This is a genomic window from Nocardioides pacificus (assembly GCF_054775955.1).
On record NZ_BAAHCI010000014.1, the window covers coordinates 403,838 to 452,986 of the forward strand.

General features: G+C 72.1%; 47 protein-coding genes (1 of these 47 running past the window's edge). 19 read left to right on the plus strand and 28 right to left on the minus strand.

The window, feature by feature from the left end:
* The 4 genes in view from ACYU7L_RS18350 to ACYU7L_RS18365 are tightly spaced (at most 48 nt apart) and all read left to right on the plus strand, a layout consistent with a single transcriptional unit that may run on beyond the window.
* Positions 1–1,046: the 3' portion of a PP2C family protein-serine/threonine phosphatase gene (locus ACYU7L_RS18350; protein ID WP_460799713.1), read on the plus strand. 181 nt of this gene lie to the left of the window's left edge; only the last 1,046 of its 1,227 coding nucleotides appear in the window; the start codon falls outside the window, past its left edge; its stop codon occupies positions 1,044–1,046.
* Entirely contained in the window at positions 1,043–3,001 is a 1,959-nt protein-coding gene (locus ACYU7L_RS18355) for a glycosyltransferase (RefSeq protein WP_460799716.1), read from the plus strand. Before ACYU7L_RS18350 ends, ACYU7L_RS18355 begins: the two co-directional genes overlap by 4 nt.
* 48 nt (positions 3,002–3,049) lie before the next feature.
* A complete protein-coding gene (locus tag ACYU7L_RS18360) occupies positions 3,050–3,385 on the plus strand; it encodes an STAS domain-containing protein (protein ID WP_460799718.1) in 336 nt (111 codons plus the stop codon).
* On the plus strand, positions 3,378–3,845 hold the full coding sequence (locus tag ACYU7L_RS18365) for an ATP-binding protein (RefSeq protein WP_460799720.1): 468 nt from the start codon (positions 3,378–3,380) through the stop codon (positions 3,843–3,845). The genes ACYU7L_RS18360 and ACYU7L_RS18365 overlap by 8 nt, the downstream gene beginning before the upstream one ends.
* Positions 3,846–3,989: 144 nt before the next feature.
* On the opposite strand, the gene ACYU7L_RS18370 is transcribed toward ACYU7L_RS18365, so the two are convergent.
* From ACYU7L_RS18370 to ACYU7L_RS18380, 3 genes are all read right to left on the minus strand, one after another.
* Positions 3,990–5,258: an MFS transporter gene (locus tag ACYU7L_RS18370; RefSeq protein WP_460799723.1), complete on the minus strand. Its 1,269-nt coding sequence runs from the start codon at positions 5,256–5,258 to the stop codon at positions 3,990–3,992.
* A 267-nt stretch (positions 5,259–5,525) separates the two neighbouring features.
* Positions 5,526–7,643, minus strand: a complete 2,118-nt coding sequence (uvrB, locus tag ACYU7L_RS18375) for an excinuclease ABC subunit UvrB (protein WP_460799725.1) — start codon at positions 7,641–7,643, stop codon at positions 5,526–5,528.
* 83 nt (positions 7,644–7,726) lie between these two features.
* Positions 7,727–8,023 (minus strand): hypothetical protein, encoded by a 297-nt coding sequence (locus ACYU7L_RS18380; protein WP_460799730.1) that lies wholly within the window; start codon positions 8,021–8,023, stop codon positions 7,727–7,729.
* Between the two features lie 113 nt (positions 8,024–8,136).
* Between ACYU7L_RS18380 and ACYU7L_RS18385 the strand changes: the two genes are divergently transcribed.
* Positions 8,137–9,399: a phospholipase D-like domain-containing protein gene (locus ACYU7L_RS18385; RefSeq protein ID WP_460799733.1), complete on the plus strand. Its 1,263-nt coding sequence runs from the start codon at positions 8,137–8,139 to the stop codon at positions 9,397–9,399.
* A gap of 45 nt (positions 9,400–9,444) precedes the next feature.
* On the opposite strand, the gene ACYU7L_RS18390 is transcribed toward ACYU7L_RS18385, so the two are convergent.
* Positions 9,445–10,572 carry a ScyD/ScyE family protein gene (locus ACYU7L_RS18390; protein ID WP_460799735.1) on the minus strand — a complete coding sequence of 376 codons (1,128 nt, stop codon included), beginning with the start codon at positions 10,570–10,572 and terminating at the stop codon, positions 9,445–9,447.
* Positions 10,573–10,668: 96 nt separating this feature from the next.
* A complete protein-coding gene (locus ACYU7L_RS18395; RefSeq protein WP_460799738.1) occupies positions 10,669–11,610 on the minus strand; it encodes a DNA-3-methyladenine glycosylase family protein in 942 nt (313 codons plus the stop codon).
* Positions 11,611–11,676: 66 nt separating this feature from the next.
* Here ACYU7L_RS18395 and ACYU7L_RS18400 point away from each other — a divergent pair, with 66 nt between their 5' ends.
* The gene (locus ACYU7L_RS18400) at positions 11,677–12,462 is read left to right on the plus strand and encodes an enoyl-CoA hydratase/isomerase family protein (protein ID WP_460799740.1); all 786 of its coding nucleotides are present in this window, start codon (positions 11,677–11,679) and stop codon (positions 12,460–12,462) included.
* A 24-nt stretch (positions 12,463–12,486) separates the two neighbouring features.
* Here ACYU7L_RS18400 and ACYU7L_RS18405 read toward each other — a convergent pair whose 3' ends face one another.
* The 11 genes from ACYU7L_RS18405 to ACYU7L_RS18455 are packed head-to-tail and all read right to left on the minus strand — an operon-like array spanning position 12,487 to position 21,847.
* Complete coding sequence (locus tag ACYU7L_RS18405; protein WP_460799742.1) at positions 12,487–13,467, minus strand: alcohol dehydrogenase catalytic domain-containing protein; 981 nt, start codon at positions 13,465–13,467, stop codon at positions 12,487–12,489.
* Between the two features lies 1 nt (position 13,468).
* A complete protein-coding gene (locus tag ACYU7L_RS18410; protein WP_460799745.1) occupies positions 13,469–13,840 on the minus strand; it encodes a carboxymuconolactone decarboxylase family protein in 372 nt (123 codons plus the stop codon).
* Positions 13,837–14,745: an NAD(P)-dependent oxidoreductase gene (locus ACYU7L_RS18415; RefSeq protein WP_460799747.1), complete on the minus strand. Its 909-nt coding sequence runs from the start codon at positions 14,743–14,745 to the stop codon at positions 13,837–13,839. The genes ACYU7L_RS18410 and ACYU7L_RS18415 overlap by 4 nt, the downstream gene beginning before the upstream one ends.
* On the minus strand, positions 14,742–15,488 hold the full coding sequence (locus ACYU7L_RS18420) for an SDR family oxidoreductase (RefSeq protein ID WP_460799750.1): 747 nt from the start codon (positions 15,486–15,488) through the stop codon (positions 14,742–14,744). Before ACYU7L_RS18420 ends, ACYU7L_RS18415 begins: the two co-directional genes overlap by 4 nt.
* A gap of 57 nt (positions 15,489–15,545) precedes the next feature.
* Entirely contained in the window at positions 15,546–17,030 is a 1,485-nt protein-coding gene (locus ACYU7L_RS18425) for an aldehyde dehydrogenase (protein ID WP_460799752.1), read from the minus strand.
* A complete protein-coding gene (locus ACYU7L_RS18430; protein ID WP_460799754.1) occupies positions 17,030–17,641 on the minus strand; it encodes a hypothetical protein in 612 nt (203 codons plus the stop codon). The genes ACYU7L_RS18425 and ACYU7L_RS18430 overlap by 1 nt, the downstream gene beginning before the upstream one ends.
* An 8-nt stretch (positions 17,642–17,649) precedes the next feature.
* Positions 17,650–17,847, minus strand: coding sequence for a ferredoxin (locus ACYU7L_RS18435; protein WP_460799756.1), 198 nt, complete (start codon positions 17,845–17,847; stop codon positions 17,650–17,652).
* A gap of 10 nt (positions 17,848–17,857) precedes the next feature.
* Positions 17,858–19,258, minus strand: a complete 1,401-nt coding sequence (locus tag ACYU7L_RS18440; protein ID WP_460799758.1) for a cytochrome P450 — start codon at positions 19,256–19,258, stop codon at positions 17,858–17,860.
* Positions 19,255–20,043, minus strand: a complete 789-nt coding sequence (locus ACYU7L_RS18445) for an SDR family oxidoreductase (protein WP_460799760.1) — start codon at positions 20,041–20,043, stop codon at positions 19,255–19,257. The genes ACYU7L_RS18440 and ACYU7L_RS18445 overlap by 4 nt, the downstream gene beginning before the upstream one ends.
* Positions 20,040–21,272, minus strand: coding sequence for a cytochrome P450 (locus tag ACYU7L_RS18450; protein WP_460799763.1), 1,233 nt, complete (start codon positions 21,270–21,272; stop codon positions 20,040–20,042). Before ACYU7L_RS18450 ends, ACYU7L_RS18445 begins: the two co-directional genes overlap by 4 nt.
* The gene (locus tag ACYU7L_RS18455; protein WP_460799766.1) at positions 21,269–21,847 is read right to left on the minus strand and encodes a TetR/AcrR family transcriptional regulator; all 579 of its coding nucleotides are present in this window, start codon (positions 21,845–21,847) and stop codon (positions 21,269–21,271) included. Before ACYU7L_RS18455 ends, ACYU7L_RS18450 begins: the two co-directional genes overlap by 4 nt.
* Positions 21,848–21,923: 76 nt before the next feature.
* Between ACYU7L_RS18455 and ACYU7L_RS18460 the strand changes: the two genes are divergently transcribed.
* The 6 genes from ACYU7L_RS18460 (at position 21,924) to ACYU7L_RS18485 (ending at position 29,271) form a co-directional block, all read left to right on the plus strand.
* Positions 21,924–25,001, plus strand: a complete 3,078-nt coding sequence (locus ACYU7L_RS18460) for an FtsX-like permease family protein (protein ID WP_460799769.1) — start codon at positions 21,924–21,926, stop codon at positions 24,999–25,001.
* Complete coding sequence (locus tag ACYU7L_RS18465) at positions 24,998–25,882, plus strand: ABC transporter ATP-binding protein (protein ID WP_460799771.1); 885 nt, start codon at positions 24,998–25,000, stop codon at positions 25,880–25,882. The genes ACYU7L_RS18460 and ACYU7L_RS18465 overlap by 4 nt, the downstream gene beginning before the upstream one ends.
* The gene (locus ACYU7L_RS18470; protein WP_460799773.1) at positions 25,879–26,565 is read left to right on the plus strand and encodes an ABC transporter ATP-binding protein; all 687 of its coding nucleotides are present in this window, start codon (positions 25,879–25,881) and stop codon (positions 26,563–26,565) included. Before ACYU7L_RS18465 ends, ACYU7L_RS18470 begins: the two co-directional genes overlap by 4 nt.
* 35 nt (positions 26,566–26,600) lie before the next feature.
* Positions 26,601–28,118 carry an ATP-dependent DNA ligase gene (locus ACYU7L_RS18475; RefSeq protein WP_460799775.1) on the plus strand — a complete coding sequence of 506 codons (1,518 nt, stop codon included), beginning with the start codon at positions 26,601–26,603 and terminating at the stop codon, positions 28,116–28,118.
* Positions 28,119–28,127: 9 nt separating this feature from the next.
* Positions 28,128–28,478: a VOC family protein gene (locus ACYU7L_RS18480; protein ID WP_460799777.1), complete on the plus strand. Its 351-nt coding sequence runs from the start codon at positions 28,128–28,130 to the stop codon at positions 28,476–28,478.
* A 91-nt stretch (positions 28,479–28,569) separates the two neighbouring features.
* Positions 28,570–29,271, plus strand: a complete 702-nt coding sequence (locus tag ACYU7L_RS18485; protein ID WP_460799779.1) for a TetR/AcrR family transcriptional regulator — start codon at positions 28,570–28,572, stop codon at positions 29,269–29,271.
* 36 nt (positions 29,272–29,307) lie between these two features.
* Here ACYU7L_RS18485 and ACYU7L_RS18490 read toward each other — a convergent pair whose 3' ends face one another.
* Positions 29,308–30,966 (minus strand): protein kinase domain-containing protein, encoded by a 1,659-nt coding sequence (locus tag ACYU7L_RS18490; protein WP_460799782.1) that lies wholly within the window; start codon positions 30,964–30,966, stop codon positions 29,308–29,310.
* Positions 30,967–31,051: 85 nt separating this feature from the next.
* Positions 31,052–32,332 carry an acetyl-CoA C-acetyltransferase gene (locus tag ACYU7L_RS18495; protein ID WP_460799784.1) on the minus strand — a complete coding sequence of 427 codons (1,281 nt, stop codon included), beginning with the start codon at positions 32,330–32,332 and terminating at the stop codon, positions 31,052–31,054.
* Between the two features lie 167 nt (positions 32,333–32,499).
* On the opposite strand from ACYU7L_RS18495, the gene ACYU7L_RS18500 reads away from it, so the two are divergent.
* Together ACYU7L_RS18500 and ACYU7L_RS18505 are read left to right on the plus strand one after the other, a co-directional pair.
* Positions 32,500–33,852: a 3-oxoacyl-ACP reductase gene (locus tag ACYU7L_RS18500; RefSeq protein ID WP_460799786.1), complete on the plus strand. Its 1,353-nt coding sequence runs from the start codon at positions 32,500–32,502 to the stop codon at positions 33,850–33,852.
* Positions 33,852–34,748, plus strand: a complete 897-nt coding sequence (locus ACYU7L_RS18505; RefSeq protein WP_460799788.1) for a MaoC/PaaZ C-terminal domain-containing protein — start codon at positions 33,852–33,854, stop codon at positions 34,746–34,748. The genes ACYU7L_RS18500 and ACYU7L_RS18505 overlap by 1 nt, the downstream gene beginning before the upstream one ends.
* A 676-nt stretch (positions 34,749–35,424) precedes the next feature.
* On the opposite strand, the gene ACYU7L_RS18510 is transcribed toward ACYU7L_RS18505, so the two are convergent.
* Together ACYU7L_RS18510 and ACYU7L_RS18515 are read right to left on the minus strand one after the other, a co-directional pair.
* Positions 35,425–36,279 (minus strand): acyl-CoA thioesterase, encoded by an 855-nt coding sequence (locus tag ACYU7L_RS18510; RefSeq protein WP_460799790.1) that lies wholly within the window; start codon positions 36,277–36,279, stop codon positions 35,425–35,427.
* Between the two features lie 43 nt (positions 36,280–36,322).
* The gene (locus ACYU7L_RS18515) at positions 36,323–37,282 is read right to left on the minus strand and encodes a PAC2 family protein (RefSeq protein ID WP_460799793.1); all 960 of its coding nucleotides are present in this window, start codon (positions 37,280–37,282) and stop codon (positions 36,323–36,325) included.
* 260 nt (positions 37,283–37,542) lie between these two features.
* On the opposite strand from ACYU7L_RS18515, the gene ACYU7L_RS18520 reads away from it, so the two are divergent.
* From ACYU7L_RS18520 to ACYU7L_RS18540, 5 genes are all read left to right on the plus strand, one after another.
* Positions 37,543–38,781, plus strand: coding sequence for a thiolase family protein (locus tag ACYU7L_RS18520; RefSeq protein ID WP_460799796.1), 1,239 nt, complete (start codon positions 37,543–37,545; stop codon positions 38,779–38,781).
* The gene (locus ACYU7L_RS18525; protein WP_460799798.1) at positions 38,781–40,877 is read left to right on the plus strand and encodes a 3-hydroxyacyl-CoA dehydrogenase NAD-binding domain-containing protein; all 2,097 of its coding nucleotides are present in this window, start codon (positions 38,781–38,783) and stop codon (positions 40,875–40,877) included. The genes ACYU7L_RS18520 and ACYU7L_RS18525 overlap by 1 nt, the downstream gene beginning before the upstream one ends.
* Positions 40,878–41,022: 145 nt before the next feature.
* Complete coding sequence (locus ACYU7L_RS18530; RefSeq protein ID WP_460799800.1) at positions 41,023–41,199, plus strand: hypothetical protein; 177 nt, start codon at positions 41,023–41,025, stop codon at positions 41,197–41,199.
* A gap of 79 nt (positions 41,200–41,278) precedes the next feature.
* Positions 41,279–41,818, plus strand: coding sequence for a SigE family RNA polymerase sigma factor (locus ACYU7L_RS18535; RefSeq protein WP_460799802.1), 540 nt, complete (start codon positions 41,279–41,281; stop codon positions 41,816–41,818).
* The gene (locus ACYU7L_RS18540; protein ID WP_460799805.1) at positions 41,815–42,924 is read left to right on the plus strand and encodes a hypothetical protein; all 1,110 of its coding nucleotides are present in this window, start codon (positions 41,815–41,817) and stop codon (positions 42,922–42,924) included. Before ACYU7L_RS18535 ends, ACYU7L_RS18540 begins: the two co-directional genes overlap by 4 nt.
* Before the next feature lie 12 nt (positions 42,925–42,936).
* Here the strand turns inward: ACYU7L_RS18540 and ACYU7L_RS18545 are convergent, their stop codons facing one another.
* The 8 genes from ACYU7L_RS18545 to ACYU7L_RS18580 all read right to left on the minus strand — a co-directional run bounded on the left by ACYU7L_RS18545 (position 42,937) and on the right by ACYU7L_RS18580 (position 49,113).
* Positions 42,937–44,193 (minus strand): gluzincin family metallopeptidase, encoded by a 1,257-nt coding sequence (locus ACYU7L_RS18545; RefSeq protein WP_460799807.1) that lies wholly within the window; start codon positions 44,191–44,193, stop codon positions 42,937–42,939.
* Between the two features lie 73 nt (positions 44,194–44,266).
* Positions 44,267–46,171 (minus strand): 1-deoxy-D-xylulose-5-phosphate synthase, encoded by a 1,905-nt coding sequence (dxs, locus tag ACYU7L_RS18550; RefSeq protein WP_460799810.1) that lies wholly within the window; start codon positions 46,169–46,171, stop codon positions 44,267–44,269.
* 84 nt (positions 46,172–46,255) lie between these two features.
* Positions 46,256–46,765, minus strand: coding sequence for an NUDIX domain-containing protein (locus tag ACYU7L_RS18555; protein ID WP_460799814.1), 510 nt, complete (start codon positions 46,763–46,765; stop codon positions 46,256–46,258).
* Between the two features lie 23 nt (positions 46,766–46,788).
* The gene (locus ACYU7L_RS18560) at positions 46,789–47,160 is read right to left on the minus strand and encodes a hypothetical protein (RefSeq protein ID WP_460799817.1); all 372 of its coding nucleotides are present in this window, start codon (positions 47,158–47,160) and stop codon (positions 46,789–46,791) included.
* A 44-nt stretch (positions 47,161–47,204) separates the two neighbouring features.
* Positions 47,205–47,777, minus strand: a complete 573-nt coding sequence (locus ACYU7L_RS18565; RefSeq protein WP_460799820.1) for a GNAT family N-acetyltransferase — start codon at positions 47,775–47,777, stop codon at positions 47,205–47,207.
* Between the two features lie 3 nt (positions 47,778–47,780).
* Positions 47,781–48,185 (minus strand): secondary thiamine-phosphate synthase enzyme YjbQ, encoded by a 405-nt coding sequence (locus ACYU7L_RS18570; RefSeq protein WP_460799824.1) that lies wholly within the window; start codon positions 48,183–48,185, stop codon positions 47,781–47,783.
* A complete protein-coding gene (locus ACYU7L_RS18575; protein WP_460799828.1) occupies positions 48,182–48,814 on the minus strand; it encodes a DUF3105 domain-containing protein in 633 nt (210 codons plus the stop codon). The genes ACYU7L_RS18570 and ACYU7L_RS18575 overlap by 4 nt, the downstream gene beginning before the upstream one ends.
* On the minus strand, positions 48,811–49,113 hold the full coding sequence (locus tag ACYU7L_RS18580) for a thiamine-binding protein (RefSeq protein WP_460799830.1): 303 nt from the start codon (positions 49,111–49,113) through the stop codon (positions 48,811–48,813). Before ACYU7L_RS18580 ends, ACYU7L_RS18575 begins: the two co-directional genes overlap by 4 nt.
* Between the last annotated feature and the right edge of the window lie 36 nt (positions 49,114–49,149).

Consider the following 49,149-nt stretch of genomic DNA (forward strand, 5'->3'; position numbering starts at 1 on the left):
GTGATCGAGCGTGGAATCTGAGCCTCCAGGGACTGGAGATCCGCGACAGCCCCCGCACTGGGAGCTTCTGCCAGGTCCCCACCGCCCTCGACGAGACCGTCATCTGTCCGGACGCGACTCGCGACCCTCGCTTCGCCCACCTCGAGGCAGTGAGCGAGCACGGGCTGCGCTTCTATGCCGGCCACCCGCTGCGGGACAGCAACGACAACGTCGTGGCGGTCTTCTGCATCCTCGACACCACACCCCGCACCCTGGACGCCGAGCAGCTCAGCGCGTTCGAGGACATGGCCGCATGGGCGCAGCAGGAGGTCGTGTCCTCCTCGGAGATGGCGCGGGCCGGCGAGGTGCAGGCCTCGATGCTGCCCGAGCAGGCGATCGTCACCGGCGGCTGGGAGATCCGGGGTGCCTGCCTGCCGGCGCTCGCCGTGGGCGGCGACTTCTTCGACCACGGGGTCATCCAGGACGTGGCCCACCTCGCAATCGGCGACGTGATGGGCAAGGGCACCGGCGCCGCGCTGGTGGGCGCCGGGGCGCGCGCCGCTCTCCGGTCGACGCACGCCGTGGCGGCGGCCGGGGTCGATCTGGGCATCACCGTGACCCAGGTCGCGCGCAGTCTCCTGCAGGACCTGGAGCGCACGGAGTCGTTCATCACGCTCTTCCAGGGCGTGATCGACCTGTCCGACGGAGAGCTGCGCTTCGTCGACGCGGGGATGAACCTCACCCTGCTGGTGCGGGCCGACGGCGAGACGGTGCACCTGCACGGCCAGGGGCTCCCCATCGGCGTCCTGCCCGACTCCCACTGGGACGAGCAGCAGGTCGACCTCGAGCCCGGGGACCGGCTGCTGGTCTTCAGCGACGGTCTCCTCGACCTGCTCGACGCCCCGGAGGACTGGGTGCCCGAGGTTCGCGAGCTCGTCCTCGCCCACGACACCGCGAGCTCGCTCCTGGCCGGCATCACGCGGATGGCTCGCCGCCGCACCGCCCTGGACGACGTGACGGCGGTCGCCGTCTACCGGGAGTCCGGCGACGCGGGTACGACGCGGTGAGTCGCCGACTGCTCCTGATCCGCGCTGTCGTCACCGTGACGGCGGTGCTGGGCCTCAACTACGTGGTGTGGCGCTGGCTGTTCTCCGTGCACTGGGACAACTGGTGGATCGCCGTACCCCTCGTGCTCGCCGAGACCTACAGCCTCGTCGACTCACTGCTCTTCGGCCTGACCATGTGGCGTCTCAAGGAGCGTGGCGAGCCGCCGGCGGCGGCGCCCGGCCGCACGGTGGACGTGTTGATCACCACCTACAACGAGCCGATCGAGATGGTGATGGGGACCGCCCGCGCCGCGAAGGCCATCACCTACCCGCACCGGACGTGGGTGCTCGACGACGGCAACCGTTCCGAGATGCGGGCCGCCGCCGAGGCGGAGGGCGTCGGCTGGATCACCCGCTCGGCGGACTGGGTGGACAAGCCACGCCACGCCAAGGCGGGCAATCTCAACAACGCCCTGCTGGCCACCGAGGGAGAGTTCCTCGTCATCCTCGACGCCGACCAGGTGCCGCTCCCCACGCTGCTCGACCGCACCCTCGGCTACTTCGACGACGAGCAGATGGCTCTCGTCCAGACCCCGCAGTGGTTCGTGAACGTGCCGGACGGCGACCCCCTCGGCAGCCAGGCCCCCCTCTTCTACGGCCCGATCCAGCAGGGCAAGGACGGTTGGAACGCCGCCTTCTTCTGCGGGTCCAACGCCGTGATCAGGCGCGAGGCGCTGATGCAGCTCGGCATCGTCCGCTACGCCGGCGAGGTGGAGGCCGGCGTCCACCGGGCACTGCGCACCGCCCGGTCGGTGCTCCGCTCTGCCCGCAAGGGACTCGGGCCCGACGACGACGCCGTGCGCACCGCGCTCACCGAGGTCGAGGAAGCGGTCACTCACGCGCGCGCCGAGCTCGCCCGCGGCGAGGCGCTCTTCGACGTGACCTTCGACTTCCAGCAGCGGGTCGACGCGGTCCATCGCTGGCTGGTCGAGGCCGACCTGAGCACGCTCCAGGCCGACCTCGCGGTGATCGCGGAGCTCGAGGAGGCGACCGCGGCCGGCGACGACACGCTCGCGTCGTACGACGGGCCGGTCCTGGACGCGATCACCCACCGCGAGTGGTCGCCGCTCGGGGCCATCGAGACCGTGCAGTCGCTGGTGGAGGCGGTCGACGTCGGCCTCGGCAGCGAGGCGCAGCCGATCATGCCGATGGCCACCATCTCGGTGACCGAGGACATGGCGACCTGCATGCGGCTGCACTCACTGGGCTGGCGCACCGCCTACCACGACGAGGTCCTGGCCCACGGGCTGGCACCGGAGGACCTGCAGACGATGCTCACCCAGCGGCTGCGCTGGGCCCAGGGCACGGTCCAGGTGATGTTCCGGGAGAACCCGCTCGTCCAGCGCGGCCTCTCCTGGGGGCAGCGGCTCATGTACTTCGGCACCATGTGGAGCTACCTCGCAGGCTTCGCCGCGCTGGTCTACCTGGCCGCGCCGGTGGCCTATCTGACCCTCGGCGTGATGCCCGTGAAGGCGTTCTCGTCGGACTTCTTCGTGCGCCTGGTGCCGTTCCTCATCATCAACCAGCTGCTCTTCTGGATCGTGGCCAACGGACGCAGGACCTGGCGGGGACAGCAGTACTCACTGGCCCTCTTCCCGGTCTGGATCCGTTCGTTCACCTCCGCCTTCGGCAACGTCTTCCTCGGCCGCAGCCTCGACTTCGCGGTCACTCCCAAGACCAAGCGCGAGGACGCCGGCCCACCCTGGCACCTGGTGCGACCCCAGCTCTTCGCGATGGCCGCCCTGGTCGTCGCCAGCGTGATCGGGCTCGTGCGGCTCTCCCAGGGGCTGGGGACTCCGCTGGGGACCTGGATCAACATCGCCTGGATCGTCTTCGACCTCGCGATCTTCTCCATCATCATCCAGGCAGCGCGCTACCGCGGGTTCGTCGCCGACTCCGGGACCCGCGTTGGTTAGCGGGCCGCGGGAGCGGGTAGGACGAGGCCCCGGCCGACAAGGAGCAGCATGATCGATTTCGACGTCCAGACGACCGACCGCGGCATCGGGGTGGTCACTCCCCAGGGTCGACTCAACATGGTCTCCGCACGCCGACTCAAGGAGGTGCTGGGCGACCTCGTCGCAGCGGGCACCGTGCGGATCGTCGTGGACCTGGCGGAGACCACGTTCCTCGACTCCTCCGGGCTCGGCGCGCTGATCGCCGGGCTCAAGCACGCCCGTCAGCACGGCGGCGACCTGCGCATCGCGCGGCCCACCGAGGCCGTCGCGGCGGTCTTCAAGCTGACGAACCTCGACAAGGTGCTGCGGGCCCGCGACGACGTCGAGGGGGCCTTCGATGACTGAGCCGGAGCAGCCGGAGCAGCCGGAGCAGCCTCGTCCGGCCAGGCTGCAGCTCTCGGCGCCGCCCGACGACGCGCTCCTGGAACGCGTCCACGACCTCGTCGAGCAGCTGTGGGAGGTCCACCCCCACGTCCCCGCCACCGACCGCGCCCGCTTCGAGACCGCCGTCATCGAGATCCTGGGCAACATCGTCGAGCACGCCTTCGCCCTCGACGGCGGCAACGTCGAGGCCCGCCGCTTCAGCGTCGTCCTCAGCGTCACCGACACCGAGGTCGTCGGCGTCCTGCGCGACAACGGCATCCCCGCCGCCATCGACCTCAGCGCCGTCACGATGCCCGACTTCGAGGCCGAGTCCGGCCGCGGCCTCGCCCTCGCCGTCGCCGCCCTCGACGACCTCACCTACGAGCGCGTCGAGGCCTGCAACCACTGGACGCTCACGTGCCGGGTGGGCGCGCGGGAGTGAGGGGTCGGCTCCCTGTCCGTTTCACGAGTTAACTCGTGAAACGGTCACTTCCCACATGAAGAATCACGTGGGATGTGATTGTTTCGTGTGGTCAGTACGGCGAGCGCCGGGCGCGCGGCGGCTGTACGGCGAGCGCCAGGCGGCTCACGGCTGGGCGCGCGTGTGCGCCCGGGCCAGACGGCGGTAGCGCCACACCTGGAGCAGCCCGAGCGCCCACAGGGCGTACTGGGCGCTCATCGCCCAGCGGAACGCCTCGGGGGTGTAGGCCGTGCTGGCGCCGGGGGTGCGCCAGTCGAGGATCACGCCGATGGCGACCACCAGGGTCAGGCTCGCGTAGAACCCACCCTGGTTGACGATGCCGCTGGCGCTCGCCATCCGGTCGGGTGGGTTGGCGGTGCGGGCGACGTCGAAGCCGATCATCGACGCGGGTCCGCCGACGCCGACCACGATGGCCAGCAGCACCAGCAGCCCGAACGGCGCGGCGCCCGGCCAGGCGAGCACCGCCGTCCAGACGACGACGATGGACGACACGATGCCGAGCACCATCGTCGAGCGGTGCCAGGGGAAGGCGCCCACCAGCCATCCCAGGATCGGGCCCGCGGTCATCACGGCCACGACGATCAGGGTGAGCAGGAAGCCCGCCTCCCCCGGCGTGCGTCCCTCGCCGCGCACGAAGAACGGGTAGCCCCACAGCAGGCTCAGCACGGTCGCGCTGAACTGCGTCGAGAAGTGCATCCAGAAGCCCAGCCGGGTCCCCGGGTGCGACCAGGACGTCGCCAGGCTGTGCCGGATCGCGGCGAAGGAGAACGTCGGCCCGCGCAGGTTGCGCGCCCGCGGCGAGTCGTGCACCACCGCCACCAGGGCGACGGCGAGCACCAGCCCGAGGAGCGCCGTCGCGAGGTAGGAGCGGGTCCAGCCGAAGGCCCCCAGGGCCCAGGTCATCGGGACGGCGGCTCCGACCGCGCCGAGCTGCCCCAGGGTCCCGGTCAGCTGCGACACCAACGGGATCTGCCGGGTGGGGAACCACGTGTTGACCAGCCGCAGCACGCAGATGAACGTCATCGCGTCGCCCATCCCGACGAAGACCCGCGCCAGCAGCGCGAGAGCGTAGGAGTCAGCGAAGGCGAAGCCCGTCTGCGCCACCGAGAGCGTCAGCACCCCCGCCAGCAGCACGCTGCGCGAGCCGAACCGGTCGACGGCGAGGCCGACCGGGATCTGCATCAGCGCATAGACCAGCAGCTGCAGCATCGTGAACGTCGCGAGCTGCGAGGCCGAGATCCCGAACCGATCGGTCGCCGCCAGGCCCGCCACGGCAAGGGACGAGCGGTGGAAGACCGCCAGCAGGTAGACCAGCATCGCCACCCCCCACACAACGAGGGCGCCGCGCGGGCGAGGGTCGAGGGGGTGTGGCACTGCCCCATCCTAGGAAGGATCGCCGACCGCGCGGGTCGGGGTCCGGGACAACCCCCGCGGCACCTAGGATTCAAGCGTGCCCCGCGCGCTGGGCAGCCTCGCCCCAGGAGCACGGGATCGCGGCGTACGAGTCCGCCCGTCGCCACGCACTGCTCGCGTTCCTCGCGCCGTCGGTGATCTGCAGCGTCATCTACCTGGCCCCGGCCATGATCCTGCTGCGCACGCTGGTGCGCCGACCCGACATCATCGCCGGGGCCGATCACGCCCTCAGCGCGTCGCCTCCATCATCTGGCGAAGCTCCTTCTTGAGCTCGGAGATCTCGTCGCGCAGCCGCGCCGCGACCTCGAACTGAAGCTCGGCTGCCGCGTTCTTCATCTGGTCGGTGAGGTCCTGGACCAGCTGGGCGAGCTCGGCGCTCGGCATCCCCGCGAGCCCCTTCGCGTGCTTGCCTGCTGCGTCTCGGGTGAGGGCCGGCACCGGCTGCTTCTTGGCCTTGGCGCCGTCACCGTGCTGCCAGGTCTCGAGCAGCTCCCGGGTGCTCTCGTCCTCGCGCGCCAGCATCTCGGTGATGTCCGCGATCTTCTTGCGCAGCGGCTGCGGGTCGACCCCGTGCAGCGTGTTGTAGGCGACCTGCTTGGCCCGGCGGCGGTTGGTCTCGTCGATCGCCGACTCCATCGAGGGCGTGATCTTGTCGGCATACATGTGCACCTGACCGGACACGTTGCGCGCCGCACGACCGATGGTCTGGATCAGCGACTTGTCCGAGCGCAGGAAGCCCTCCTTGTCCGCGTCGAGGATCGCGACCAGGGACACCTCGGGCAGGTCGAGGCCCTCGCGCAGCAGGTTGATGCCGACCAGCACGTCGTACTGGCCCAGCCGCAGGTCGCGCAGCAGCTCGATCCGCTTGAGGGTGTCGACCTCGGAGTGCAGGTAGCGCGTGCGGATCCCGGCGTCGAGGAGGTAGTCGGTGAGGTCCTCGGACATCTTCTTGGTCAGCGTCGTGACCAGGACGCGCTCGTGCTTCTCGGCGCGCGTGCGGATCTCGTGGATCAGGTCGTCGATCTGACCCTTGGTCGGCTTGATGATGACCTCGGGGTCGATCAGGCCGGTGGGGCGGATGATCTGCTCCACGGTGTTGGCGACCCCGCCGACCTTGTCGAGCTCGTAGTTGCCCGGCGTCGCCGACAGATAGATGGTCTGCCCGATCCGCTCGAGGAACTCCTCCCACTTCAGGGGCCGGTTGTCCATCGCGCTCGGCAGCCGGAAGCCGTGGTCGACCAGGTTGCGCTTGCGCGACATGTCGCCCTCGTACATCCCGCCGATCTGCGGGACGGCCACGTGGGACTCGTCGACGACGGTGATGAAGTCCTCGGGGAAGTAGTCGAGCAGACAGTTCGGCGCCGAGCCGCGGGACCGGCCGTCCATGTGCATCGAGTAGTTCTCGATGCCGGAGCAGGAGCCGACCTGGCGCATCATCTCGATGTCGTACGTCGTGCGCATCCGCAGGCGCTGCGCCTCGAGCAGCTTGCCCTGGCGCTCGAACGCCGCGAGCTGGTCCTCGAGCTCGAGCTCGATGCCCTTGATCGCCCGCTCCATCCGCTCGGGACCGGCGACGTAGTGGGTGGCCGGGAACAGGTAGAGCTCCTGGTCCTCGGTGACGACCTCCCCGGTGAGCGGGTGCAGCGTCATCAGCCGCTCGATCTCGTCACCGAAGAACTCGATGCGCACCGCGTGCTCCTCGTAGACCGGGAACACCTCGAGCGTGTCGCCGCGCACCCGGAACGTGCCGCGGGTGAACGCCATGTCGTTGCGGGTGTACTGGATCTCGACCAGGCGGCGCAGGATCGAGTCGCGGTCGTGCTCCTGGCCCACCTTGAGCCGGATCATCCGGTCGACGTACTCCTGCGGGGTGCCGAGACCGTAGATGCACGACACCGTCGACACCACAATCACGTCGCGACGCGTCAGCAGCGAGTTGGTCGCCGAGTGGCGCAGCCGCTCGACCTCCTCGTTGATCGAGGAGTCCTTCTCGATGTAGGTGTCGGTCTGCGGGACGTAGGCCTCGGGCTGGTAGTAGTCGTAGTAGCTGACGAAGTACTCGACCGCGTTGTCCGGGAAGAGCTGGCGCAGCTCGTTGGCGAACTGTGCGGCCAGCGTCTTGTTGGGCTGCAGGACGAGCAGCGGACGCTGGACCTGCTCGGCGACCCAGGCCACCGTGGCGGTCTTGCCGGTGCCCGTCGCGCCGAGGAGAACGACGTCCTCGACGCCGCCGTTGATCCGCTTGGTGATCTCGGCGATGGCAGCAGGCTGATCGCCGGAGGGGCTGTAGTCGGAGACCACGTGGAACGGCGCCACGCGGCGCTCGAGATCCGTCACTGGACGCATGCTGCGAGCCTACGGGCTGTCACCGACACTGGTCCTCTCCCCGCTGAGCAGCGCTGCTCAGCAGCGCTGCTCAGCAGCGCTGCTCAGCAGCGCCGGCGCGAGCCCGCCGCTCCGGAGCCACCCGCACCGCCGAGCGCGATCGAGGCGCCGAGGATGAACCCGGTGTCGTACCAACCGCCGGTGTTGGCGACCTCGTAGATGCCGACGTCGTCGCGGAACCACGAGATCACCAGGGTCACCGGCGAGATCACCCCGTGCCACAGACCCGGCCAGAAGCCCGCAGCCTGCGAGCCCCCCGCCACCTCGTTCGCCTCGGCCGCGCAACCGCTGAGCAGCAGCAGCACGGCCACCAGACCCACGATCCATCCGACTCTCGTCATCCTGTCAGCCAAGCCCCTCACCGGGTCCTCCGCCAGATCCGGAAGTCCCTTGCCGGACACGCGAGAGGGACGACGGGCCCACGCAGCCCCCGGTCCCGGATACATTGACCCCCGTGCCCCGCCTCCCCCGCCTCTCCACCGACACATGGCTGACGGTGCTCCGGCGGACGCTGGTCACAGTCGTCGGTGTCCCGTTCCTGATCGCCATCGCGATGAGCCTCGTCGACTCCTACCGTCGCCGGGGCAAGCGCCCCAAGCCGTTCCCGACCACCGACCCCGCGCCGGTGCGGATCGGCGACGGCGAGGTCACGACGTACACCTACGGCCAGCACCTGTACGACGACATGCTGGCCGCCATCGAGTCCGCGCAGAAGCGGATCCTCTTCGAGACCTACATCTGGAAGGGCGACGAGGTCGGGGAGCGCTTCAAGGCCGCCCTGGCCGCAGCGGCGGACCGCGGGGTGGAGGTCTACTGCATCTACGACGCGTTCGCGAACCTGGTGGTGTCGCCGCGCTTCAAGAGCTTCCCCAGCAACATGCTGGTGCTCCCCTACCCCGCCTACTCGGCCGGCTGGCGCTTCTACAACCTGCGCCACTACGGGCGCGACCACCGCAAGATCCTGGTGGTCGACGGCGAGGTCGGGTTCGTCGGCGGCTACAACGTCGGCTCGGCCTACGCCACCGAGTGGCGCGACACGCACGTGCGCATCACCGGCCCGGGGGTCTGGGACCTGGAGCGAGCGTTCGCGGACTTCTGGAACCTGCACCGCCGCAAGCGCTTCCGCACCAGCGAGCGCCCGCTGCTGCTCGAGACGGCGTCGCACTGGGAGCCGCAGATCCGCTTCCACCGCAACGTGCCACGGCTGTGGATGTTCCCGATCCGCTCGATGTACCTCGAGGCGATCCACCGCGCCACCCGCAACATCTGGATGACGCACGCCTACTTCATCCCCGACCAGGACTTCGTCGACGCCCTCAAGGACGCGGCCCGGCGCGGCGTCGACGTACGCCTGCTGATCCCGCTCAAGTCCAACCACGTCGTCGCGGACTGGATCTCACGCGGCTACTTCTCCCAGCTGCTCGAGTCGGGGGTCCGGATCTTCCGCTTCCGCGACGCGATGGTGCACGCCAAGACCTCGACCATCGACGGCAACTGGTCGACCGTCGGGACCGCCAACGTCGACCGGCTCAGCCTGCAGGGCAACTACGAGATCAACGTCGAGATCATCCACGAGGGCATGGCCCGGACCCTCGAGGGCATCTTCGAGACCGACCTGTCCAACAGCCTGGAGCTGCGCGCCGACGAGTGGGAGGCGCGCGACTTCCACCGCAAGTTCACCGAGCACGTGCTGCAGCCGCTGCGCCCGCTGCTCTAGGACCAGGTCCCGAGCGGCGGGCGCAGCAGGCCGCGGCGACGCAGCTCACCAGCGGCGCAGGCGCCAGACCTGTCCGCTCCACTCCGGGTTGCCGCCGAAGCCGGCGGCCGGGGAGACGGAGAACGCGCTCACGTAGGGGACGCCCCTGCGCAGCGTCAGTCCGGCGGGGAAGGGTACGTCGCGTGCGGCGCGGGCACCTCCGGGACGCACCCGGACCACGCGGCCCGGGAAGCACGTCGGGATCTGGTCGAACCCGCAGCCGCCGCCGAACAGCTCCGAGACGTACATCGTCCCGTCGGCTGCCACGTCGACCCCGGTCACGGTCGTGAAGCCACCCCACGAGCGCAGCAGCCGGCCGCTTCTGCTGAACCGGTGCACCTTGGCCTTGCCGGGCTGCTCCGAGTGCAGCTCACCGACGTAGACCCGGCCGTCCGCTCCCAGCGACAGCACGGTCGGTACGGCGTCGGTGCGCGGGCCGTACTCCGGCATCAGCGCCCACAGCGACACGCGACCGCGGCGCACCTGGAGGATCGAGTCGCCCGCGGCGTCGGCCACGAGCACGCGGTCCTTGAGCGCGAGCAGCGAGTAGGGGTTGCTCTCCACGCCCTCCCCGTCGGGGTCGCGCCGCTCCTCGAAGCGTGCGATGTCGGCGACCACCCGGGCTCCCCCGCCGGCCTTCGAGGCCAGCAGCTTGCCCGACTGCCACCCGGGCACCGAGGAGGGCAGCTCGGGTGGGGCCTCGGTGATGATGGCGTAGAAGGGACCCCCGGGGCGCTTGCCGGCGCCGTCGGAGCCGACCGCGAAGGAGCCGTCGGGGCCGGTCCCCGAGAGCAGGCCCCTCATCACGTGCCGACGCTTCCCGCCCGGGGTGAAGACCGTCACCTTGCCCGTGCGCCCGACGCAGAAGGCGTCCTCGCCCTCGCCGGTGCAGCCGGCCGGTCCGGCCGAGCCACGCCCGGCCTCGGCGACCACGATCCGCTTCCCGTCGGGGGTGAGGCTGAGCTGGCGCGGGTTGTCCAAACCGTCCAGCACGACCCGGTGCGCCGGGGGCCGGGCGGACTCGCGTGTCGGAGGGGCCTCCGCGCCGGTGACCGGCGCAGGTCCGGTGGCGAGGAGCGCGCCGACGGCCGTTGCCGACAGCAGTGTCCGGGCGGAATGACGACGAGTGAGCATGACCTACCTCGATCCCGAAGACTGGTGGATCGCAGCACGCTAGTCAGGCAGGCGGCGTCACGGCATCGCCCATCCGGGGTATCCGGGCCCGCCGGCTCAGCGCGGCAGGTGGGTGCGCGGCGCCATCCTCGGCCCGTGCCGGGGTCGGTGCAGCCCGGCCATCACGACCAGCGCCTGGACCCGGCCACGGTGCGGGCGCCAGGGCTCGAGCAGCTCGGCGAGGCCGTCGTCGTCCACCTCCTCGCCGGTCAGCGCCCAGCCGATGTCCTTGGCGACGTGATAGTCGCCGAAGCTCACGGCGTCCGCGTCACCCAGCGCCCGTGAGCGGGTCTCGGCACTGGTCCACACCCCGATGCCCGGCAGCGAGCGGAGCCGGCGGTCGGCCTCGTCACCCGAGACCGTGCTCAGGCGCTCGAGCGACTCGGCCACCCGGGCGGCGGTGACGACCGCCCGGGAGCGCGCGGGATCGACGTGCAGGCGCAGCCACTCCCACGACGGGATCGACCGCAGGACGTCTGCAGACGGCTGCACCCGCAGCCGCAGGTCGGCCGCCGGACCGGGTGCGGGCTCGCCGTAGCGGTGCACCAGCAGCCGGAAGCCCTTGAACGCCTCCTGTCCGGTGACCTTCTGCTCGAGAATGGCCGGCACCAGGGCCTCCATCACCAGGCCGGTGCGTCCCAGCCTCCAGTCGGAGTGCCGGCGCCACACCTCGTGGAGCACCGGATGCCGGGGATCGAACCCGCTCACGTCGTCGGAGCTGCCGAGCAGGTCCGGGACGGACCCCAGCGCCCACTCCGCTCCCGGCCCCCAGGCACCGGCGTGCACCTCTCCCGCGGCGGCGCGCTCGCCCAGCACCAGCGTCGCCGGCCCCTCGGGCGTGCCCAGCCCGCGCCAGTGCCGGCCCCCGTCGTCGATGCGGTACGTCGGGTCGCCGGGGCCGCGGCGGTGCGTGCGCAGGATGCGCCCCACCGGGCAGGGTCGGCCGGGACGCCACACCCGCGAGTGCGGCGCGGCGGCGACGGGTCCGGCGAGCTCCACGCCCCCGACGCTAGTGGACGGCTCCGACACTCGCCGAAAACTGAAACAGGTTCTACCCTGTCGCCCATGACTCTGCAGATTGTCGACGACCACCGCGTCCGCACGCTGACCCTCGACCGCCCCGACGCGCTCAACGCCTTCAACGAGGAGCTCTACGACGCGACGGCCGAGGCGCTGATCGCGGCGGCCGCGGACCTCGAGGTCGCCGTCGTGCTGCTCACCGGCAACGGACGCGCGTTCAGCGCCGGCACCGACCTGCTCGAGATGCACGCCCGCGCGACCGACCCTGCGTTCGTCCCCGGCAAGCACGGCTTCCTCGGCCTGATCGATGCCCTGGTCGACTTCCCCAAGCCGCTCGTGTGCGCCGTCAACGGCGTCGGGCTGGGCATCGGCGCGACCATCCTCGGCTTCGCCGATCTCGCCTTCATGTCGAGCACGGCCCGGCTCAAGTGCCCGTTCACGAGCCTGGGCGTCGCGCCCGAGGCGGCGTCGTCGTACCTCTTCCCCCAGCTGGTCGGCCGGCAGAACGCCGCCTGGATGCTGCTCTCCGCCGAGTGGGTCGACGCCGCCCAGGCGCTGGAGATGGGCTTGGTCTGGCGCGTCTGCGAGCCCGACCACCTGCTCTCCGAGGCGCGGCGTCACGCCGAGCTGCTCGCCGCCCGGCCGATCTCGTCCCTGCGCGCGGTCAAGCACACGATGACCGAGCCGCACCGCGCCCAGGTCCGGGCCGCCCGCGACCGGGAGAACGCCGCCTTCGCCGAGCTGATGGGCGGGCCGGCCAACCTGGAGGCGCTGAGCGCGTTCGCCGAGGGTCGCGAGCCCGACTTCGCGTCGCTTCCCCCCGGTTCTTGAGCAGCCGGGTCGTGAGCAGCCGGGTCAGGGAACGACCAGCACCTTACGCTGCTGGCTGGCTGAGGACAGCTCGGCCACAGCCGCGTCGAGGTCGCCGAGCCCGACCCGGCCCGTCACCATCGAGGCCGCCTCGAGACGCCCGCTGCCGAGCAGCATCGCCGCGAGGGTGAACTCCTGGCGGGTGTAGTAGGAGACGAACGCCATGTCGACCTCCTTCATCACGCCGACGACGGGCATGAAGGGGTCCTCCTCGACGCACACCCCCGCGATCACGATCCGTCCGCGCGGCGCCACGAGGTCGAGGGCCGTGCCCACCATCCCCCGGGCGCCGACGCACTCGACCACGACGTCGAACGGGCCGCCGAGCTCCTCGGTGGTGGGGTCGACGACGCTCGTCGCCCCGAACGCCCCCGCCGCCTCGCGTCGGCTCGCCACCGGGTCGGAGGCCACCAGCTCGCCGACGCCCTGACGGCTCGCCCACAGCAGGACGGCCAGGCCGACCGGGCCCGCCCCGATGACCAGCACCCGGTCACCGGGCACGATCCGGGCACGCTGCACCGCATGCAGGCCGACGGCCAGCGGCTCGACGAGGGCGCCGGTCTCCAGCGGGACGCCGGCCCCCAGGACGACGCTCTCGCGCGCGCCCACCACGACGTACTCCGCGAACGCGCCGGGGCCGCCGCCGACGCCGAGGTGCTGGCCCGTCGTGCAACGGGCGACGTCGCCCAGCGCGCAGTCCGCGCAGGCGCCGCAGCCGATGACCGGCATCGCCACGACCGAGGAGCCAACGGTCCAGTCCCCCACGACGTCATCGCCGACCGCGACCAGCTCGCCGGCGAACTCGTGGCCCATCACCGTCCCGTCCGGCAGATAGGCCGCGGCCTTGAGATCCGAGCCGCAGATCCCGCACGCGGCCACGCGGAGCAGGAGCTGACCCGGCCCCGGGCTGGGATCCGGCACCTCCCGGACGACGAAGTGCCCACCCTCGAGCACGGCGGCGCGCACCTCAGCGGCCCTTGCGGATGGTGTCCTCGACGATGGAGTTGATCCGCGCCCCCACCGGCCAGCCGGCGTAGTGGCACAGGAACACCACGATCTCGCGCAGCGCGTCCTCGTCGAGCTCACCGTTGGCGTAGGCCGCCGGCAGCTGGATGCCCAGCACGTCCGCGCCGCCGGTCCCGGCGAGCAGCCCGATGAGCAACAGCCGGCGATCACGGTCACTGAGGCCCGGCCGGTTCCAGATGTCGGCGAAGAGGTGGTCGGCGGTGTAGGCGAAGAAGTCGCCGGCACCGTCGCTCATGTCGAAGCCGTAGACCTGCTCCATCTTCTCCAGGCCGCGACGGCGCTGCTCGGGGAGGTCGGCGAACTTGTCACTCATGCGTTCTCCTTGGCTGGGTGATCCTGGCTCGTGGTGTCGCGGGGCGGCAGGCCGAGGCCGGTTCCCAGTCGGTCGAGGGCCAGCCGGGCCAGGGGCACCTCGACTCCCAGCTCGTCGGCCAGCCCGGTGGCGAGGCGGAGGTCCTTCTCCCCCAGGTCGCGCACGTGGCCGAACACGCCGGTCCAGAAGTCCTCGGGCTCCAGCGGGGCCGCGGTGGCGCGGTGCATGATCGCGCCGGGGCCGCCGGTGACCGCGTCGGTGTGGCGGACCACGTCGCCGAGCGCCACCAGGTCGAGTCCGGCAGCCTCGGCGAGACGCTGGGCCTCGGTCGCGGCGGTGAAGGCGACGAAGTGCATCAGGTTGCGAGCCAGCTTCATCCGGGTGCCGGCGCCGACCGGGCCGGCGTGGACGACCTTGGAGCCCAGCCGGGCGAAGGGGGCGGCACAGGCCGCGTAGGCCTCGTCGTCGCCTCCGACCAGCAGGGCGAGCGTGCCCGCGGAGGCGCCCATGGCGCCGCCGCTGACCGGCGCGTCGACCACGCGTACGCCGTGGCGCGCGGCCTCCTCGGCCAGCTGCCCGGGCGTCTCCGGCGCCACGGTCGAGTGGATCGCGACCGTCAGTCCCTCGCGGGCGGCCCCCAGCACCTCCCCGAGCACGTCGCGGACCTGGTCGTCGTCGCGGACCATCACGCAGACCAGGTCCACGTGGGCCGCCAGCTCCGCCACGCTCGCGGCCACCCGGGCGCCCGCCCGCTCCAGCTCGGCGAGCGGCTCGGGCGCCACGTCGTACACCCAGAGCCCGGAGGGCCAGTCCGCCAGCCGCAGCGCCATCGGCTTGCCGATGTTGCCCAGGCCGACGAAGCCCACGGCCCCGGCGCCGGGAGAGCCGGTGGAAGGTCCGGTCACGAGCGGAACACCTGGCCACCGTCGACGGCGAGGATCTGGGCGGTCACCCAGGCGGCCTCGTCGGAGAGCAGGAACACGCAGGCGCCGACCATGTCCTGGGGCTGGCCCATCCGCTTGATCGCGAGCGACTTCACCAGCTCCTTGGTGGCCCCGCCGGCCTGGGTGCGGGTCGCCTCGGTGTCGGTCGGCCCGGGCGCGATCGCGTTGACCCGGATGCCCATCCCGCCGACCTCGTGGGCCAGCTGCTGGGTGAGGCCGTTGATCCCGACCTTGGCCAGGCCGTAGAAGCCGGAGTAGAGGTAGGCGGCCGTCGAGCTCTGGTTGACGATCGAGCCGCCGCCGCGGGCCTGCATGTGCGGGTAGACCGCCCTGGTCATCACGAGCGCGCCGTCCATGTTGACGCTCATGAACCTGCGGTAGTAGTCCCAGTCGACGCTGATCAGCAGGTCGAACTGCATGTCACCGTAGATCGCCGCGTTGTTGACGAGCCCGTCGATGCCCCCGAGCTCCTCCACCGTGCGGGCCGCCATCGCCTCGGCGGACACGTGCGAGGCGACGTCGGTGCGCACGAAGATCGCGCGTCCTCCGGTCTCGTTGATGGCGGCCGCGACCTTGGCGCCGGACTCCTCGTTGAGGTCGGCGACCACGACGGCCGCGCCCTCCGCGGCGATCGCGCGGGCGTAGGCCTCGCCGATCCCCTGGGCCGCGCCGGTGACGACGACGACCTTGTCCTGCAGACGCATGTGGTGCTCCTTCTTCGTGGAGGGGTCAGGGGTTGTCAGTGGGGCCAAGAAGGGTGCTCAGGCGGGCGCAGCGATGGTCTTGGTCTCGAGGTACTCCTCGAGCCCCGCCACCCCCATCTCGCGGCCCAGCCCGGACTGCTTGTAGCCGCCGAACGGCGCGTCGGGGCTGAACCAGACACCCCCGTTGACCGCGAGGGTGCCGGTGCGGATCCGGGCGGCGACCGCCATCGCCCGCTCCAGCGAGCCGGAGTCGACCGACCCCGACAGCCCGTAGTCCGACTCGTTGGCGATCCGGACGGCGTCGTCGTCCCCGTCGTGGGGGATCACCACGAGCACCGGCCCGAAGATCTCCTCCTGCGCGAGCCGCGAGGTGTTGTCGAGGCCGGCCACGACCGTGGGCTCGACCCAGAAGCCGGGCCGGTCCAGGACCTGCCCGCCGGTGGCGAAGGTGCCGCCCTCCTCCTGCGCCAGCCGCAGGTACGACGCGACGCGGTCGCGCTGGACCTCGGAGATCACCGGGCCGCAGATCGCACCCGGGTCGGCCGGGTCCTTGACCCCGATCGAGGCCATCGTGTCGGCGGCGACCTGGACCGCCTCGTCATAGCGGTCGCGCGGGACGACCAGCCGGGTGGTGATCGCACACCCCTGGCCGGCGTGGATGCAGGCGGTGAAAGCGGTGGCGCCGGCGACCGCGGCGACGTCGGCGTCGTCGAGCGCGATCGCGGCCGACTTGCCACCGAGCTCGAGGAAGACGCGCTTCAGCGTGGGCGCGGCTGCGGCCATGATCGCGCGACCGGTCGCGGTGGAGCCGGTGAACGAGACCATGTCGACGCGCGGGTCGGTGGCCAGCACCGAGGCGACCTCGTTGGAGCTCGGCGTGACCACGTTGAAGACGCCCGCGGGGATGTCGGTGTGCTCGGCCACCAGTCGCCCCAGCTCGGCGGCCACCCACGGAGTGTCGGGCGCCGGCTTGAGCACGACGGTGCAGCCTGCGGCCAGCGCCGGGCCGACCTTGGCGAGGTTGATCTGGGTCGGGACGTTCCACGGCGAGATCGCGGCGACCACGCCGACCGCCTCACGCCGTACGGTGCGGCGCGAGCGGATGCCCATCGGCGCGGCGACGCCGAGGTCGGTCTCCCAGGCATAGGTCTCGGCGAGGTCGGTGACCCACTTCAGCCCCTCGACGGGGACGTCGAAGCCGGCCGCGCCCATCATGAAGCCGGGCATCCCCACCTCGGCGGTGGTCAGCGCCCGGAACGCCTCGGCGTCGTCCAACAGCGCGGCGTGCAGCTGGCGCAGGCACCGCACCCGCAGCTCCACGTCGGTCGACCAGGTCGTCTCGTCGAAGGCCCGGCGGGCGGCGGCGATGGCCGCGTCGACGTCCTCGGCGGTGCCGTCCGGCGCGTGGCCGATGACCTCGCCCGTCGCCGGGTTCAGGATCGGGTACGTCGCGCCGTCCGAGGCCGGCACCAGCTTGCCGTCGACCAGCTGCTGGGCGGGCGGCGCCGCCAGCGCGGCCGGAGAGCCGTCGTGGTCGCCCATCAGGCCTGGTCCTGGGTGACGAACTGCCCCGCCTCGACGGGCGGCGGCCAGACCGTGGAGGGCAGGTCGGCGAGCGGGTAGTGCCCCGGCTGCTCCTTGCCGTTGAGGTGCATCCGGTCGAGCAGCCCCTGCGGCGCCTTCCCGGAGCCCGCGAGCGAGAGGAACGTGTGGGCCGTGGAGCCGAGGTCGAACCAGTCACGCTGCCAGGCCAGGTGCAGCCCGTCCTCGCCGCGGCCGATGCCGAACCAGCTGCCGCCGATCCCCATGATCTCGTACTCCTTGCCGGAGTCGTCGAGGATGCCGGCCTTCTGCTTCCAGAAGCCGACGACCATGCCGTTGACCTCGTCCATCACGTTGGCCATGTAGTCGTAGTGCCAGCCGTCGAGGCCGGCCATCTCGGTGCCCAGCGCCCACGCGCGGATCTGCTCGCGCCCGACCGCCATGAAGTGCTCGTCGGGGGTGTACATCCAGCCGTACGTCGCGTCCTCGGCGTAGTAGTCGGCGAGCGGGCCCCAGTCCTTGGCCCGCTCCGCCTCGCGGTTGGCCTCCTGCCAGCGTCCCCAGAACTCCTCGAGCTCCGCGCGGGTGAAGGAACCGTTGCTCTGCGTCATGTCTCTCCTCAGTCGTCGACGACGGCGAGCGCCATCGCGGGGCAGTACTTCACCGCGGCCTGGACGGCCGGGCGCTGGGACTCGTCGGGGTGCTCCTGGAGCACGGTCACGACGTCGGCGGCCTCGTCGAAGCCGAAGACGTCCGGGGCCTCGCCCTGGCACATCTGGTGGGCCTGGCAGAGGCCGAGATCGGCCTTGACCAACACCGGGCGGCCCTCAGCGTCCCGCGCGCCGGCGGTAGGTCACCCGGCAGGGCTGCTGGAGCTGGATCACCATCTTGGAGACGTCGTCGCGGTAGGACTCCGACGGCTGGGCCATCTCGAACTCGTAGTCGCGCAGGATCACCGAGAAGATCGCCTTGAGCTGCATCATCGCGAACGCCGACCCGACGCAGCGGTGCTTGCCGGCGCCGAACGGGATCCAGGTCCACCGGTTGACCAGGTCCTCCTGACGCGGGTCGATGTAGCGGCCGGGGTCGAAGGACTCCGGCTCCGGGAAGTCCTCGGGGATCCGGTTGGACACCTTGGGGCTGGCGCCGATCATCGTGCCCGGCGGCAGCACGTGGCCGCCGATCTCGAACTCCTCCTGCACGATGCGCAGCAGCACGATCAGCGGCGGGTGCAGGCGCAGGGTCTCCTTGAGCACCGCCTCCAGGCGCGGGATCGAGCGCAGCGCCTGGAAGGAGACCTCGGAGCCGTCGGCGTAGAGGTCGTCGAGCTCGGTGACCACCTCCTGCATCGCCTCGGGGTGGCGCATCAGCTCGATCAGCGCCCACGCGGCGGTGCCCGACGAGGTGTGGTGGCCCGCGAACATCATCGAGATGAACATGCCGGTGATGACGTCGGCGCTGTAGGTCGGCGTGCCGTCCTCGCCCCGGATCGAGATCAGCACGTCGAGCAGGTCGCGGTCCTCGCGGGCGACCTTGCCGCGCGCCAGCCGCTTGTCGATGATCGCCTGGACCAGCTCGACCAGCTTGATCCGCGCGGCGTCGCGTTCGCGGAACGAGTCGAGGTCGGCGTAGGCGTCGACGTAGGCCATCGCGTCGGTGCCCTTCTCCAGGTGGTGGTAGTGCTCGGCGAAGGAGGAGTCGAGCTCCTCACGGAAGGGCTTGCCGATCAGGCACGCGGAGGTGGTGTAGATCGTCAGCTCGGCGAACCAGTCGAGCAGGTCGATCTCGCCCTCGTCGCCCCACGAGGCGACCATCCGGCGGATCTCGTTCTCGATCGTGGCGGCGTGGCCGCGCATCATGTCGCCGCGCAGCGCCTGGTTCTTCAGCATCTGCTGACGCTCCTCGGGGCTGGCGTCGAAGACCACGCCCTTGCCGAAGATCGGCGTCATGAACGGGTAGGCCGCCGCCTGGTCGAGCGTGGAGTCCGGCGCCCGGAAGAACGCCTCGTTGGGCTCGGCCCCCGACACCATCACCACGTCGCGCTCGGCCAGCCGGAACCGGCCGATGTCGCCGCACTCCTCGCGGATGCGGTAGAGCAGCCCGATCGGGTCGGTGCGCAGCTCGGCGAGGTGCCCGTAGCCGTCGTCGGGGACGGCGTACGACACCTCGGGGATGGCCCCGAGACCAGGTGCTGGGCCCGCTTCGGGGTTGGTCGAGAGGTCGGTCATGAGCGGTCCTCCACAGGAGCTTCGGGCGAGACTTCGATGAGGTTCAGGTGCACGCCGCGGGGGGCGGCGACGATGGTGGCGATCGCGTCGGCGATCGCCTGGGGCTTCATGAAGTGGCCGTGCCGGGCGAGGCCGAAGCGCACCCACTGCTCGAGGACGTGACCCGTCAGCTCCTCGTCCCAGTCGCTGCCCATCTCGCTCCAGGTCGGGCCCGGGCGCACGATCGAGGCGCGCACGCCGGTGCCCTCGAGCTCCATCTGCATCGCGGTGGCCATCCCCTCGAGACCCCACTTGCTCGCGGTGTAGGCGGCCATGAACGGCCGGGCCCGCACGGCGACGTCGGAGGAGACGAAGACGACGTCCCCGCGGCGCCGCTCGACCATGCCGGGCACGAAGGCCCGCACCAGCCGGTGGGCGCCGACGATGTTGAGGTCGAGCTCGCGGGCGAAGCGCTCGGAGTCGACCTCGTGCACGGTGCCCGGCGCGACCGCGCCCGCGTTGGAGACCACGGTCTCGATGTCGCCGAGCTCCTCACCCACGCGCTTGGCGAAGTCGGTCACCGAGTCGGAGTCGGTGAGGTCGAGCCGGGCGACGACCGCCTGTCCCCCGTCGGCGCGGATGCTCGCGGCGAGCTCCTCGCACCTGTCGGTACGACGAGCGCCCAGGGCCACCGGGTGGCCGGCCCGGGCCAGCGCGACGGCGGTGGCCGCGCCGATGCCCGAGGAGGCGCCGGTGACGACGGCGGGACGACGCTCGGGGCGGGCGTACTTGTCGGGTCTGCTCATCGCCGCACCTCCACGGTCACCGGCATCGCCGCGAAGCCGCGGACGTTGGTGGAGTGCACCCGCACGGACCGGGCGTGGTCGACCTCGACCGAGGACACGCGACGGACCAGCTCGCGCAGGGCCACCTGGGCCTCGAGCCGGGCCAGGTTGGCGCCCAGGCAGAAGTGCCGCCCGCCGCCGAAGCTCAGCAGCTGGGCGACCTCGGCCTTGTCGCGGTGGATGTCGAACTCGTCGGCCCGGCTGAAGACGCGGTCGTCGCGGTTGGCCGAGCCGAGTGCCAGCAGCAGCTTGGCGCCCTTCGGCGCGACCCGTCCGTGCAGCTCGACGTCCTCGAGGAGGTGGCGGGCCACCATCTGGCTGGAGGTGTCGAAGCGCAGCGTCTCCTCGATCCACGGGTCGACCAGGTCCGCGCCGTGCGCGAAGACCGCGTCGTGCTGGTCACGGTGGCTGCTCAGGTGGGCCAGTGCGTTGCCGAGCAGCTTGGTGGTGGTCTCGTTGCCCGCGACGACCATCAGGAAGAGGAACGCGATGATCTCCTCGTCGGTGAGCCGGTCGCCGTCGATCTCGGCGGCGAGCAGCGCACTGGTGAGGTCGTCGGTGGGCGTCCGGCGGCGCTCGGCCAGCATCTCGGCGTAGTAGCCGACGAGCACCAGCGAGGCGTCCATGCCGGCCTGAGGCACGTCGTACACACCCTCCTCGCGGTGCACGACGAGGTCGGCGAGCCGGCGGATCTCGTCGCGGTCGGGCTCGGGGACGCCCATCATCTCGGAGATGACGTCCATCGGGAGCTTGCCGGCGAAGTCCGCGATCCAGTCGAACGAGGAGTCCTCGAGGGCCCCATCTAGAGCTCGGTCGAGGTAGCGGTCGGCGATCGCCTGGATGCTTGGCTCGAGCTCGCGCACCCGGCGCGGCGTGAACCCCTTGGAGACCAGCGAGCGCAGCCGCGTCTGCCGGGGCGGATCCATCGCGAGGAACGACATCACCCGGTGGGCGTGCGGGCCCCAGGCGCTGGCGTCGAGGGAGACACCCATCGCGTTGGAGTAGACGCCCTCGGTGCGGACCGCGTGCTGGATGTCCGCGTGCCGCGAGAGCACCCAGAAGTCGTGTCGGGTGTTGTGGTGCAGCGGGTCCTCGTCGCGCAGCCGGGCGTAGACCGGGTAGGGGTCCTCCTGGAACGCGTAGTCGTAGGGGTCGAACTCGATCTGCGGGCTATCAACGGTGGTGCTCACGCGTGTCCTTCCATGATCACGTCGACGACGCTGTCCAGTCGCTCGCCCATGTCGGCGTAGGTCATCAGCCCCATCCCGGCCTGGAGCATGGCGCCGGAGAAGGCCAGCGACAGCGCCTCCAGCACCCGCGGGTCGGCGGGGTCGCCGATCGCCACGCGGAAGCGGCGCACGAACTCCTCACCGATCCGCAGCCGCAGCCGCCCGACGTCCGGGTCGCTGCCGAGCAGGGCCGGGGTGACCGCGGCGGCCAGCTCCGGGGCTCCGGAGAGGAAGGCGGCCATGCCGCGGGTGACCTGCTTGAGTCGGGCCACCACGGCCTCGCCCGCTGGCCCTGGGACCGGCTCGGTCACCAGCCGCCGCCAGAAGAGCTCGGCGAAGAGGTGGCTCTTGGAGCCGAAGTAGGTGTAGGCGGTCGCCGGCGAGACCCCGGCCCGCTGCGCGGTGGTGCGGATCGTCAGGGCCTCGTGGCCGACGACGCGCAGCTCCTCGTCAGCGGCCGACAGGAGCTTCTCGACCGTCTCGGTCTGCCGGGCGTTGAGGCCCTGACGCGGCGCGCTGGACAGGTGACTGGACACGTGTCCAACTATGAGACCCAGGTCACGTGAGCGCAACCCCTCCACCACCGGCCCTCGCCGTCCCTACACTGACCCGGTGACGAGCAGGCGGCGCGAGGGCAGGCGCGCCCCTCGCTGGATGGCCTCACTCGCCCACCGCAAGGGCCAGACCCTGGTCGCGTTCGTCCTCACGGCGCTGCTGGCCGCAGCGGCCGTGTTCGGCCCCTGGTACACCCAGCTGGTCGACCGCACCGTGACCACGCAGGCGTTCGCCCTCGACGAGCCCGGCACGACCGTCCGGCTGGCCAGCGCGACGGTCCCCGACCTGGCGCAGCTGCTCCCCGCGACGTCTAGCCACCTCTTCGAGGCACCGGTCGCGAGCCGGCACACGAGCGTGAAGTGGGTCGATGAGGGCACGACCCAGCCGGTGGAGGGCGGACTGACCTGGCGCGAGGGCATCTGCGACCACATCCGTCTCACCGCCGGGCGCTGTCCCGAGAGCTCGGCCGCGACCCCCGAGGACAGCACACGCGTCGAGGTCGCGGTCTCCGCCTTCGACGCCGAGCGCTACGACGTCGGTGTCGGCGACCTCGTCGGCGAGACCGGCTCGCTCACCGAGGCGGTCATCTTCGAGATCGTCGGCGTGTACGACGTGCCCGAGCCGGGCGCGCCGTACTGGTTCGGCGTCATCCCCACGGAGCGCTCCGGCTGGCGTGACCTCGACTTCCCCACCTCGGACCTGTTCGTGGTGGCGCGCGAGGCCTTCGAGACCGGCACGCAGCGTCCCTTCAACGACCAGCTCGAGGTCCGTGTGGTCCCCGGCGGCGTCGACACCGACGACGTCGCGCTGCTGCGCGAGGATCTCGCCGCTCTGCGCACCTCGGCCGCGGCCGCCCAGGTCGACGTGGCCACCGACATGGATGCCACCTTCGAGCGTCTGGGTCGCTCCCGCGAGGTGTCCTCGACCACGATGACGCTGGTGCTCGCCCAGCTCGGCGTGCTGGCGCTCGTGGTGCTGGCCATGCTGGTCAGCCTCGCGCTGGCCCAGCGCCGCCCCGAGATCGGACTGGGGCGACTGCGCGGGCAGGCGGCGCGCCGGCTCCGCCGCGGGCTGACCGGGGAGTGGGCCGTGGTCGTCGCCGCCGGCACCGCCGTCGGCGGACTGCTCGGCACGCTGGGCGTCGTGGGCGTCCGAGCCGCCTGGCTGCCGGGCTCCCCCGCCCTCGCGCCCCCCTGGTCCGCGGCGGCAGCGCTTGCCGCCACGGCGGTCGCGGCCGTCGCGCTGATGGCCCTGATGGCCGGGCCTGTGGTGCAGGAGCCGGTGTCCGCACTGCTCCGCTCCACCGGCCCCCGTGCCAGCGCACCCACCTCCTCGCGGGTCCTGCTCGACACCGCCCTGGTGACCCTGGCCGCGGCCGGCCTGCTGGTCGGGCTGCAGTCCCCCGACGACTCGGCTCTGGTGCTGCTCGCCCCCTCGCTGCTGGCCGTGGGCGCCAGCGTGCTGCTGGTCCGCGCCCTGACCACGCTCGCCGCCCGGTCGTCACGCCGCGCACTCGAGCGGGGACGCACCACCACCGCGCTGGGATCGGTGCTGCTCGCCCTCAGCCGGGGTCTCCGGGTCCTGGTGACGGTGCTGTGCCTGGCCTCGGCGTTCGCGGTGTTCAGCGCGCAGATGGCGAGCGTCGGCGAGCGCAACCGCCAGCACCGCGCCGAGGTCGAGGCGGGCGCCGCGGCGGTCGCCAGCACGACCGCCGCCCCCTCGGCACTGGTCCGGGCCCTCGACGAGGTGGACCCCGATCGCGAGCTCGCCACCGCGGTGGTCGTCACCCGGCGCACCGACCCCACGGCACTGGGCGCCATGTACGTCGAGCCCGATGCCTTCCCCCGGATCGCGTTCGGGGCAGGCGAGGCCACCGACGCCCGGGGCTGGGGGTCGATCGGCGCGCCGTCGGTGGAGCCCGTCCCCCTCCAGGGGGACACGCTCTCGGTGACGGTGCAGCCGCACCGGCTGACCACGAGCGACGTCGGCACCAGCGCCGCCCTCCTCGAGGTCACCGCCGACTACCTCACCGCCGGCGGTGACCGCCTCGTCGCCCGGCTCGGCACCACGGATCTGGTCGCCGCCCGCGCGGTCACCCTCCGCACCCGCATCCGCTGCGGGGACGGGTGCCGGCTGCTGCGGCTCGGGCTCGACCCCGACGGCCCGGCCGCCGGGCGCGTCGAGCTCACCGACCTCGCGTCCGGCACGGCCGGGCAGCCGGAGCCGGTGGAGCTGGGCGCAGCAGAGCACTGGGAGCCCACCGCAGCCGCCGCGGACGGCACCGCCTCCACCTTCGGCGCAGGGACGTGGAGCGCGGACTTCGACACCGGCGGCTCCGAGATCGCCGTCCAGCACGCCCTCCTGCCCGTCAGCCTGCCCGTGCTGCTGGCCGAGGAGCACGCCCCCAGCGCCGAGTACGCCGGCGCCACGGTGTCCACGCCCGCGGGCGAGCCGGTGCCCCTCACCATCGTCGCCACCACCGAGGCGGCCGTGCCCCGGGTGCTTCGCAACGTCGGCGTCGCCGACCTCGAGCTGCTCCTGCGGCGAGGAGAGACCCTCACGCGGGGCAGCACCGAGGTGCAGGTGTGGTACTCCGCCACCGGCTCCGCCCGCACTGTGCTCGACCGCGCGCTCGCCGACGCGGGCATCGAGGTCACCGAGGTGGAGACGCTCGCCGACCGCACCGAGCGCTACGCCGACTCCGCCGAGTCGCTGACGGCCCGCGTCCATCCGGTCGCCGCGACGCTGGCGGCGCTGCTCGCCGTACTCGGACTGGTGCTGGCGGTCGCCTCCGGCTGGCGCCAGCGCACCCGGGACCTCGCCGCCCTGCGGATGGTGGGGGTACGTCGTGAGGTGCTGCTGCGTGCCACCCACGGGTCCCACCTCGTCCTGGTGGCGAGCACGGTGCTGGTGGGCGCCCTGTGCGGCGGGGTGGGCTTCCTCCTCGCGATCGAGCGCACGCCGCTCTTCACCACCCCCGAGTCGGCGATCCCGACGGACCTGTCGTTGGCTCCCGGGGTGCTCCTCGTGGTGCTGGCCCTGCTGCTGGGGGCGCTCGCCGCGACGGCCGTCGCGGGCGGGCGGTGGCTGGTCGGGCGCAGCACCCTCGAGCGGGTCCGGGAGGCGGCGCCGTGAGCAAGCAGCAGGGATCGGGCCCCCAGGGGTTGGGCCCCCGGGGATTGGGCATCGTCACCGTCGGGCTGGTGCAGATCTATCGCACCGAGGGTCACGACGTGGCGGCACTGTCCGGCGTCAGCCTGTCCATCGCCCCCGGGGAGACCGTGGGCCTGCTCGGACCGTCGGGGTCGGGCAAGTCGACCCTGCTGCAGGTGTGCGCCGGACTGCTGCGCCCCAGCGCCGGGAGGCTGCTGGTCGGCGGCCACAACCTGGCGACGATGAGCCCCGCCGAGCTCGACGAGCTGCGCGCCACCCGGCTCGGCATCGTGCTGCAGGGGGCGGGGACCAACCTGGTGCCCTATCTGAGCTGCGCCGAGAACGTCCGCCACGCCCAGACCGCGGCGCGCCGGGCCGGGCGCAGCGCCGCCGACCTCCTCGACCCCACGGACGCCCTGGGGATGGTCGGGCTCGAGGTCGACGGGGACCGGCGGCTGCCCTCCCTCACCCCGGGCCAGCTCCAGCTGCTGGCGCTGGCCACGGCGATCGCCCATCGGCCGGGGCTGGTCCTGGCCGACGAGCCCACCAGCCAGCTCGACCATGCGGCGCGCGACCGGGTGCTGGCTGCGCTCGCCCGCATCAACCAGGAGCTCGGCACCACCGTGCTGCTCGTGACCCACGACCCGGTGGTCGCGGCCCGGCTGCCGCGCACGGTCACGATCCGGGCCGGCCGGATCGGCGCGGAGGGGCGCGCGGGCGAGGAGTTCGCCGTCGTCACCGCCGACGGGTCGCTGCCGCTGCCACCCGACGTCCTCGAGTCGGTGCCGCCCGGCACACTGCTGCGGGTCACCGAGACCCCCGACGGTCTGATGCTGACCCGCGTCGAGGAGGACGAGCGATGAGTCTGGAGCTGCGCGGCGTCGAGGTGCGCTACGACGACGTGGTCGCCGTCCACGCCACCTCCCTGGTCGTCCCGGCCGGCTCCCTGCTGGCCGTCACCGGCCCGTCCGGCGCCGGGAAGACCTCGCTGCTGTGGGCGGTCGCCGGGGCGGTGCGTCCCGCTGCCGGCGAGGTCGCCCTCGACGGGCTCGCCCTGCCCGACCACCACGCCTCCCTGGACGCCGGGGTGGTGCTCGTGCCGCAGGGCAACGGCCTGGCCCGGATCCTGACCGCGCTGGAGAACGTGCTCGTCCCGCTGCCGGCCCCCGACTCAGGACGCGGAGGCCGCAGCAAGCGCGGGAGCCTCCTGCGCGAGCGCGCCCAGGACGCACTGGCAGCGGTGGGGATGGCGGAGAGCGGCAACCACCTCGTCGAGGAGCTGTCCGGCGGCCAGCAACAGCGGGTGGCGATCGCGCGCGGTCTCGCGCAGCGCGCCCGGGTGCTGCTCGCCGACGAGGTCACCAGCGAGCTCGACCCGGTCAACCGCACCTTGGTGCTCGATCTGCTGCGCCGCGAGGCCGACCGCGGCGCCACGGTGCTCTTCGCCACCAACGACCTCGAGGCGGCCGAGAGCTGCGACGCGCACGCAGCACTGGACGAGGGACACCTGTCCTGGGTCCGCCCGTTCGCCACGCACCGCGCCTGACCCCTGCTCCTCGGCGCCCCCGGCATGATGGGGAGATGCTGCTCCACGACGTCGTCCTCGCCTCGGGTGCGGTCGCGGCCACCCGCTCGCGCAAGGCCAAGGTGGCGGCGCTGGCCGAGGCGCTGCGCACCGCGGGTCCCGACGAGATCGAGACCGTCACGTCCTACCTCTCCGGGTCCCTGCGCCAGCGGCGCACCGGCCTGGGCTGGCGCAGCCTGACCGAGCTGCCCGAGCCCGCCGCGGAGCCGACGCTGACGGTGGGCGAGGTCCACGACGACTTCGAGACGATCGCGGCGCTGGCCGGCCCGGGCTCCCAGGCGCTGCGTGCGGAGGCGGTGACGCGGCTCTTCACCCGCGCGACGGCGGCCGAGCAGGTGTGGCTGCGTGGGGTGGTCACCGGGGAGGTCCGTCAGGGCGCCCTCGACGCGCTCGTCCAGGAGGCGGTCGCGGCCGCCGCCGGTGTGCCGGTGGCCGTCGTGCGTCGGGCGGTGATGCTCGCCGGCGCGACGACGCCGGTGGCCGTCGCTGCACTGACCGGGGGCGCCCTGGCCGCCTTCGGCCTCGAGGTCGGCCGCCCCGTCCACCCGATGCTCGCCTCCAGCGCGCCCGACCTCGTCGCTGCCCTGATCAAGGCCGCCGGCGCGGGCGAGGAGCCCCGCGTGGCCGTGGAGACCAAGCTCGACGGCATCCGGATCCAGGTCCACCGCGACGGCGACGACATCCGCATCGCCACCCGGACCCTGGAGGACATCACCGCCCGGCTTCCCGAGGTTGTCGACGTGGTCCGGGCCCTGCCCGCGCACCGGCTCGTCCTCGACGGGGAGGCGCTCGCCGTCGGCCCCGACGGGCGACCCCGGCCCTTCCAGGAGACGGCCTCGCGCACCGCGAGCCGCAGCGGCGCGGTCATCACGCCGTACTTCTTCGACGTGCTGCACCTCGACGGACGCGACCTCCTGGACGCGCCCGGCCACGAGCGTGCGTCCGCCCTCGAGACCCTGGTCCCCGCGGCACACCGGACTCCCCGCCTGGTCACCGACGATGCGGCGGAGGCTCAGACCTTCCTCGAGGCCGCGCTCGCCGGAGGCCACGAGGGGGTCGTGGTGAAGAGCCTCGACGCGCCGTACGACGCGGGGCGGCGGGGCGCCGCCTGGGTCAAGGTCAAGCCGGTGCACACCCTCGACCTGGTCGTGCTGGCGGTCGAGCGCGGCAGCGGCCGGCGCTCGGGGTGGCTGTCCAACATCCACCTCGGGGCGCGGGACGCGACGACCGGCGAGCTCGTCATGGTGGGCAAGACGTTCAAGGGGATGACCGACGAGATGCTGGCCTGGCAGACCGAGCGGTTCACGGCGCTCGCGACCTCCGACACCGGCTACGTCGTGCACGTCCGCCCCGAGCAGGTGGTCGAGATCGCACTCGACGGGGTGCAGCGCTCCACCCGCTACCCCGGCGGCGTGGCGCTGCGGTTCGCACGCGTCGTTCGCTACCGCGACGACAAGACGGCCGCCGACGCCGACACGATCGACACCGTCGCCGGGCTGCTCGGCGGGTCGTAGAGTCCCGTCATGGACATCGAGAGCGTCACCGTGGGCCTGCCGGTCGGCGACCTGGACGAGGCGGTGCAGTGGTACGGCCGCGTCCTCGGTGTCGCCGCCCCGGACCTGGAGCCCGCGGAGGGGGTCGTCGAGTTCCAGCTCGGACCGATCTGGCTCCAGTTGGGTGTCGAACCCGTCGAGCGCACCGGCGCCCAAGTCGTCGTACGCCTCGGCGTCGCCGACGCAGCGGCCGAGCACGCGCGTCTCCTGGAGCTCGGCGTCGACGCCGACCCGGTCGAGGACGTGCCCGGCGCGGTGAGCTACTTCGACTTCCGCGATCCCTACGGCAACGTGCTGTCCTGCTACTCGCCGTTCGCCTGACGGTGCCGGGGGCGACCGTTCGTCGCGATTTGCGTCACGCCCGTCGCACACCTGTGACACGCGGAGTTGCAGGAGACCTAGGATGCCATCCATGAGCAGCACCCCCACCCCTCCCGCCGCCGAGACGGACCGACGACGCTCCGCCGCCGCGACCCGCCGCAAGGCCCGCGAGAAGGAGATCCTCGACGCGACGCGTGCGCTCTTCGACGAGCGCGGGGTGCGCGACGCCCAGATCGAGGACATCGCTCGCTCGGTGGGCGTCAACCGGGCGATCATCTACCGTCACTTCACCGGCAAGGAGGAGCTCTTCGCCCTCACGCTGGTGGGCTATCTCGACGAGCTGCGCGCCGCGCTCGCCGCGGCCTCCGCGGCTCACGAGGCGCCCGCCGACCGGCTGACGGCGATCGTCGAGGCCTTCGTGGAGTACGGCGTGGCGCACCCCGCCTTCGTCGACTGCGCCCAGACACTGATGCGGCGCTCGGGCCCCGAGCTGCTCGACGAGATCAGCGAGAGCGCGCTGTTCCGGCTGGGGCGAAGCATCTCCGGCTGTCTGGCCGAGCTGACCGCCGTCCTCGAGGCCGGGGTCGCCGCCGGCGAGTTCAAGGTCGCCGACCCGACGCTGCTGGCCAACACGCTCTATGCCAGCGGACTCGGCTCGTTGCAGCTCGCCCGCGTGGGCATCCTCGTCAAGGAGGCGGCTCCGGGCATCCCGACGCTGGGCACGATCTCGCCGGAGCAGGTGCGCGACTACCTGGTCGCCACCGCGCTGGCCCTGGCCGCCCGCCCCGGCTGAGGCTGAGGCTGAGGCTGAGGCTGAGGCGCGAGCGGCTCAGCGTCGCCCCTGCCCCTTGCCCTTGTTGCGCCCGGGCCCCTGCCCCTTGCCGTTGCCGGGCCCTCCGGCTCCCGCCGACGGGCCCGCGGAGCCACCGCCCGAACCGGCCGTCGCTCCCCCGCCGCCTCGTCCCGCTGCCGAGCCACCGGTGGCCGGGGCCTGCGGCGCGGCTCCCCCCGGCTCGCTGGACTGCCGCGCGGGGCTCACGGCCGGCTCCGCGACCGCGACGGTGAGCGTCACCGTCGAGCCCACCGGGAGATGCCCGGTCGGCTCGGCCGACAGCACGCGACCAGGGGGCTCCGTGGAGACGACCTCCCGGCGCTCTGCCACCAGGCTGAGCCTCTCGAGGCGCTTCACCGCCCGCGTGTAGGGCAGGCCGACCACCTGGCCGGCCCGCACCGTGACGCGGCCCGAGGCCACCGTGAGCCGGACCACGGTGCCCTCGTCCACCTCGTCCCCGGCCCCCGGGCTCTGCCGGAGCACCATCCCTGCGGCGGCCAACGGGTCGTCGACGACCTCGCGGGTCACGTCGAGCTCGCTGTCCTCGAGCTGCCGGGCGGCGTCCTGCACTGTCATGTCGGTGACGTCGGGCACGACGCGAGAGGCGCTGCCCGCCCCGACCAGGGCCACCGCCCCGATCAGCGCCAGCAGGGCCGCGACGACGCCGGTGGCCAGCACCATCCGGCGCCGCCTGGGCTCCCGACCAGGCGCGACCTGCCCACTCGCATCAGGCGCGCTCTCACCCGTGTGGTCGGCCAGGGCGGCGTCCCCGAGGGGAAGCACGCGCATCGTGTCCGGCCCGCCGATGGGCGCCTCGTCGGCCACCGGCTCGGTGAGCTCTCGGCCCAGCAGCCCCGCGGCGAGCTCGGCGACGACGACGGCACCGCGGGGGCGCTCCGCCGGGTCCTTGGCCAGCAGCGCCATCACCAGCTCGCGCAACGATGCAGGCACCTCCTCACCGAGCGGTGGCACCTCGTCGTTGATGTGTGCCAGCGCCGTCGCCACCTGGGAGTCGCGCCGGAAGGGGCGCAGTCCGGTCAGGCACTCGTAGGCCACGACGCCCAGCGAGTAGAGGTCCGACCGGGTCGTGGCCTGCTGCCCCGACGTCTGCTCGGGACTGATGTAGTCGACGGTGCCCACGATCGTGCCCGTGAGCGTGATCGGGTCGACCGATTCCGAGCGGGCGATCCCGAAGTCGACCAGGACGACCCTGCGGTCGGGAGTGAAGAGCATGTTGGCCGGCTTGAGGTCGCGGTGGATGATGCCCGAGGCGTGGGCCGCGGCGAGCGCCCCGGCGACCTGCTCGATGATCTCCAGCACCTCGTGCGGTGGGAGCGTTCGCCGCTGACGCAGGACGTCGGACAGGGCCACCCCCTCGACGTACTGCATGACGATGTAGGGCGTCGACGGCTCCGAGGTGGAGTCCTCGCCGAGGTCGAAGATCTGCGCGACGCCGGGGTGCTGCAGGGCCCCCGCGAGCTGGGCCTCGGCCCGCAGGCGGGCCCGCTGCATCTCGTCGTCGCCTCCGCCCGCGCGCAGCAGCTTGACCGCGACCGTACGCCCCAGGACGGTGTCGCGCGCGCGATGGACCGACCCGGTCCCGCCCGAGCCGACCTCGGCCTCGAGCTCGTAACGCCCATCGAAAAGCTCGCCCACCCGGCTCATGGAGGAGCCAGTACCCCGCCGGCCGCCCGGTGATGCTGGCGGCCGGCGGACTAATTGCGAGCCGCGGCCGTGTGCCTCAGCGCTCGAGGATCGCGACGACGCCCTGGCCGCCGGCGGCGCAGACCGAGATCACGCCGCGCCCCGAGCCCTTCTCCGCGAGGAGCTTGGCCAGGTTGGCGACGATCCGCCCGCCGGTGGCGGCGAAGGGGTGTCCGGCCGCCAGCGAGGAGCCGTTGACGTTGAGCTTGGCGCGGTCGATGCTGCCCAGCGGCGCGTCGAGGCCCAGACGCTCCTTGCAGAAGACCGGGTCCTCCCACGCCTTGAGCGTCGAGAGCACCTGCGAGGCGAAGGCCTCGTGGATCTCGAAGAAGTCGAAGTCCTCGAACGAGAGACCCTCGCGCTGCAGCATCCGCGCCATGGCGTAGGCCGGCGCCATCAGCAGCCCCTCGCCCCCGTGGACGTAGTCGACGGCCGCGGTCTCGTAGGCCGTGAGGTAGGCCAGCACCGGCAGACCCCGCTCCTTCGCCCACTCCTCGGAGGCGAGCAGGACGGCGGAGGCGCCGTCGGTGAGCGGGGTGGAGTTGCCGGCCGTCATCGTGGCGGCCTCGCCCTTGCCGAAGACCGGCTTGAGCTTGCCCAGCTTCTCCACCGAGGAGTCGGGGCGCAGGTTCTGGTCGCGCTCCAGGCCGCGGAACGGCGTGACCTGGTCGTCGAGGAACCCCGCGTCGTACGCCGCGGCGAGGCGCTGGTGGGAGGTGGCGGCGAGCTCGTCCTGCTCCTCGCGACCGATCTGCCACTCCAGCGCGGTCAGCGCCGCGTGGTCGCCCATGGAGAGACCGGTGCGCGGCTCGCCGTTCTGCGGGATCGACGGCACGATGTCGCCCGGACGGACCTTCGCGAGTGCAGCCAGACGGCCCTTGAGGTCCTTGGCCCGGTTGAGCTCGAGCAGGATCTTGCGGAGGTTCTCCCCCACTGCGATCGGCGCGTCGGAAGTGGTGTCGGAGCCTCCGGCGATGCCGACCTCGATCTGCCCGAGGGCGATCTTGTTGGCCACCTGGATCGCGGCCTGCAGGCCCGTGCCGCAGGCCTGCTGGATGTCCGTCGCCGGGGTCTCGGCGGAGAGCTTGGAGCCCAGCACGGACTCCCGGGTGAGGTTGAAGTCGCGCGCGTGCTTGAGCACGGCACCGGCCACGACCTCTCCGAGACGCTCGCCCTCGAGGCCGTAGCGCTCGACGAGCCCGTCGATGGCCGCGGTCAGCATGTCCTGGTTGGACGCCGTGGCATAGACGCTGTTGGAGCGGGCGAACGGGATCCGGTTGCCGCCGATGACGGCGACGCGGCGGGTCTGGGCCTGCATGATCACTCCTGGGGTTCGAGACGCTGCTGGGTGGTACTGGTTCCCTATCCTTGCCGGTCGAAGCGGCACACGGAATGCGGTGAGTGCCACGTCACGAAAAGTGGACTCCGAGTTACACCTCTAGTTACATGACAGTCACACGCCCCGACACGCAGGAGGACCCGCGCATGAGCGACCGTTACCAGGGCTTCGTCCAGTCCCCCATCGGCAAGCTTCTGGTCAAGAACCTCGGCCTGCCCAACCCGGTGGCGCTCGACCGCTGGACCGAGGGGTCGCCGCTGGTGGAGGGCGTCGTCGTGGTGGGCGGGAGCGGCCGCCTCGCCGACTCGTTGCCCGACCTCCTCGGCGGCCTCGACATCGACACGGTGACCGAGGCCGACCCGGCGAGCCGCTACAAGGGGCTCGTCTTCGACGCGACCGGCATCACCAGCTCTGACGCCCTGGTCGGGCTGCGCGACTTCTTCGCGCCGCTCATGCGCAGCCTCGAGGGCAGCGCCCGCCTGGTCGTCATCGGCACCGACCCCTCCCTGGCCGCCAGCAGCGAGGAGCGCGTGGCCCAGCGCGCCCTGGAGGGCTTCACCCGCTCGCTCGGCAAGGAGGTGGGGCGAGGCGGCACCTCCCAGCTCGTGTACGTCGCCCCGGGCGCCGAGCGTGCCGTCACGTCGACGCTGGCCTTCCTGCTCTCCCCCAAGTCGGCCTACGTCTCCGGCCAGGTGATCCGGATCGGGACCACGGGCGCCACCACGCCCGCCGAGGAGGTCACCGACTGGGACCGGCCGCTCACCGGCAAGATCGCGATCGTCACCGGCGCCAGCCGCGGCATCGGCGAGCAGATCGCCCGGGTCCTGCACCGCGACGGAGCGACGGTGCTCGGCATCGACGTCCCCCAGGCCGCCAGCGAGCTGCAGGGCCTGATGCGCGAGCTCGACGGCGACAGCCTGGTCCTCGACATCACCGCCAAGGACGCCCCTCAGCGCATCGCCCAGCACGTGAAGACCAAGCACGGCGGCGTCGACATCGTCGTCCACAACGCGGGCATCACCCGCGACCGCCGACTGGCCAACATGATGCCGGACAGCAAGGGCGACCGGTGGACGTCGGTGATCTCGGTCAACCTCACCGCCCCCGAGCGGATCTCGCGCGAGCTCCTCGACCAGGGCCTGGTCAACGCCAACGGCCGGATCATCGGCGTGGCCTCGATCGCCGGCATCGCGGGCAACAACGGACAGACCAACTACGCCGCCTCCAAGGCCGGCGTGATCGGGCTCGTCGACGCCCTGGCCCCCGACCTGGGCGACGGGATCACCGTCAACGCGGTGGCGCCCGGGTTCATCGTCACCAAGATGACCGCGGCGGTGCCCTTCGCCACCCGCGAGGTCGGCCAGCGGCTCAACTCGATGAGTCAGGGCGGGCTCCCGATCGACGTCGCCGAGACCATCGCCTGGTATGCCAACCCCGCCTCGACCGCCGTCAACGGCAACGTCGTCCGGGTGTGCGGCCAGATGATGCTGGGGGCGTGATGAGCGGCTCCTCCGCCCCGGCCCCTCGGGTCGTCGAGGGCGAGCCCGGCGGCCTCGGCGTCCTGCTCAAGGCCGCGCTGCCGGCGCTTCCCATCGTCGGCCAGCTCCCCGGCATCCGCAAGGACGCGTCGTCCGCGGCCGAGGGCCTGACCTTCACCCGCCCTGCGGTGAAGGTGGCGCGCGAGCACGCCGACGCCTACGCCGCCGTCTGCGGCTTCCCGGTCAAGGACGTCGTGCCGCTGACCTACCCGCACCTGCTGGCGTTCCCGTTGCACATGGCGATCATGACCGAGCCGGCGTTCCCCTACCCCGCCATCGGCACCGTGCACCTGGAGAACTCGCTGGTCTCCCACCGCCGGGTACACGTCGGCGAGACCCTGGCCGTCACCACCCGGGTCGGTGCACCCCGGGGTCACGCCAAGGGCACCGTGATCGACTTCCTCACCGAGGTCCGCAGCGCCGACGACGAGCTGGTCTGGGAGAGCACGTCGACCTATCTGCGCCGCGGCAAGGGCGACCCGTCGGCCGCCGCTGGGCTGAGCCTGGAGGACGTGCCTCCCACCGGCACCCGCTGGCGGCTGCCCGGCGACCTCGGCCGGCGCTACGCCGCAGTCTCCGGCGACCACAACCCGATCCACCTCTACCCGCTCACCGCCCGCGCCCTCGGCTTCCCCCGCCAGATCGCGCACGGCATGTGGAGCAAGGCCCGCTGCGTGGCCGCCCTTGAGAACCGGCTCCCCGACGCCGTCCGCGTCGAGGTGGCCTTCAAGAAGCCGATCCTGCTCCCCGGCACCGTCGCCTTCGGCTCCCGCCCGACCGACGACGGCTACGCCTTCAGCCTCTCCAACCCCAAGAACGGCGCCCCGCACCTGGTAGGCCGCACCGCTCCCGCCTGACCGAGTCGCAGCGACCCGGCAGGAGTGCGACCGTGCGGACCGCTGGGAGTGGCGCGCCCCCAAGCGTCGCAGAGGCTCTCTGTCGGGCGCACGACTGCACGCCGCCCGAGGCCCGAGTCGGCGCAAGCGCACACCGTACGACGGCCGAGTCGGCGCAAGCGCACCCCGTACGACGGCCGAGTCGGCGCAAGCGCACCCCGTACGACGGCCGAGTCGGCGCAAGTGCACACCGGAGCAGGTCCAGCGTCCACTCGCGTGCCCGACGACGCCGCCGACCGCGCCCAGCAGGGCTTAACCCGTCAGGCGAGGCCTGGTACGACGGGCCGCTAGAACGCGGAGCCCGACTCGCGGGTAACTGGAGATCCTCACCCACCAGGTGAACGAGAACCTCCAGTTACCTGCGAGTCACCCACCCCACACCCGAGTCGGCGCGACCGCGCGCCGTACGACCCACGATGAGGCCGGCTGTGCACGTCAGGGGCACAGACCTCACCCGATGCCCGCTGTACGGCGCGGCCCGTCTCGGCACCCTCGCGCGAGCACGAGACAGCCGGGGCAGGAGGAGCCTCTGGGGCGCCAGTGGTAGTGCACGCCGTCAATCACTGACGTTGTCGGGCGAAGCTTCGGCCGACAACATCAGCGTTCCCCGGTCGACCGGGGAAAACGACAAGGGCTATCACCGCTGCCGGATCAGCCCCTCCTGGGCGACCGTGGCGACGAGGCTGCCGTCGGCGGTGAAGACGCGGGCCAGGGCGAGCCCGCGACCGCCGGAGGCCGAGGGCGAGCTCTGGTCGTAGAGCCACCACTCGTCGGCGCGGAACGGCCGGTGGAACCAGATCGTGTGGTCGAGCGAGGCGACCTGCATGCCCGGGCTGCCGACCTGCACGCCGTGCGGCACCATCGTCGCGCCGATCAGCGTCATGTCGCTGGCGTAGGTGAACGCCGCCAGGTGCAGCAGCGGGTCGTCGGAGAGCTTCCCGCCGGTCTTGATCCACAGCTGGGCGCGCGCGGGGCGCATCGGGTCCTCCGCCAGCCCCCGGGTCGACGTGCCGAGGTGGCGCACGTCGAGCGCCGACCACTCGCGGTCCCACTCGGCAGCCGCCTCGTCGGAGCGCGAGGCGAAGATGGCGCTCAGTCCGATCGCCTCGTCCGGCGGCGGGACCTGCGGCATCAGGTCCTGGTGCTCGAAGCCCTCCTCGGGGCGCTGGAAGTTGGCGGTGAGGAAGAAGATCGGGCGCCCGTGCTGGCGCGCGACGACCCGCCGGGTCGCGAACGTGCGACCGTCCCGGATCGCCTCGACGTCGTAGATGATCGGCACGGCCGTGTCACCGGGCAGCAGGAAGTAGGAGTGCAGCGAGTGCGGCGAGTACGCCGCGTCCGTCGTCCGCGCCGCCGCGATGAGCGCCTGGGCGGCCACCTGACCTCCGAAGACGCGCTGCAGCTGGGTGTCCGGCTGGCGCCCCCGGAACAGGTTCGTGTCGATGTCCTCGATATCGAACAGGTCGACGAGCTCCTCGATGGTGCCGGGCACAGCGGTTCCTCTCAGCTTCGGGCGGGACGGGGGTGGCGCAGGGTCAGCGGGGTTCGGCGTCCGGCCCGTCAAGCCCGGCGAGGAACTGCTCGAACTGGTGACCGATCTCCTCACCGGTGGGCAGCGGCTCGTCACCGGCGAGCAGGCTGCTGCCGCTCTCCTCGGCGCGCTGGAACGCGTCGTACTGACGCTCCAGGCCCAGCACCACCTCGTTCACGTCGTCGTGGGTGGAGAGGTAGCGCGCGATCTCGACCTCGCGCTCCTCGGCCTCGGCGCGCAGCGCCGTGAGGTCGATGGTGAGGCGGGCACCGCGCTCGACCTCCTCGAGCAGCGACACCGCCGCCCGGGGGTAGTCGAGCTGGGCGAGGTAGTGCGGCACGTGGGCGACGTAGCCCAGCGCGTCGTGCCCCCACTCACCGAGGCGCACCTCGAGCAGCGCCTGCGCACTGGCCGGCACCCGCAGCTCACCGCGCCACGGGCTCTCACCGGTGAGCAGCGCCGCTCGGTTGGCGTGGTGGGTGATCGCGATCGGCCGGGTGTGCGGGACCGCCATCGGCACCGCGCCCATGCCGACCACACGTCGTACCTCGAAGCGCTCGACGACCTCGCGCACCGCGCGGTTGAAGGCCTCCCAGCGGTTGTCGGGCTCCGGCCCGCGCAGCAGCAGGTACGGCGTGCCGGCGCTGTCGCGCAGCAGCCGCACGGTCAGCCGGGGCGCCTGGAAGTCGGTGTAGTGGTCGCGCGCGAACGTCATCGGCGGGCGCCGCGCGCGGTAGTCGTAGAACGCGTCGACGTCGAAGGTGGCCACGACCGGCCCGTCCCCGAGGTCCTCGAGGTACGTCGCGGCGCGCGCCGCTGCCGAGCCCGCGTCGAGGAAGCCCTCGAGCGCGTGGACCATCACGAGGTCGCCACCCGCCGGGCCGTTCGCCTTCGCCTCGGCGAGTGCCGCGGTGAGCTCCGGCACGTCGTCGACGATGTGGACCAACCTGGATCCCTCGGTCACTGCTCCTCCTAGATGGTGGCGGTGTCGCCAGTGACGACCGGCCACGCGATACGTCGCTCCGCGCTGGCCCAGCGCGCACGGCAGCCACGATATTCCCCTCGGCCCCCGTCGGCAGCGTCGCGCCCTAGCGTGACCACACCCACACGCCGACCCCGCTGCTGGGGGCGACTGCGTTGTTACCGGGAGGTAACCTATCCCCGGGAGCGCGACGCCCGCCGTCCGCGCGCCCATCCCAGCCACACACCCTCCGAGGAGACTTCGTGCCCCGACAGCTGCGAGAGGTCGTCTTCGTCGACGGCGTGCGCACCCCCTTCGGCAAGGCCAAGGGCCAGTACGCCGAGACCCGCGCCGACGACCTGGTGATCAAGTGCATCCGCGACCTCATGCGTCGCAACCCCTCGCTCCCGGCCGAGCGGGTGGACGAGGTCGCGATCGCCGCGACCACCCAGATCGGCGACCAGGGCCTGACCATCGGCCGCACCGCGGCGCTGCTCTCCGGCCTGCCCAACTCGGTGCCCGGCTACGCGATCGACCGGATGTGCGCCGGCGCCATGACCGCGGTCACCTCGGTGGCCGGCGGCATCGCCTTCGGCTCCTACGACGTCGCCATCGCCGGCGGTGTCGAGCACATGGGTCGCCACCCGATGGGCGAGGGCGTCGACCCCAACCCGCGGATCATCTCCGAGGGCGTCGTGAACCCCGACGCCCTGGTGATGGGCAAGACGGCCGAGAACCTGCACGACCGCTACCCCACGATCACCAAGGAGCGCGTCGACGCCTACGCGGTCCGCTCGCAGGACAAGACCGCGGCGGCCTACGTGGACAACAAGATCCAGCCTGACCTGGTCCCCGTCGCCACCCGCTCGGCCGAGCTCGGCTGGGGTCTCGCGACCACCGACGAGCCGATGCGTCCCGGCACCACGATGGAGACGCTGGGCGCGCTGAAGACGCCGTTCCGCTCGCACGGCAACGTCACCGCCGGCAATGCCGCGGGCATCAACGACGGCGCCACCGCGTGCCTGCTCGCCGAGGAGGAGACCGCCCGCGAGCTGGGCCTGCCGATCAAGATGCGGCTGGTGTCCTACTCGTTCGTCGGTGTCGAGCCCGAGGTGATGGGCGCCGGACCGATCCCCTCGACGGAGAAGGCCCTCAAGCAGGCCGGACTCACCATCGACGACATCCAGGCCTTCGAGGTCAACGAGGCCTTCGCCGTCCAGGTGCTGGCCTTCCTGGAGCACTTCGGCATCGCCGACGACGACGCCCGCGTGAACCCCTACGGCGGCGCGATCGCCATGGGCCACCCGCTGGCCTCCTCTGGCGTGCGGCTGATGACGCAGCTGGCCCGCCAGTTCGAGGAGCGCCCCGAGGTCCGCTACGGCCTCACCACCATGTGCATCGGCATCGGCATGGGCGGCACCGTGATCTGGGAGAACCCACACTGGACCGGCGCCACGGCTGGTACGACGACTGCCACGACCACCGAAGGAGAGGTCGCCTGATGACCGAACTGACCACGCTTCTCGAGCGCGCCGCCGCGATCTCCTCCGACGACGAGGTCGTCACCCAGGCCCTCCTGCGCCCCGTCACCCTGCCCGGCGGCGCCGGCGTCCTCGGCCTGATCACGCTCGACAACGGCCACGACCACACCCGGCCCAACACCTTCGGGCCCCGCTCGCTGATCGCGCTGAGCGAGGCCATCGAGGCCGCGCTGTCCGAGCCGGCGATCACCGCGATCGGCGTGACCGGCAAGCCCTTCATTCTCGCTGCCGGCGCCGACCTCACCTCGATCGCCGGCCAGGGCCCCGACGCCGTGCGCGTCGTCGCGGAGCTCGGCCACGCGGTCTTCCGCCGGCTGCGCGACGGCGGCAAGCCGTCGTTCGGCTTCGTCAACGGCCTCGCGCTCGGCGGCGGCCTCGAGGTCGCCCTGCACTGCGACTACCGCACGGTCGTCAAGACGGCTCCGGCGCTGGGTCTCCCCGAGGTCATGCTCGGCCTGGTCCCCGGCTGGGGCGGCGCCTACCTGGTGCCCAACCTCGTCGGCCCCGAGAAGGCCGTCAAGCTGATCATCGAGAACCCGCTCAACAACGGCAAGGTCCTCGGCGGTCAGCAGGCCTTCGAGCTCGGCCTCGCCGACGCGGTCTTCGAGGGTGCCGACTTCCTCGAGCAGTCCCTGCTCTGGGCCGCCGACGTGCTCTCCGGCACGACCGTCGTGGAGCGCCCCGAGATCGACCGGGGCGAGGCCTGGGACGCGGCCGTCGCCAAGGGCCGCTCGATCGCCGACGCCAAGACCGGTGGCGCCTCCCCCGCGGCGTACCGCGCCCTCGACCTGATCGCCGCCGCCAAGACGGCGTCGCGCGACGAGGGCTTCGCCGCCGAGGACGAGGCGCTGGAGGCGATGTCCCGGGCGCCCGAGACGGCCGCCAGCCTCTACTCCTTCGACCTGGTGCAGAAGCGCGCCAAGCGCCCCGCCGGCGCGCCGGACAAGGCCCTGGCCCGCAAGGTCACCAAGGTCGGCATCGTCGGCGCCGGCCTGATGGCCAGCCAGCTCGCGCTGCTGTTCGTCCGCCGCCTCCAGGTGCCCGTGGTCCTCACCGACCTCGACCAGGAGCGCGTCGACAAGGGCGTCGGCTATGTGCACGCCGAGATCGACAAGCTGCTCGCCAAGGGCCGGATGAACCAGGACAAGGCCAACCGCTTCAAGGCCCTGGTCACCGGTGCCGCCAGCGAGGCCGACAAGGCCGCCGCCATGTCCGACGCCGACTTCGTGATCGAGGCCGTCTTCGAGGAGATGGGCGTCAAGAAGGCGGTCTTCGCCGACCTCGAGAAGTCCGTCTCCCCCGAGTGCGTGCTCGCGACCAACACGTCGTCGCTGTCGATCACCGAGATGGCCGCGGACCTGGCGCACCCCGAGCGGGTCGTCGGCTTCCACTTCTTCAACCCGGTCGCCGTTATGCCGCTGCTCGAGATCGTCAAGGGCGAGCAGACCGACGACGCGACCCTGGCCACGGCGTTCGCCACCGGCAAGGCGCTGAAGAAGACCACGATCCTGGTCAAGGACAGCCCGTCGTTCATCGTCAACCGGCTGCTCGGCCGCTTCCTGGGCGAGGTGGCCAAGGCCGTCGACGCCGGCACGCCCCTGCAGGTCGCCGACCGGGCCTTCGCCGGCGTCGCCCCGATGCCGCCGTTCGTGCTGCTCTCGCTGGTCGGTCCGGCCATCGCTCTGCACAACAACGAGACGCTGGCCGGCGCGTTCCCCGACCGGTTCTATGTCTCCCCCTCGCTGAAGCGGGTCGTCGAGGCGCGCAAGGGCTCGTTCTACGGCGCCGACGGCAACGTCGACCCCGAGGTCGAGGCGCTGCTGGAGAAGCCGGAGAACCCGGTCGTCCTCACCGCCGACGAGATCCGCGCGAAGGCGCTGGCCGGGCTCGCCGAGGAGGCCCGCCTGATGCTCGAGGAGGGCGTCGTCGCGGCTCCGCAGGACCTCGACCTGGCGATGATCACCGGTGCCGGCTTCTCGTTCTGGAACGGCGGCCTCACCATGCTGCTCGACCGCAGCGGAGCCAGCGAGCAGGTCAACGGCAAGCGCTTCCACTGAGTCGCACGCCAGCGCACGCCCAGGCCGCTGAGCCGGCGTGAACGCGTGACGTAGAATCACCGAGTCGGCGCATCCTCTCGCCAGGGTGCGTCGACTCGGCATTTCCGGACACTGCCTCCGTCAGGTGCGCCTGTAGGTTTGCCCCATGACCGAGTCCCCCGACGAAGCCCGCATCGAGAGCCGCTCCGACCTGCTCCCCGAGGAGGTCGCCGCCGGCAGCGACGACGCCATCGGACAGGCCCAGGCGATCCTCGAGGAGTCCGACGACCGGACGGAGAACCCCGAGGAGACCCGGCACGAGTCGACGCAGACTCCCGACTGAGCGAACCTTCTCCTCACCTGATCGCGTCTGGGTGGGTGAGCCGGTCCACCACGGAGCGGCCCCACGGAAGAGGTGATCCATGGCTCGCAGGGATCCTGCGGCGTTCGCCGAGTTCGTCGCCGCCCGCTCGACGGCGCTGAACCGCGCGGCGTACCTGCTCGTCGGCGACGTCCAGCTCGCCCAGGACCTGGTCCAGGAGGCGCTGACCAAGACGTACGTCGCGTGGCCGCGGCTGCGTGACACCGGCGCCGTCGAGGCCTACACCCGCAAGGCGATCACGACGACCGCCATCGGCTGGTTCCGGCGCAAGGGCTGGTACGGCGAGCGGCCGACAGCCGACCTCCCGGAGCCGCTCGTGGGGCAGCCCTCGTCCGGCCACGCCGACGCGGTGGCGCGCCACGAGTGGCTGTGGACCGCGCTGCAGGAGCTGCCGGTGCGTCAGCGCGCCGCCATCGTGCTGCGCTACTACGAGGACCTCACCGAGGCCCAGACGGCCGCTGCCATGGGCTGCGCCGTCGGCACCGTGAAGAGCCAGGTCTCGGCCGGGCTCACCAAGCTCCGTGACCGGCTCGGCGACGACGCCGACCTCTCCCTCGACGACCTGGTGGTGACCCGATGACCGGACTGCTGAACGACGTGATGCACGAGCGCGCCGAGAGCCTCGACACGGCTCCCCCGAACGTGGCGGCGATCATCCGTGCGGGTGAGCGCCGCGTCACCCGACGCCGTACGGCCTGGGTCGGCGGCGGTGTCGTCGCCGGGCTGGCGCTCGCGGCGATCGCGCCCATGACCCTGGGGGGCGACGGCCCGTCCACGCGCGGCATCGCCCCGGCGGCCACGTTCGCCGAGGGCCAGGTCGTCTACTCGCTGGGATCGACGATCCACGCGGGCCCGCAGAAGATCGAGGCCGAGCGCGATGTCTTCACGCTGGCCACGACCGATCACGGGGTCGTGTTCAGCGACGAGCCCGGTCAGGTCTGGTCCAGCACCGGCGGCGCTCCGACGCGCGTGGGCCAGAGCGGAGGCGAGGGCGTCGAGCTCTTCGGCGGGGACGACCTGGCCGCCTGGCTGGACACCAGCGCCGGCGCCGCCACCTTCACCGTCCTCGACCAGGGGTCTGGCGAGATCCACCGGCTGCCCGCTCAAGGTCAGCCCGGGGACGGTGAACGGGGGGCGACCGTCGCGGTCGATGCGATCGACGGCGACACCGTCTACGTCCATGACGACCGCGGCCCGATCGCCTGGGAGCCCGCCAGCGGCGAGACCACGGTCCTGGAGACCGTGCCTGGCGAGCTCGTCGACGTCTACGACGTGGAGGACGGCGTGTTCGCCTACGACGTCAGCGACGGCCGCGACACGGGGACCGGGATGGACGAGGAGGAGCCGCAGCAGCGGGTGGGGCGCAGCCTGATCGACGGCGTGGGCGTCGAGATCTGGAACGCCCGGATCTCTCCGGACGGCGCTCATCTGTTCTCGGAGGTATCGGACGAGAACGTCATCGTGGAGACCGCCACCGGCCGTCGCCTCCCCTTCGACAACCAGGGCTACTCGTTCCTCGTCGGCTACCACTGGCTCGATGACGAGACCTATGCGGCGATCGCCTTCCGCTCGAACTCGGACCCACAGCCGGAGCTGCTGCGCTGCGACCTGCAGAGCGGTGACTGCGAGGTCGCGGTGGACGGTCTGCCGGCTGATGTGTTGATGTCCATCCCCACGAGCTCCTGACGGCGCGCACGCTCAGCCGAACGTCGCGACGATCCGCTCCCCCGCCCGACGGGCCAGCTCGGTCTCCTGCAGGCCGAGCTGGTCCTCGAGCACGCCGTCCTGCTGCGGGGCCTCAGCGGCGGCGTACGCGTCGAGCAGGCCCCACAGCACGTCCTCGCCGAACGTGTCGACCAGGTGCTGGCAGGCCCACCAGGAGATGCCGTAGTTGGCCCCCGACTGGGCGCCGTTGAACGTGTCGTCGCCGGGCAGGTCGTCGATCCCCCGACGCGCGGCCTCCAGCGCCTCGCGGGAGATCGTGCGGTCCTCGCGCGCCAGGGGCAGGACCGAGACCCACTCGGCCACCCCCTCCGACAGCCAGGTGGGGACGTCGTCGTCCTGGTCGCCCAGGGCGACGTGGGTGAGCTCGTGACGGATCAATCGGTCGCGTGGGGCCCCGGAGCGCGTCAGCATCCGCGGATGCAGCATGAACCGGTACGCCGCGGTGCGCCCGGCGCCGCCCGCCGGGACCGGGAACGCGACGGCGTCGAGCCGGTCCGGGTCGCCTCCCGGAAGTCCCCGGAGCCGCCCCAGCACCTCGGTCGTGGACAGGGCGTAGACCACCACCCGGCCGGCCCACTCCGACGGCACCACCCGCGCCACCTCGGAGCGGGCGGCGTCGACGGAGGCCAGGATCGAGTCCGCGTGCTCGACGCTGTCCTCGTCGAAGACGCCGAGGACCCCGCCCTGCTCGCGGACCACCACCCTGCCCAGGTCCCAGGGCTGTCCCGCGACGTGCTGACGCCGCTGCCAGCGGCGGTCGCCGTCGGAGCTGATCAGCCAGCTGCCGTCCACCTGCGGATCGGGGACGAAGCGCAGGCGACGGGTCTCGACGACGGGCACCGCGTCGTACCCGTCGAGCTGCATCCGCAGCCGGACGTCGACCTGCACCTCGCCGCCCTGCTGCTCCACGAGCGAGTCGGGCACGAGCGTGTGGCGGAAGGCCGTGAGCGGCAGCTGCCCGAGGTTGGCGAAGTAGCGGCGCTGGCGGCGCTCCAGAGCAGGGTCCCCCTCCAGGACACCGGCCAGGAACGCCTGCACGTTCTCGCGGCGCACGGCTCGGTCGCGCCGACCCAGCGCTGCCTCGATGCCCTCGACGACCTGCGCGGTGTGGTCGTCGGACTCGGGGACCTCGTCGTCGAAGACGGCGCAGCCGGCCCCTCCCAGGAACACGCCCAGGACCACGGCCAGCGCGAGCACGCAGCGGAGGAGTCGCGACGCGCACCAGGGCATGCCGGATCAACGACGCAGGCCCCGAGCCGTCACGGCCGGGGCCCGCTGTGCCGCCGGGGACGGGGGGTGGCGGCTAGACCGGACGGTCCGCGTCGACCAGAGCCCCGCCCTCGGAGAGGGCGGTCATGTCCTCGACGATGCCGCGCGCGATGGTCTGCGCGGTGAGACCGATCCGCTCGAGGATCGCGGCGCGCTTGGCGTGGTCCAGGAACTCCTGGGGGATGCCGTGCAGGCGGAACGGCGTGTGCACGCCGGCGTCGTTGAGCGTCTGCAGCAGGACCGCACCGCAGCCGCCCACCCGGCCGTTGTCCTCGACGCTGACCACGAGCCGGTGCTCGCGGGCGAGCTCGATGATCGCCGGGTCGACGGGCTTGACCCACCGCGGGTCGACGACCGTGACTCCGATGCCCTGGGCGATCAGCCGCTCCGCGACGTCGACCGCCGTGGTGCACATGGATCCCACGGCCACCACGAGCACGTCCTTAGGGCCGTTGCGGACGAGCACGTCGGCGCCGCCGGCCTTGCCCACGGCGTCGATGTCGTCCGGCGGCGGTCCCTTGGGGAAGCGGACCACGGTCGGCGCGTCGTCGACCTCGACGGCCTCGTTGAGCAGTTCGCGGAGTCGCGTGGCGTCACGCGGCGCGGCGAGCTGCAGGCCCGGCACCACCTGCAGCATCGACATGTCCCACATGCCGTTGTGGCTGGCACCGTCGTCGCCGGTGACGCCCGAGCGGTCCAGCACGAAGGTGACGCCGCACTTGTGCAGCGCCACGTCCATCAGGACCTGGTCGAACGCCCGGTTGAGGAACGTCGCGTAGACCGCGAAGACCGGGTGCAGCCCGCCCATCGCCAGGCCGGCCGCCGAGGTCGTGGCGTGCTGCTCGGCGATGCCGACGTCGAACGTCCGCTCGGGGAAGTGCGCCTCGAAGTGGTGCAGGCCGACCGGGTGCATCATCGCCGCGGTCAGCGCGACCACGTCGGTGCGGCGGTGGCCGATGTGCACGATCTCGTCGGCGAAGACGTCGGTCCAGATCCGCCCCTTCGGCGTCTCCTCCCCGGTGTCCACGTCGAAGGGACCGGGCGCGTGGAACTGGTCCGCCTCGTGGCGCTCCGCCGCGTCGTACCCGAAGCCCTTGCGGGTCAGCGCGTGCACGATCACGGGCCCGCCGTAGCGCTTGGCCTGAGTGAGCACCTGCTCCATCGCGTCGCGGTCGTGGCCGTCGACGGGTCCGACGTACTTCAGGCCGAGGTCCTCGAAGAGCCCCTGCGGCGCGATCGCGTCCTTGAGGCCCTTCTTCATCGCGTGCAGGGCGTCGTACGCCGCGGGGCCGACGCCGGGGACGGCGTTGAGCCGCCGCTTGACCTGGTCGAGGACCTGCTCGTAGCGGGGGTTGGTGCGCAGCGCCGTGAGAGCGGTGGCCAGGCCGCCGATCGTGGGCGTGTAGGAGCGACCGTTGTCGTTGACGACGATGACCAGACGGCTGCTCTGGGCGATGGCGATGTTGTTGAGCGCCTCCCAGGCCATGCCGCCGGTGAGCGCGCCGTCGCCGATCACGGCCACGACGTGGCGGTCCTCCCCACGGATCGCGTAGGCCTTGGCCAGCCCGTCGGCATAGCTCAGCGCGGTGGAGGCGTGGGAGTTCTCGACGATGTCGTGGTCGGACTCGCCCTGGCTAGGGTAGCCGCTGATGCCGCCCTCCTGGCGCAGCCGGTCGAAACCGGCCGCCCGCCCCGTCAGCAGCTTGTGGACGTAGGACTGGTGCCCGGTGTCGAGGACGACGCGATCGCGTGGAGAGTCGAAGACCCGGTGGATCGCCATCGTCAGCTCGACCACCCCGAGGTTGGGGCCGAGGTGTCCGCCGGTGCGTGAGCAGGTCGCGACGAGGAAGTCGCGGATCTCGCTCGCCAGCGCGTCCAGCTCGGAGTCGTTGAGACCACGCAGGTCCCTCGGGGTCGAGATCGACTCCAGGTAGCCCATCAGCGCGTGTCCTCCCAGTTGGCTGTGCCGACCCACAGACGCGCGGGCCGAAGGACGAGTCTATCGGGGACCGACAACGAGGGCTCAGTCGTCGGTGGGGTTGCCAGCCGTGTCGACGGCCGCGCCGTCACCCGTGCCATCACCTGGGCCCGGAACGGGCCGCCCGGCCGCCACGGTCAGCTGGTCGTGCAGATCGGTCCCGACGAGCATCGGGAGCACGATCGCCGCGGCAGCCGTCAGGTCCAGGGAGAGCGCAGCCGACGGCTCCACGAACACGATGCGCCGCCCCTCACCACAGACGATGTCGTCGTCGGTGAGCGTGGTCGCACCCAGGAACACGTGGCACACATCATGCGAGTCATAGGCCTCGTGGAACACCTCCACGTCGCGCCACCAGCCCAGCCCCGACTCCAGTCGGACGCCGGTCTCCTCCTCGAGCTCGCGGTAGGCGCAGGCCTCCGGGTCCTCCCCCTCGTCGAGATGGCCGCCGGGGAGGCCCCACTTGTCCGGGTCGATCACCGGATGGGAGTCCCGCTCCTGCAGCAGCAGCCAGCCACGCGGATCGACCAGGATCACACTCGAGAACTCATGCACGCCCCGCACGCTACAACCCGGGCCTACAGCCGGGCGACGAAGCGTCTCCCCCGAAGCGCCTCCTCCACCAGGCCGACCGCACGCCGTACGCCGAGGAGGCGGGCCTCCTCGACCTGCCAGGTCTGCACCGCCGCCTCCACGACATCGGGAGAGGCGACGTCGCGCAGGGAGGCGCGGGCCTCGCTGAGACCACGGCGCACAGCCGCCTGGCTCGCCTCGACGTGCAGGGTCGCGAACCGGGCGAGCACGACCACGTGACGGCGCAAGGTCGGGTGGCCGCGGTATTCCGGCGGGCACACGTCGAGCAACCAGTCGGCCGCCGTGCGCTCCCAGTCGGGGGCGTCCGGCGGCCGGACCTGGGCGGGCCATCCGGGTGGAGCGACGTACCTGGGCATGACCGGATCCTACCCCGCCCTCGAACACCTGTTCGACCCTGGGCTCAGGCGAACCGACGCTCCAGCTCGGCGAGCAGAGGGTCGCGCAGGCCGACGCAGTCCTGCGCCCAGAAGGGCTCGCAGTAGACGAGGGCCCCCGTCAGCCGCGGCTGATGGCCGGACAGCCGTCGGACCTGGAACGCGGCGTCGGGGATGCGCACCGACGGACGCACGAACCCGTGGGCACTCCCCCGCTCGAAGCCGAGTCGTCCGTAGTAGCCGGGGTCTCCCTCCAGGAAGACGGCGGGTGCTCCCAGCTCCTCGGCACGTTGGGCAGCGGCCTCGACCAGCCGCGCCCCGCATCCCTCACGCTGGCGCTCCGGCGAGATCGCCAACGGAGCCAGCACGAGCACCGGCACCAGACGTTCGCGAGCGTCCACCCACGAGTCACTGAGCATCACATGACCGACGACGAGACCGTCCACCTCGGCCACCAGCTCAGCCCGGACGCGTCCGGAGGCCCACAGCGCCTCGACCAAGCCCCCGACCTCGGCGCCCTCGTCACCGAAGGCGGACCGCACGACGGCGAGGGCCGTCGGCCGATCTTCGCGCCGGGCGTCCCGGATGACCGCGGACATCGCTCACCCCTCCAGGAGGGAGAGTCGAACCTCACGCGTCGCGTTGTCCACGTTGAGGTCCACCAGACAGATGCTCTGCCAGGTCCCCAGTGCCAGTGAGCCGCCCAGCACCGGAACGGTCGCATAGGGCGGGACCAATGCCGGCATCACGTGCGAGCGACCATGGCCCGGGCTCCCGTGGCGGTGGCGCCACCGGTCGTCGGCCGGCAGCAGATCCTGCAGGGCGGCGAGAAGGTCGTCATCGCTGCCCGATCCGGTCTCCAGGATCGCCAGACCCGCGGTGGCGTGCGGGACGAAGACATGGAGGAGCCCGTCGCCCCGATCGCGCGCGAAGTCAGCGCACTCTCGCGTGATGTCGAGGACGCGTTCGCGGCCGCCGGTGGAGCACGTGATCGTCTCGGAGATCATGACTGGAATGCTCCCACCGTCTGGCTGTCGATGCCCGGACGCCCCGCAGGCGGCCCATCGTCCGGCGCGTCGTCGGGGTCGCTCACTCCGCCGGCACAGTCCGCGAACGGCTCGGGCGCCGTACCGCCATCGCCGAAGGTCTCGATGAAGAGCCCAAGCCGAGGATCGTCCGCCCCGGTGAGGGCCAACTGCCGCCCCCAGACGGAGACCACCACCGGCGTCTCGAGCCCGGGGTACGGCGACAGGATGCCCTCCGCCGGCAGGATCGCCTCCAAGTCGTCGACATCCGCACCTGACAGACCCTCGTCGTAGGTGATCCATACCGTCCCGTGCTCGAGGGAGTGGACCGCCATCTCGTCCACGACCGGCTCGTCGTACCTGCCGCACTCCCACCACACAGGGGCGTGCTCCCCACCCAGGGGAGGCGTCTGTTCGTAGTCGACATCGCCGCTGGTGTGCAATGCGTCGAGGTCCTCGACCGCCACAACCTCGGCGAGGTCGACAGCGCGAGAAGACGCGGCAGACCCCCGCAGCTCCCCGACGACGAGGGGCACCGACAGCACCGCGCCCAGCAGCGTCAGAGCCATCAACCCCGACAGCATCAGTGGGAGCAGGCGACTGCTGCTCACTGAGAACCCAGGAGACGCTCGACCCGCTCGACCTTGGCGGAGAGCTGTCCCTGGAAACCCGGGCGGATGTCGGCCTTGAGAACAAGCGAGACGCGTGGCGAGACCGCAGCGACGACCTCGACCGCGCGCTTCACGACGTCCATGACCTCATCCCACTCCCCCTCGATGTTGGTGAACATCGCGTTGGTCTCGTGGGGCAGGCCCGAGTCGCGTACGACGCGCACCGCCGCCGCGACCGCCTCGCTGACGCCGCCTGACTCGTCAGCCACGGACGGGGAGATGCTGAAAGCCACGATCATGGGCCAACCGTAGCGCGGGGCCGGCGGGGGGGGGGG

What these genes read in the sequence shown, in the direction of transcription:
- ACYU7L_RS18535 (WP_460799802.1), top strand. Translation starts at nt 41,279, where the DNA reads ATGGCTCGCAGGGATCCTGCGGCGTTCGCCGAGTTCGTCGCCGCCCGC.
- ACYU7L_RS18505 (WP_460799788.1), top strand. Translation starts at nt 33,852, where the DNA reads ATGAGCGGCTCCTCCGCCCCGGCCCCTCGGGTCGTCGAGGGCGAGCCC.
- ACYU7L_RS18500 (WP_460799786.1), top strand. Translation starts at nt 32,500, where the DNA reads ATGAGCGACCGTTACCAGGGCTTCGTCCAGTCCCCCATCGGCAAGCTT.
- ACYU7L_RS18380 (WP_460799730.1), bottom strand. Translation starts at nt 8,023, where the DNA reads ATGACGAGAGTCGGATGGATCGTGGGTCTGGTGGCCGTGCTGCTGCTG.
- ACYU7L_RS18445 (WP_460799760.1), bottom strand. Translation starts at nt 20,043, where the DNA reads ATGAGCAGACCCGACAAGTACGCCCGCCCCGAGCGTCGTCCCGCCGTC.
- ACYU7L_RS18410 (WP_460799745.1), bottom strand. Translation starts at nt 13,840, where the DNA reads ATGAGTGACAAGTTCGCCGACCTCCCCGAGCAGCGCCGTCGCGGCCTG.
- ACYU7L_RS18495 (WP_460799784.1), bottom strand. Translation starts at nt 32,332, where the DNA reads ATGCAGGCCCAGACCCGCCGCGTCGCCGTCATCGGCGGCAACCGGATC.
- ACYU7L_RS18475 (WP_460799775.1), top strand. Translation starts at nt 26,601, where the DNA reads ATGCTGCTCCACGACGTCGTCCTCGCCTCGGGTGCGGTCGCGGCCACC.
- ACYU7L_RS18425 (WP_460799752.1), bottom strand. Translation starts at nt 17,030, where the DNA reads ATGGGCGACCACGACGGCTCTCCGGCCGCGCTGGCGGCGCCGCCCGCC.
- ACYU7L_RS18540 (WP_460799805.1), top strand. Translation starts at nt 41,815, where the DNA reads ATGACCGGACTGCTGAACGACGTGATGCACGAGCGCGCCGAGAGCCTC.
- ACYU7L_RS18470 (WP_460799773.1), top strand. Translation starts at nt 25,879, where the DNA reads ATGAGTCTGGAGCTGCGCGGCGTCGAGGTGCGCTACGACGACGTGGTC.
- ACYU7L_RS18570 (WP_460799824.1), bottom strand. Translation starts at nt 48,185, where the DNA reads ATGATCTCCGAGACGATCACGTGCTCCACCGGCGGCCGCGAACGCGTC.
- ACYU7L_RS18485 (WP_460799779.1), top strand. Translation starts at nt 28,570, where the DNA reads ATGAGCAGCACCCCCACCCCTCCCGCCGCCGAGACGGACCGACGACGC.
- ACYU7L_RS18580 (WP_460799830.1), bottom strand. Translation starts at nt 49,113, where the DNA reads ATGATCGTGGCTTTCAGCATCTCCCCGTCCGTGGCTGACGAGTCAGGC.
- ACYU7L_RS18390 (WP_460799735.1), bottom strand. Translation starts at nt 10,572, where the DNA reads ATGCTCACTCGTCGTCATTCCGCCCGGACACTGCTGTCGGCAACGGCC.
- ACYU7L_RS18420 (WP_460799750.1), bottom strand. Translation starts at nt 15,488, where the DNA reads ATGCGTCTGCAGGACAAGGTCGTCGTCGTCACCGGCGCGGCCCAGGGG.
- ACYU7L_RS18440 (WP_460799758.1), bottom strand. Translation starts at nt 19,258, where the DNA reads ATGACCGACCTCTCGACCAACCCCGAAGCGGGCCCAGCACCTGGTCTC.
- ACYU7L_RS18480 (WP_460799777.1), top strand. Translation starts at nt 28,128, where the DNA reads ATGGACATCGAGAGCGTCACCGTGGGCCTGCCGGTCGGCGACCTGGAC.
- uvrB (WP_460799725.1), bottom strand. Translation starts at nt 7,643, where the DNA reads ATGCGTCCAGTGACGGATCTCGAGCGCCGCGTGGCGCCGTTCCACGTG.
- dxs (WP_460799810.1), bottom strand. Translation starts at nt 46,171, where the DNA reads ATGGGCTACCTGGAGTCGATCTCGACCCCGAGGGACCTGCGTGGTCTC.
- ACYU7L_RS18525 (WP_460799798.1), top strand. Translation starts at nt 38,781, where the DNA reads ATGACCGAACTGACCACGCTTCTCGAGCGCGCCGCCGCGATCTCCTCC.
- ACYU7L_RS18365 (WP_460799720.1), top strand. Translation starts at nt 3,378, where the DNA reads ATGACTGAGCCGGAGCAGCCGGAGCAGCCGGAGCAGCCTCGTCCGGCC.
- ACYU7L_RS18560 (WP_460799817.1), bottom strand. Translation starts at nt 47,160, where the DNA reads ATGCCCAGGTACGTCGCTCCACCCGGATGGCCCGCCCAGGTCCGGCCG.
- ACYU7L_RS18430 (WP_460799754.1), bottom strand. Translation starts at nt 17,641, where the DNA reads ATGACGCAGAGCAACGGTTCCTTCACCCGCGCGGAGCTCGAGGAGTTC.
- ACYU7L_RS18360 (WP_460799718.1), top strand. Translation starts at nt 3,050, where the DNA reads ATGATCGATTTCGACGTCCAGACGACCGACCGCGGCATCGGGGTGGTC.
- ACYU7L_RS18400 (WP_460799740.1), top strand. Translation starts at nt 11,677, where the DNA reads ATGACTCTGCAGATTGTCGACGACCACCGCGTCCGCACGCTGACCCTC.
- ACYU7L_RS18565 (WP_460799820.1), bottom strand. Translation starts at nt 47,777, where the DNA reads ATGTCCGCGGTCATCCGGGACGCCCGGCGCGAAGATCGGCCGACGGCC.
- ACYU7L_RS18545 (WP_460799807.1), bottom strand. Translation starts at nt 44,193, where the DNA reads ATGCCCTGGTGCGCGTCGCGACTCCTCCGCTGCGTGCTCGCGCTGGCC.
- ACYU7L_RS18530 (WP_460799800.1), top strand. Translation starts at nt 41,023, where the DNA reads ATGACCGAGTCCCCCGACGAAGCCCGCATCGAGAGCCGCTCCGACCTG.